Source organism: Streptomyces solicamelliae (assembly GCF_045348655.1).
GTDB lineage: Bacteria > Actinomycetota > Actinomycetes > Streptomycetales > Streptomycetaceae > Streptomyces > Streptomyces solicamelliae.
The window spans coordinates 1,430,001-1,485,230 of the sequence record NZ_CP160404.1 but is presented as its reverse complement, the minus strand read 5'-3'; the positions used below and the strand labels follow the sequence as shown (position 1 = coordinate 1,485,230).

At 72.2% G+C, this 55,230-nt stretch carries 59 protein-coding genes and 1 pseudogene (2 of these 60 running past the window's edge); 36 read left to right on the top strand and 24 right to left on the bottom strand.

The genetic code is table 11. The features are described 5' to 3' along the window. A protein-coding gene (locus ABZO31_RS06885) for a hypothetical protein (protein WP_406860161.1) crosses the window boundary here: on the top strand, positions 1-997 show its 3' portion. Its footprint begins 467 nt before the window's first position; only the last 997 of its 1,464 coding nucleotides appear in the window; its start codon lies off the left edge, out of view; it ends in the stop codon at positions 995-997. 12 nt (positions 998-1,009) lie between these two features. On the opposite strand, the gene ABZO31_RS06880 is transcribed toward ABZO31_RS06885, so the two are convergent. Beyond that, a complete protein-coding gene (locus ABZO31_RS06880) occupies positions 1,010-1,411 on the bottom strand; it encodes a VOC family protein (protein ID WP_406860159.1) in 402 nt (133 codons plus the stop codon). Between the two features lie 80 nt (positions 1,412-1,491). Further along, a complete protein-coding gene (locus ABZO31_RS06875) occupies positions 1,492-2,382 on the bottom strand; it encodes a neutral zinc metallopeptidase (protein ID WP_406860158.1) in 891 nt (296 codons plus the stop codon). Positions 2,383-2,607: 225 nt separating this feature from the next. On the opposite strand from ABZO31_RS06875, the gene abc-f reads away from it, so the two are divergent. The 8 genes from abc-f to amaP all read left to right on the top strand — a co-directional run bounded on the left by abc-f (position 2,608) and on the right by amaP (position 8,220). Beyond that, entirely contained in the window at positions 2,608-4,206 is a 1,599-nt protein-coding gene (abc-f, locus tag ABZO31_RS06870; protein WP_406860156.1) for a ribosomal protection-like ABC-F family protein, read from the top strand. Between the two features lie 322 nt (positions 4,207-4,528). Further along, positions 4,529-4,750 carry a helix-turn-helix domain-containing protein gene (locus tag ABZO31_RS06865; protein ID WP_006123601.1) on the top strand — a complete coding sequence of 74 codons (222 nt, stop codon included), beginning with the start codon at positions 4,529-4,531 and terminating at the stop codon, positions 4,748-4,750. A 152-nt stretch (positions 4,751-4,902) separates the two neighbouring features. Further along, positions 4,903-5,709: an enoyl-CoA hydratase/isomerase family protein gene (locus ABZO31_RS06860; RefSeq protein ID WP_406860154.1), complete on the top strand. Its 807-nt coding sequence runs from the start codon at positions 4,903-4,905 to the stop codon at positions 5,707-5,709. A 217-nt stretch (positions 5,710-5,926) separates the two neighbouring features. Next, on the top strand, positions 5,927-6,412 hold the full coding sequence (locus tag ABZO31_RS06855; protein WP_406860152.1) for an Asp23/Gls24 family envelope stress response protein: 486 nt from the start codon (positions 5,927-5,929) through the stop codon (positions 6,410-6,412). Positions 6,413-6,439: 27 nt separating this feature from the next. Then, positions 6,440-6,631 carry a hypothetical protein gene (locus ABZO31_RS06850; RefSeq protein WP_055602871.1) on the top strand — a complete coding sequence of 64 codons (192 nt, stop codon included), beginning with the start codon at positions 6,440-6,442 and terminating at the stop codon, positions 6,629-6,631. A gap of 6 nt (positions 6,632-6,637) precedes the next feature. Next, positions 6,638-6,985 (top strand): Asp23/Gls24 family envelope stress response protein, encoded by a 348-nt coding sequence (locus ABZO31_RS06845; protein ID WP_406860150.1) that lies wholly within the window; start codon positions 6,638-6,640, stop codon positions 6,983-6,985. Then, positions 6,982-7,632 carry a DUF6286 domain-containing protein gene (locus ABZO31_RS06840; protein ID WP_406860148.1) on the top strand — a complete coding sequence of 217 codons (651 nt, stop codon included), beginning with the start codon at positions 6,982-6,984 and terminating at the stop codon, positions 7,630-7,632. The genes ABZO31_RS06845 and ABZO31_RS06840 overlap by 4 nt, the downstream gene beginning before the upstream one ends. 6 nt (positions 7,633-7,638) lie before the next feature. Continuing rightward, on the top strand, positions 7,639-8,220 hold the full coding sequence (gene amaP, locus ABZO31_RS06835) for an alkaline shock response membrane anchor protein AmaP (RefSeq protein WP_406860146.1): 582 nt from the start codon (positions 7,639-7,641) through the stop codon (positions 8,218-8,220). A gap of 48 nt (positions 8,221-8,268) precedes the next feature. Here amaP and ABZO31_RS06830 read toward each other — a convergent pair whose 3' ends face one another. From ABZO31_RS06830 to ABZO31_RS06805, 6 genes are all read right to left on the bottom strand, one after another. Then, positions 8,269-9,024 carry an SDR family oxidoreductase gene (locus ABZO31_RS06830; RefSeq protein ID WP_406860144.1) on the bottom strand — a complete coding sequence of 252 codons (756 nt, stop codon included), beginning with the start codon at positions 9,022-9,024 and terminating at the stop codon, positions 8,269-8,271. A 4-nt stretch (positions 9,025-9,028) separates the two neighbouring features. Further along, on the bottom strand, positions 9,029-10,831 hold the full coding sequence (locus ABZO31_RS06825) for a glycoside hydrolase family 15 protein (RefSeq protein ID WP_406860142.1): 1,803 nt from the start codon (positions 10,829-10,831) through the stop codon (positions 9,029-9,031). A 69-nt stretch (positions 10,832-10,900) separates the two neighbouring features. Further along, a complete protein-coding gene (locus ABZO31_RS06820) occupies positions 10,901-11,698 on the bottom strand; it encodes an SURF1 family protein (protein ID WP_406860140.1) in 798 nt (265 codons plus the stop codon). A 71-nt stretch (positions 11,699-11,769) separates the two neighbouring features. Then, the gene (locus ABZO31_RS06815; protein WP_406860138.1) at positions 11,770-12,003 is read right to left on the bottom strand and encodes a hypothetical protein; all 234 of its coding nucleotides are present in this window, start codon (positions 12,001-12,003) and stop codon (positions 11,770-11,772) included. Positions 12,004-12,057: 54 nt separating this feature from the next. Then, entirely contained in the window at positions 12,058-13,041 is a 984-nt protein-coding gene (locus ABZO31_RS06810) for a DEDDh family exonuclease (protein ID WP_406860136.1), read from the bottom strand. Beyond that, complete coding sequence (locus ABZO31_RS06805; RefSeq protein WP_406860134.1) at positions 13,038-13,691, bottom strand: TetR/AcrR family transcriptional regulator; 654 nt, start codon at positions 13,689-13,691, stop codon at positions 13,038-13,040. Before ABZO31_RS06805 ends, ABZO31_RS06810 begins: the two co-directional genes overlap by 4 nt. Before the next feature lie 109 nt (positions 13,692-13,800). On the opposite strand from ABZO31_RS06805, the gene ABZO31_RS06800 reads away from it, so the two are divergent. The 8 genes from ABZO31_RS06800 to ABZO31_RS06765 all read left to right on the top strand — a co-directional run bounded on the left by ABZO31_RS06800 (position 13,801) and on the right by ABZO31_RS06765 (position 21,511). After that, positions 13,801-14,598 carry an acetoacetate decarboxylase family protein gene (locus ABZO31_RS06800; protein WP_406860132.1) on the top strand — a complete coding sequence of 266 codons (798 nt, stop codon included), beginning with the start codon at positions 13,801-13,803 and terminating at the stop codon, positions 14,596-14,598. After that, complete coding sequence (locus ABZO31_RS06795) at positions 14,598-15,482, top strand: SDR family NAD(P)-dependent oxidoreductase (protein WP_406860131.1); 885 nt, start codon at positions 14,598-14,600, stop codon at positions 15,480-15,482. Before ABZO31_RS06800 ends, ABZO31_RS06795 begins: the two co-directional genes overlap by 1 nt. Positions 15,483-15,581: 99 nt before the next feature. Then, positions 15,582-16,865: an amidohydrolase family protein gene (locus tag ABZO31_RS06790; RefSeq protein ID WP_406860129.1), complete on the top strand. Its 1,284-nt coding sequence runs from the start codon at positions 15,582-15,584 to the stop codon at positions 16,863-16,865. Further along, on the top strand, positions 16,862-18,088 hold the full coding sequence (locus tag ABZO31_RS06785) for an amidohydrolase family protein (RefSeq protein ID WP_406860127.1): 1,227 nt from the start codon (positions 16,862-16,864) through the stop codon (positions 18,086-18,088). The genes ABZO31_RS06790 and ABZO31_RS06785 overlap by 4 nt, the downstream gene beginning before the upstream one ends. Positions 18,089-18,112: 24 nt before the next feature. Next, positions 18,113-18,826 carry a VIT1/CCC1 transporter family protein gene (locus ABZO31_RS06780; RefSeq protein ID WP_406860125.1) on the top strand — a complete coding sequence of 238 codons (714 nt, stop codon included), beginning with the start codon at positions 18,113-18,115 and terminating at the stop codon, positions 18,824-18,826. Positions 18,827-18,947: 121 nt separating this feature from the next. After that, a complete protein-coding gene (locus ABZO31_RS06775) occupies positions 18,948-19,793 on the top strand; it encodes a sterol desaturase family protein (RefSeq protein WP_406860124.1) in 846 nt (281 codons plus the stop codon). An 8-nt stretch (positions 19,794-19,801) separates the two neighbouring features. Then, positions 19,802-20,440 carry a lysoplasmalogenase gene (locus ABZO31_RS06770; protein WP_406860122.1) on the top strand — a complete coding sequence of 213 codons (639 nt, stop codon included), beginning with the start codon at positions 19,802-19,804 and terminating at the stop codon, positions 20,438-20,440. 27 nt (positions 20,441-20,467) lie between these two features. Then, the gene (locus ABZO31_RS06765) at positions 20,468-21,511 is read left to right on the top strand and encodes a zinc-dependent alcohol dehydrogenase family protein (RefSeq protein ID WP_406860120.1); all 1,044 of its coding nucleotides are present in this window, start codon (positions 20,468-20,470) and stop codon (positions 21,509-21,511) included. On the opposite strand, the gene ABZO31_RS06760 is transcribed toward ABZO31_RS06765, so the two are convergent. Then, the gene (locus tag ABZO31_RS06760) at positions 21,501-22,808 is read right to left on the bottom strand and encodes a CoA transferase (protein WP_406860119.1); all 1,308 of its coding nucleotides are present in this window, start codon (positions 22,806-22,808) and stop codon (positions 21,501-21,503) included. The two genes, ABZO31_RS06765 and ABZO31_RS06760, sit on opposite strands and share 11 nt — an antisense overlap. 92 nt (positions 22,809-22,900) lie before the next feature. Next, on the bottom strand, positions 22,901-24,436 hold the full coding sequence (locus ABZO31_RS06755; protein ID WP_406860117.1) for a S8 family peptidase: 1,536 nt from the start codon (positions 24,434-24,436) through the stop codon (positions 22,901-22,903). Positions 24,437-24,695: 259 nt separating this feature from the next. On the opposite strand from ABZO31_RS06755, the gene ABZO31_RS06750 reads away from it, so the two are divergent. The 3 genes from ABZO31_RS06750 (at position 24,696) to moaA (ending at position 27,856) form a co-directional block, all read left to right on the top strand. Next, complete coding sequence (locus tag ABZO31_RS06750; RefSeq protein WP_406860115.1) at positions 24,696-25,064, top strand: DUF485 domain-containing protein; 369 nt, start codon at positions 24,696-24,698, stop codon at positions 25,062-25,064. Next, positions 25,061-26,704, top strand: a complete 1,644-nt coding sequence (locus ABZO31_RS06745) for a cation acetate symporter (RefSeq protein ID WP_406860113.1) — start codon at positions 25,061-25,063, stop codon at positions 26,702-26,704. Before ABZO31_RS06750 ends, ABZO31_RS06745 begins: the two co-directional genes overlap by 4 nt. Positions 26,705-26,866: 162 nt before the next feature. Then, a complete protein-coding gene (gene moaA / locus ABZO31_RS06740; RefSeq protein ID WP_406860111.1) occupies positions 26,867-27,856 on the top strand; it encodes a GTP 3',8-cyclase MoaA in 990 nt (329 codons plus the stop codon). Here moaA and ABZO31_RS06735 read toward each other — a convergent pair. Together ABZO31_RS06735 and ABZO31_RS06730 are read right to left on the bottom strand one after the other, a co-directional pair. Beyond that, positions 27,839-28,123, bottom strand: a complete 285-nt coding sequence (locus ABZO31_RS06735; RefSeq protein ID WP_406860109.1) for a hypothetical protein — start codon at positions 28,121-28,123, stop codon at positions 27,839-27,841. The two genes, moaA and ABZO31_RS06735, sit on opposite strands and share 18 nt — an antisense overlap. 135 nt (positions 28,124-28,258) lie before the next feature. Further along, on the bottom strand, positions 28,259-28,594 hold the full coding sequence (locus tag ABZO31_RS06730) for a DUF3099 domain-containing protein (RefSeq protein ID WP_406860107.1): 336 nt from the start codon (positions 28,592-28,594) through the stop codon (positions 28,259-28,261). A 185-nt stretch (positions 28,595-28,779) separates the two neighbouring features. Here ABZO31_RS06730 and ABZO31_RS06725 point away from each other — a divergent pair, with 185 nt between their 5' ends. Further along, positions 28,780-29,055: a GlsB/YeaQ/YmgE family stress response membrane protein gene (locus ABZO31_RS06725; RefSeq protein WP_406860106.1), complete on the top strand. Its 276-nt coding sequence runs from the start codon at positions 28,780-28,782 to the stop codon at positions 29,053-29,055. Between the two features lie 86 nt (positions 29,056-29,141). Here the strand turns inward: ABZO31_RS06725 and tyrS are convergent, their stop codons facing one another. From tyrS to ABZO31_RS06710, 3 genes are all read right to left on the bottom strand, one after another. Beyond that, positions 29,142-30,410 carry a tyrosine--tRNA ligase gene (gene tyrS, locus ABZO31_RS06720; RefSeq protein WP_406860104.1) on the bottom strand — a complete coding sequence of 423 codons (1,269 nt, stop codon included), beginning with the start codon at positions 30,408-30,410 and terminating at the stop codon, positions 29,142-29,144. Positions 30,411-30,472: 62 nt separating this feature from the next. Further along, entirely contained in the window at positions 30,473-31,867 is a 1,395-nt protein-coding gene (locus ABZO31_RS06715) for a metallopeptidase TldD-related protein (RefSeq protein ID WP_406860102.1), read from the bottom strand. A 91-nt stretch (positions 31,868-31,958) separates the two neighbouring features. After that, entirely contained in the window at positions 31,959-33,491 is a 1,533-nt protein-coding gene (locus ABZO31_RS06710) for a TldD/PmbA family protein (protein WP_406860099.1), read from the bottom strand. Positions 33,492-33,690: 199 nt separating this feature from the next. Between ABZO31_RS06710 and fabG the strand changes: the two genes are divergently transcribed. The 3 genes from fabG to ABZO31_RS06695 all read left to right on the top strand — a co-directional run bounded on the left by fabG (position 33,691) and on the right by ABZO31_RS06695 (position 35,723). Next, positions 33,691-34,410 carry a 3-oxoacyl-[acyl-carrier-protein] reductase gene (fabG, locus tag ABZO31_RS06705; RefSeq protein WP_406860097.1) on the top strand — a complete coding sequence of 240 codons (720 nt, stop codon included), beginning with the start codon at positions 33,691-33,693 and terminating at the stop codon, positions 34,408-34,410. Between the two features lie 5 nt (positions 34,411-34,415). Continuing rightward, positions 34,416-35,192: an enoyl-ACP reductase FabI gene (gene fabI, locus ABZO31_RS06700; RefSeq protein ID WP_406860096.1), complete on the top strand. Its 777-nt coding sequence runs from the start codon at positions 34,416-34,418 to the stop codon at positions 35,190-35,192. 162 nt (positions 35,193-35,354) lie between these two features. Beyond that, entirely contained in the window at positions 35,355-35,723 is a 369-nt protein-coding gene (locus ABZO31_RS06695; protein ID WP_406860095.1) for a hypothetical protein, read from the top strand. Here the strand turns inward: ABZO31_RS06695 and ABZO31_RS06690 are convergent. Further along, complete coding sequence (locus tag ABZO31_RS06690) at positions 35,686-36,372, bottom strand: FadR/GntR family transcriptional regulator (protein WP_406860093.1); 687 nt, start codon at positions 36,370-36,372, stop codon at positions 35,686-35,688. The genes ABZO31_RS06695 and ABZO31_RS06690 overlap by 38 nt on opposite strands. A 76-nt stretch (positions 36,373-36,448) precedes the next feature. Between ABZO31_RS06690 and ABZO31_RS06685 the strand changes: the two genes are divergently transcribed. The 4 genes from ABZO31_RS06685 (at position 36,449) to ABZO31_RS06670 (ending at position 38,879) form a co-directional block, all read left to right on the top strand. After that, positions 36,449-37,759 (top strand): CynX/NimT family MFS transporter, encoded by a 1,311-nt coding sequence (locus ABZO31_RS06685; RefSeq protein WP_406860092.1) that lies wholly within the window; start codon positions 36,449-36,451, stop codon positions 37,757-37,759. Between the two features lie 17 nt (positions 37,760-37,776). Then, entirely contained in the window at positions 37,777-37,896 is a 120-nt protein-coding gene (locus tag ABZO31_RS06680) for an SGM_5486 family transporter-associated protein (protein WP_406860091.1), read from the top strand. 188 nt (positions 37,897-38,084) lie between these two features. Beyond that, complete coding sequence (locus ABZO31_RS06675) at positions 38,085-38,294, top strand: hypothetical protein (protein ID WP_406860090.1); 210 nt, start codon at positions 38,085-38,087, stop codon at positions 38,292-38,294. Between the two features lie 66 nt (positions 38,295-38,360). Continuing rightward, positions 38,361-38,879 (top strand): SixA phosphatase family protein, encoded by a 519-nt coding sequence (locus ABZO31_RS06670; protein ID WP_406860088.1) that lies wholly within the window; start codon positions 38,361-38,363, stop codon positions 38,877-38,879. Positions 38,880-38,984: 105 nt separating this feature from the next. On the opposite strand, the gene serB is transcribed toward ABZO31_RS06670, so the two are convergent. Then, positions 38,985-40,202 (bottom strand): phosphoserine phosphatase SerB, encoded by a 1,218-nt coding sequence (gene serB / locus ABZO31_RS06665; protein WP_406860087.1) that lies wholly within the window; start codon positions 40,200-40,202, stop codon positions 38,985-38,987. A 337-nt stretch (positions 40,203-40,539) separates the two neighbouring features. Between serB and ABZO31_RS06660 the strand changes: the two genes are divergently transcribed. Next, the gene (locus tag ABZO31_RS06660) at positions 40,540-43,074 is read left to right on the top strand and encodes an FHA domain-containing protein (RefSeq protein WP_406860086.1); all 2,535 of its coding nucleotides are present in this window, start codon (positions 40,540-40,542) and stop codon (positions 43,072-43,074) included. 106 nt (positions 43,075-43,180) lie between these two features. Here ABZO31_RS06660 and ABZO31_RS06655 read toward each other — a convergent pair whose 3' ends face one another. The 3 genes from ABZO31_RS06655 to ABZO31_RS06645 form a co-directional block, all read right to left on the bottom strand. Further along, the gene (locus ABZO31_RS06655; RefSeq protein ID WP_406860085.1) at positions 43,181-43,939 is read right to left on the bottom strand and encodes a transglycosylase SLT domain-containing protein; all 759 of its coding nucleotides are present in this window, start codon (positions 43,937-43,939) and stop codon (positions 43,181-43,183) included. A gap of 275 nt (positions 43,940-44,214) precedes the next feature. Next, positions 44,215-45,354 carry an S-adenosylmethionine:tRNA ribosyltransferase-isomerase gene (locus tag ABZO31_RS06650; RefSeq protein ID WP_406865275.1) on the bottom strand — a complete coding sequence of 380 codons (1,140 nt, stop codon included), beginning with the start codon at positions 45,352-45,354 and terminating at the stop codon, positions 44,215-44,217. Between the two features lie 251 nt (positions 45,355-45,605). Further along, the gene (locus ABZO31_RS06645; protein WP_406860083.1) at positions 45,606-46,307 is read right to left on the bottom strand and encodes an SDR family NAD(P)-dependent oxidoreductase; all 702 of its coding nucleotides are present in this window, start codon (positions 46,305-46,307) and stop codon (positions 45,606-45,608) included. A gap of 181 nt (positions 46,308-46,488) precedes the next feature. Here ABZO31_RS06645 and ABZO31_RS06640 point away from each other — a divergent pair, with 181 nt between their 5' ends. Then, positions 46,489-47,634: a GAF domain-containing sensor histidine kinase gene (locus ABZO31_RS06640; protein ID WP_406860082.1), complete on the top strand. Its 1,146-nt coding sequence runs from the start codon at positions 46,489-46,491 to the stop codon at positions 47,632-47,634. Then, entirely contained in the window at positions 47,627-48,274 is a 648-nt protein-coding gene (locus tag ABZO31_RS06635; protein ID WP_406860081.1) for a response regulator, read from the top strand. The genes ABZO31_RS06640 and ABZO31_RS06635 overlap by 8 nt, the downstream gene beginning before the upstream one ends. Positions 48,275-48,415: 141 nt before the next feature. On the opposite strand, the gene ABZO31_RS06630 is transcribed toward ABZO31_RS06635, so the two are convergent. Beyond that, the gene (locus ABZO31_RS06630) at positions 48,416-49,207 is read right to left on the bottom strand and encodes a hypothetical protein (protein WP_406860080.1); all 792 of its coding nucleotides are present in this window, start codon (positions 49,205-49,207) and stop codon (positions 48,416-48,418) included. A 195-nt stretch (positions 49,208-49,402) separates the two neighbouring features. Here ABZO31_RS06630 and ABZO31_RS06625 point away from each other — a divergent pair. From ABZO31_RS06625 to ABZO31_RS06610, 4 genes and pseudogenes are all read left to right on the top strand, one after another. Next, positions 49,403-49,933 (top strand): annotated as a pseudogene (locus ABZO31_RS06625) (ABC transporter ATP-binding protein); the annotation flags it as partial. 444 nt (positions 49,934-50,377) lie between these two features. Further along, a complete protein-coding gene (locus tag ABZO31_RS06620; RefSeq protein ID WP_406860079.1) occupies positions 50,378-50,806 on the top strand; it encodes an NfeD family protein in 429 nt (142 codons plus the stop codon). Between the two features lie 125 nt (positions 50,807-50,931). Continuing rightward, on the top strand, positions 50,932-51,903 hold the full coding sequence (locus tag ABZO31_RS06615; protein ID WP_406860078.1) for an SPFH domain-containing protein: 972 nt from the start codon (positions 50,932-50,934) through the stop codon (positions 51,901-51,903). 132 nt (positions 51,904-52,035) lie between these two features. Then, positions 52,036-52,809, top strand: coding sequence for a sulfite exporter TauE/SafE family protein (locus tag ABZO31_RS06610; protein WP_406860077.1), 774 nt, complete (start codon positions 52,036-52,038; stop codon positions 52,807-52,809). Between the two features lie 74 nt (positions 52,810-52,883). Here ABZO31_RS06610 and ABZO31_RS06605 read toward each other — a convergent pair whose 3' ends face one another. From ABZO31_RS06605 to ABZO31_RS06595, 3 genes are all read right to left on the bottom strand, one after another. Beyond that, positions 52,884-53,390, bottom strand: coding sequence for an HNH endonuclease (locus ABZO31_RS06605; protein WP_406865274.1), 507 nt, complete (start codon positions 53,388-53,390; stop codon positions 52,884-52,886). Between the two features lie 197 nt (positions 53,391-53,587). Then, positions 53,588-54,121: a YbhB/YbcL family Raf kinase inhibitor-like protein gene (locus ABZO31_RS06600; protein WP_406860076.1), complete on the bottom strand. Its 534-nt coding sequence runs from the start codon at positions 54,119-54,121 to the stop codon at positions 53,588-53,590. A gap of 51 nt (positions 54,122-54,172) precedes the next feature. Beyond that, complete coding sequence (locus ABZO31_RS06595) at positions 54,173-54,955, bottom strand: sporulation protein (RefSeq protein ID WP_406860075.1); 783 nt, start codon at positions 54,953-54,955, stop codon at positions 54,173-54,175. A gap of 116 nt (positions 54,956-55,071) precedes the next feature. On the opposite strand from ABZO31_RS06595, the gene ABZO31_RS06590 reads away from it, so the two are divergent. Next, positions 55,072-55,230: the start of a DNA-3-methyladenine glycosylase gene (locus tag ABZO31_RS06590; protein WP_406860074.1), read on the top strand. It continues 483 nt past the right edge of the window; 159 of the gene's 642 nt are visible here — the first part of the coding sequence; the start codon lies at positions 55,072-55,074; the stop codon falls past the right edge of the window.

The following is a 55,230-nucleotide window of genomic DNA, read 5'->3' as shown; positions in this document are numbered from 1 at the left end:
CGATGTCGCCGAGGTCGTGGAGGCCGTACCGCAGCTGCTCTCGCTCCTGCAGCTGTCCGCCGGCCCGGTCCTCGTCCCGGCCCTCCTGGACCTCCTCCGCCAGCGCGTGGAGGAGCTCCGCGAGGAACGCTGCGAGGTCCCGGACCCGGACGCCCCGGACACCCCGCCCGCGGATTCCGGTTTCCCGCCCGCGGACGCCCCGGACGCCCCCGCCGCCATCCGCACCGACGCCTCGCCGGCTCCGCGCGTAGACGCCTCCGGGGCGCCCACCGCCGCGGCGCTCGCCCCGCTGCTGGGCTGGGCGCTCGAAGGGCTGGCCGCCGTCGGCGCGCTCACCCTCGGCCCCGGGCAGGCCACCCTGACGCCGCTCGGCAACTGGGCGGTCTGGGTCAAGCTGGAGCAGATCTGCGTCGCCGCGCAGAGCCCGGCCGGCAACATCGAGCAGTCCGCCGAGGACATGCTGCGCGGCTGCGCCCGGCTCACCCCCGGCCCGGCCCGCGCCGAGTACCGCGCCTGGCTCGCCGCCCGCACCCTCGGCAGCGCCGTCACCGAACTCCTCGCCGTCGCCCGTGGTGAGGACGCCCTGCTGCGCGGCCTCGCCTTCGAGGCGCTCCGCGTCGTCGGGGCGCCCGCCGAGACCGAGGTCCGCGCCGCCGTCGACGAGCCCTCGCTCCGTCCGTACGCGCTGCTCTGGCTCGCCGAGTACGACGGCAGCGACCCCGACGACGCCCCGGACGTGCTCACCCGCGAGGAGGCCACCTGGCTCTGGGTGGACACCGCCGCGGCCGTCGCCGACCACGGCGAGAGCGACCTCCTGGTCCGCCACCTGGACTCCGCGGTGCAGGGCACCGTCCCCGCCCTGCTCGACGAGGTCCGGGCCGTCGGCCACCCGCGCACCGTCCAGGTCCTCGTGGCCCTGGCCGCCGCGCACCCCGACCCGGCCCTGGCGAAGGCGGTCCGCCGCGCCGCCTTCCAGGTCCACACCGGCGGGGCCTGAGCCGGACGCCGCCTACGAGGCGCCGGGGGTGTACGTCCCGAAGCTCCAGACGTTGCCCTCGGCGTCCCGGGCCATGTAGTCCCGGGAGCCGTACTCCTGGTCGGTCGGCGGCATCACGATCTCCGCTCCGTGCTCCACCGCTCTGGCGTGGTGGTCGTCCACGTCGGTCACGTGGACGTACACCCCGGTCGGCCCGCCGGACGCCATCAGCTTGTCGAACTCGCTGCCGGTGCCCGAGCTGCCGAGCATCACCATGCCGTTCCCGTACGTGAGCTCGGCGTGCGCGACCCGCCCGTCCTCGCCCTCGTACACGGCGTGCGCGGTGAACCCGAACGCCTCCGTGAGCAGCTTGATCGCGGCCTTGGCGTCGTCGTAGCGCAGGGTCGGACAGATGTCGGGTGCCTGGTCGGCCATCCCGATCACTTCCTCTCGATGTGACCTGGATCTCAGTCTGGCAGCCGCCACCGACAACGAGCCCGATGACGGGGCCCCGCTCAGCGGAAGGTGTCGCAGCGCGCCATGTCGCCGGTCCGGTAGCCCGTGTAGAACCACCGCTGCCGCTGCGCCGCCGAGCCGTGCGTCCAGTTCTCCGGCGTCACCCGCCCCTGGAACCGCTCCTGGATCCGGTCGTCGCCCACCGCGGCCGCCGCGGACAGGCCGTCCTGGATGTCCGCGTCCGTCAGCCGGGTCAGCAGCGGCCGCCCGGTCCGCTCGTCCGGCGTCGCCGTCGCGTGCCGGGCCCACACGCCCGCGTAGCAGTCCGCCTGCAGCTCCACCCGGACCGCGTCGGAGCCCGCGCCGGTCCGTCCGTCCCGCGCCCGGCCCAGCGTCCCCATCAGGTTCTGCACGTGGTGCCCGTACTCGTGTGCCACCACGTACGCCTGCGCGAACGGCCCGCCGCTCGCGCCGAACTTCGTGCGCAGGTCGTCGAAGAAGCCCAGGTCCAGATAGACCTGCCGGTCCCCGGGGCAGTAGAAGGGGCCCACCGCCGAGCTCGCCGCCCCGCAGGCCGTGCCGACCCGCTCGGTGAACACGACCGTGCGCGCGTCCCCGTACCGGCCGCCGCGCCGCGCGTACTCGGCCCGCCAGTAGTCCTGCAGGCTGTTGACCACGGCGACGATCCGGCAGTCCTCCCGGGCGTTCGCGTCCGCGCCGGTCCGGCACTCCCGGTCCAGCTGCGCGGCCGACGACGAGGTCGCCACCGGGTCCTCGCCGCCCGAGGAGAGCCCCAGCTGCTCCGGGCCGACGCCGAGGAACAGTCCCAGGACCAGCGCGATCAGGCCGACGATGCCGCCGCCGACGGTGCGCCGCCCGCCGGGGATCCGGCTGCCCCGGACGTCCCGGACCTCCGAGGTGTCCAGCCTGCCGTCGTCGTCGAACTGCACGGGGCCACCGCCCTCCGCGTCACGCCGCGGCAGGGGGCCGCCGCCCTGCGCCGAGTATCGATCACCCCCTCCGCTCCCGCCCCTTTTGTCGATCACGGGACGGAAAACCAGTTGCATACGCCCGTTAGACTGGCCTGCATGGCCATTCTCCCCGCGCACGATTAGACGGCGTCGAAGCCCGAAGCGCCCGTCCTTCCGCCGTCCATCCCGCCCTGGAGTCTGTCCGTGATCACCGCCACCGGCATCGAGCTGCGCGCCGGCGCCCGCGTCCTCATCGAATCCGCGTCCTTCCGTATCGCCAAGGGCGACCGCATCGGCCTGGTCGGCCGCAACGGCGCCGGCAAGACCACCCTCACCAAGTGCCTGGCCGGCGAGGGCCAGCCCGCCGCGGGCACCATCGCCCGCTCCGGCGAGGTCGGTTATCTGCCGCAGGACCCGCGCACCGGCGACCTCGACGTCCTGGCCCGCGACCGGGTCCTGTCCGCCCGCGGCCTCGACGTCCTGATCCGCAAGATGCGGCAGAACGAGGAGCGCATCGCCACCGGCTCCGGCGCCACCCGCGACAAGGCGCTCAGGCAGTACGAGCGCCAGGAGACCGAGTTCCTCACCAAGGGCGGGTACGCCGCCGAGGCCGAGGCCGCCACCATCGCCGCCGCGCTCGGCCTGCCCGACCGGGTCCTCGGCCAGCCGCTGCACACCCTCTCCGGCGGTCAGCGCCGCCGGATCGAGCTGGCCCGGATCCTGTTCTCGGACGCCGACACCCTGCTCCTCGACGAGCCCACCAACCACCTCGACGCCGACTCGATCGTCTGGCTGCGGGACTACCTGAAGACCTACCGCGGCGGCTTCATCGTCATCTCCCACGACGTCGACCTGGTCGAGACGGTCGTCAACAAGGTCTTCTACCTGGACGCCAACCGCTCCGTCATCGACGTCTACAACATGGGCTGGAAGCTCTACCAGCAGCAGCGCGAGGCCGACGAGAAGCGCCGCAGGCGCGAGCGGCAGAACGCCGAGAAGAAGGCCGCCGCGCTCAACTCGCAGGCCGACAAGATGCGCGCCAAGGCCACCAAGACCGTCGCCGCGCAGAACATGGCCAAGCGCGCCGAGCGGCTGCTCTCCGGCCTGGAGGCGGTCCGGGTCAACGACAAGGTCGCCAAGCTGCGCTTCCCGGAGCCCGCGCCCTGCGGCAAGACCCCGCTCACCGCCGAGGGCCTGTCCAAGTCGTACGGCTCCCTCGAAATCTTCACCGATGTGAACCTCGCGATCGACAAGGGCTCCCGCGTGGTCATCCTCGGCCTCAACGGCGCCGGCAAGACCACGCTGCTCCGGCTGCTCGGCGGCGTCGAGCAGCCCGACACCGGCGAGGTCACCCCGGGCCACGGCCTCAAGCTCGGCTACTACGCGCAGGAGCACGAGACCCTCGACCCGGACCGGACCGTCCTGGAGAACATGCGCTCCGCCGCGCCCGACCTCGACCTCGTCGAGGTGCGCAAGGTGCTCGGCTCGTTCCTGTTCTCCGGCGACGACGTCGACAAGCCGGCCGGGGTGCTCTCCGGCGGCGAGAAGACCCGGCTCGCGCTCGCGACCCTGGTCGTGTCCTCGGCGAACGTGCTGCTCCTCGACGAGCCGACGAACAACCTCGATCCGGCCAGCCGCGAGGAGATCCTCGGCGCGCTGCGCACGTACAAGGGCGCGGTCGTGCTCGTCACCCACGACGAGGGCGCCGTCGAGGCGCTCGACCCGGAGCGGATCATCCTGCTCCCGGACGGTGTCGAGGACCTGTGGGGCGCCGACTACGCGGACCTCGTGGCTCTCGCCTGATCATCTCCGTAGGGATCATTCGGCTCATCGGTGATCCGTCATCTGAGTGAGACGCTCTGGTACCGGTGCGTGACGTGACGCGGAATCCCCGCTTCGCGTCGCGCGCCGGTCCTCTGTCGGTCGCACGTCCCTGACCTGGCTCTTCGCTCGCCGGCCGGGACGAAAGGGGGCGCGACCACCACCGGAATCAAAGATTCCGGTCGTGTCGACCCCTTCCCCGGGCGCGAAGCTCGTGCCACGGACCTTGTCGAATGGGTGGCCAGGACGTCCGGGAGGGGTGATCATGAGAAGTCCAGAGCGCACTTCCCATGAGGAGGCACGGGTGGCCGAGACTCTGAAGAAGGGCAGCCGGGTGACCGGCGCCGCGCGCGACAAGCTCGCGGCAGACCTGAAGAAGAAGTACGACTCCGGTGCGAGCATCCGGGCGCTGGCTGAAGAGACCGGCCGCTCCTACGGATTCGTCCATCGGATGCTCAGCGAGTCCGGAGTGACGCTGCGCGGACGTGGCGGAGCGACACGAGGCAAGAAGGCCGCCTCGGCCTGACATCGGGGCGCACGCTCGTCCGGTCCACCGGTTCCGACGGTGGCCGCCCGGTCGGCCGAGGGGTCGACCGGGTGGTTACTGTGCAGTAGCTTAGCTTGAGCTCGTAGTGTCGAGCCGTGCTGCACGTACTGCACCCGAACCGGAGGCGCCCCATGACTACGCCCGACTCCGTCGACCCCGTGGTCGTCATCGACAAGGACGGCGTACGACTCACCGTCGAGGATGCCGTCGCCACGGTGACCCTGACCAATCCCGCCAAGCGCAACGCCCAGTCCCCCGCTCTGTGGCGGGCGTTGACGGAGGCGGGCCGGTCGCTCCCGGGCACCGTGCGCGTCGTCGTGCTGCGCGGCGAGGGCAAGTCCTTCTCCGCCGGCCTCGACCGTCAGGCGTTCACGCCCGAGGGCTTCGACGGCGAGCCGTCGTTCCTCGACATGGCGCGCGGCCCCGAGGCGGAGCTGGACGCGATCATCGCCGAGTACCAGGACGCGTTCACCTGGTGGCGGCGGAGCGACATCGTGTCGATCGCGGCCGTCCAGGGCCACGCCATCGGTGCGGGCTTCCAGCTCGCGCTCGCCTGTGACCTGCGCGTCGTCGCCGACGACGTGCAGTTCGCCATGCGCGAGACCAGCCTGGGGCTGGTGCCGGACCTCACCGGCACGCACCCCCTCGTCTCGCTGGTCGGCTACGCCCGCGCGCTCGAGATCTGCGCGACCGGCCGCTTCGTCCACGCCGAGGAGGCCGAGCGCACCGGCCTCGCCAACCTCGCCGTGCCCGCCGGTGAACTCGACGCCGCGGTACGGGACTTGAGCGCCGCGCTGCTCACCGCGCCGCGTGACGCGGTCATCGAGACCAAGGCCCTGCTCCAGGGCGTCTCCGGCCGGACGTACGAGGAGCAGCGCGTCGCCGAGCGCGCCGCCCAGGGCCGCCGGCTGCGCGACCTCGCCGGCCTCGGCGACTGACCGGGCCGGTACGACGCTCCGGAAGGGCGACCCGCACCCGCGGGTCGCCCTTCCGGCGTATACGGCGGTGCGGAATCCCCGACCCGCGCCCGAGGCCGCCGCGCACGGGTCCACCGGCCACCGGCCGCCCACGGCACCGGCTCCCCGGCGCGCGAGCCGGCGAGCGCGCTTACTGTGGGCAGCGGGGGACGATACCGCCCGGAAGGGACGAACGGTGATGACCGAATCCGCGAAGACCGACCAGCCGACCGTCGAAGAGCCGAGGGGCGCGATACGTCGTCCGTCCGTGACCAAGCGAGGCGGCGGCGAGCCCGGGGCCCGCGGCCGGACCACCATCGCCGACGGCGTTGTCGAGAAGATCGCCGGACTGGCCGCCCGGGACGTCGACGGCGTCCACGCCATGGGCAGCGGCCTCTCCCGCACCTTCGGCGCCATGCGCGAACGCGTCCCCGGAGGCGGCAAGTCGTCCAGCGTGACGCGCGGCGTGAAGGCCGAGGTCGGCGAGGTGCAGACCGCCCTCGACCTCGAGATCGTCGTCGACTACGGCGTCTCCATCGCCGATGTCGCCCGCGACGTCCGGGAGAACGTGATCGCCGCCGTCGAGCGGATGACCGGCCTGGAGGTCGTCGAGGTCAACATCGCGGTGAGCGACGTGAAGCTGCCGGAGGAAGAGGAAGAAGAGCCGGAGACGCGGCTGCAGTAGCCGTGTGCCCGGCGGAAGGAGCTCAGCATGAGCATGGCGGTGGTCGGCCTGGTGGCCGGCATGGCCCTCGGCTTCGCCGGGTACTTCGGCGGCTTCGGTGCCTTCGTACTGGTCGCGGCGCTGGGGGCGATCGGCTTCGTGGCCGGTCGCTTCCTCGACGGCGACCTCGAACCCGGCGACCTCTTCCGGGGCCGCGACCGCGGCGACCGGCGGAGGTGACCGCCGGTGGCCAGAGACCCGGTCACCGCCGCCGAACGAGGGGAGACCACCGTCGCCGACCGCGTCGTCGCGAAGATCGCCGCGCAGGCCGCGCGCGAGGCGCTCGAACGGCTGCCGAAAGAGGGTCACAAGCCGCACGCCACGGTCGTCGTGCACCGTGAGGCCGCACACGTCTCCGTGACCGTCGAACTCGACTACCCCTCCGACATCGGCGGCCAGTGCGGCGCCGTCCGCCGCCGGGTCACCGAGCGCGTGACCACCCTGGCCGGCATGGACGTCCCCGAGGTCACCGTCCACGTCGAGCGGCTGCACTCGCCGCACGCCGGACACGAGGCCCGCGGGAGGCTGCGATGAGCACCGGAACCGAGGCCGCGCCCCCGCCGGAACCGGCGCCCGGACCCGAGCCCGGCACCACCGACACCGACTCCGTCCCCGTACTCGCGGACGAGGCGGGGAAGCCCGCCGGCCGCTTCTGGTCCGTGCGGCGGATCCCGTCCGCGGTCCTCGCGGCCGTCGTCGTCGCGGGCGCGGGACTGCTGCTCTACGACGTTGCCGCGGTCCGCGCCGACCGCTCCGCCATGGAGTGGCGGCGCAGCCTCGCCGACGACCTCGCCACCCGGCCCCTGGACGACACCTGGGTGCTCGTCGGCGCGTCCGTCGCCGTCGTCCTCGGCCTGTGGCTGCTGATCCTGGCGGCCACGCCCGGTCTGCGCGCCGTGCTGCCGATGCGCCGCGAGCACCCCGACGTACGCGCCGGGCTCGACCGCGACGCCGCGGCCTTCGCGCTGCGCGACCGGGCCATGGAGGTCTCCGGGGTGCAGTCCGTGAAGGTGCGGATGGGCCGGAGGAAGGTACGGGTGCGGGCCCTGTCGCACTTCCGGGAACTCGACGAGGTGCACACCGACCTGACCGCCGTGCTCGCCACCGGGATCGACGAGCTCGGGCTCGCCGCTCCGCCCGCGGTCGTGCTGTGGGTCGGCCGGCCACCGAAGAGGAGGTGAACCGACGTGAAGCTGCGCCGCTTCAACCGCGGGCTGCTCGGGCTCGCCGGACTGGTCCTGCTGCTGGGCGGCGGGGCCGTGCTCGCCGCCGGGCTCGACCTCGCCGTCCCGTCCTGGTGGCCCTGGTCCGGCCCCGACGACGTGCTGCTGACCAGGGCCCAGCGGCAGCGGTGGCGCGACGAGGGCTGGTGGTGGCCCACGGTCATCGCCGTCCTCGGCATCGTGGTGCTGCTCGCCCTGGCCTGGCTGGTCGCCCAGTTCCGGCGCGGCCGGCTCGCCGAGGTGCTGGTCGACACCGGCGACGGTGAGGATGCGGTGGTCCGCGGTTCCGCCCTGGAGCACGTCGTGGCGGCCGACGTGGCCACGCTGGAGGGCGTCGCCAAGCCCCGCGTCTCGCTGCGCGGCAAGCGCACCGCGCCGACCGCGCGCGTGCTGCTGCTCCTGGAGCCGTACGCCGCACCCCGCGACGCCCTGACGGCCCTCACCGACGAGGCGCTGCGTCACGCCCGCACCTCGACGGGCCTGCCCTCCATCCCCACCGAGGCCCGCCTCCGCGCCGTGAAGCACCACGCCCGCCGCGTCACCTGACACGACGGGCGAGAGCGCGCCCGAGGCGGCCGGAAGCGTTCGAGGCGGTCAGAAGCCGTGCCGGAGGCCGCCGTCCACCGGGACCATCACGCCCGTCAGGAACGAGGCCGCCGGGGAGAGGAAGAAGGCCGCGGTGCGGCCGAACTCCTCCGGGCGGCCGTAGCGCCGCAGCGGGATCTGGGCCTCGTGCGAGGCCCGGGTCGCGTCGGCGTCGCCGGACAGCGCGTCCAGCTCACGGACGCGGTCGGTGTCGACGCGGCCCGGCAGCAGGCCGAAGACGCGGATGCCGCTCGGGCCCAGGTCGCGGGCGAGCGAGTTGGCGAAGCCCGCCAGGCCCGGGCGGAGGCCGTTGGAGATCGTCAGGCCGGCGATCGGCTCGTACACCGAACCGGACAGCACGAAGCCGATCACGCCGCCCTCCTCCAGCGCCCCGGCCGCCGTCCGCGCCATCCGCACCGCGCCCAGGTACACCGTCTCGAACGCGGCCTGCCACTGCTCGTCGGTGTTGTCGACGCCGAAGCCCGGAGCCGGGCCGCCGACGCTGACCAGAATGCCGTCGAAGCGCCCGAACCGGGCTTTCGCCTCGGCGATCACCCGCTCCGCCGCGCCCGGGTCGGCGTTGTCCGCGGCGACGCCCAGCGCGTCCGGCCCCAGCTCCTCCGCCGCCTTCGCGACCGTCACCTCGTCCCGCCCGGTCACCACGACCTTCGCGCCGTCCGCGAGCAGCGCCTCCGCGGAGGCGCGGCCGAGCCCCTTGGTCGCGCCGGTCACCACGTACACACGGTCCTTCAGTCCAAGATCCATGGGCCTATCCTGCCGCCTCGGTGTCCACCCCGACCACCTCTCCGTCGTCCAGGGCCAGCGCCGTGCCCACCAGCCCGATGTGGCTGAACGCCTGCGGGAAGTTGCCCAGCTGGCGGCCGGCGATCGGCTCGTACTCCTCCGCGAGCAGCCCCACGTCGTTGCGGAGCGCCAGCAGCCGCTCGAACACCTCCCGCGCCTCGTCCTTCCGGCCCATCAGCAGCAGCGCGTCCGCCAGCCAGAACGTGCAGGCGAGGAACGCCCCCTCCCGCCCCGGCAGCCCGTCGATCTCCTGCGCCGGGGTGTAGCGGCGGACGAAGCCGCCGTGCCCGAGCTCCCGGCGCACGGCCTCCACCGTGCCGACCACCCGCGGGTCGTCCGGCGGCAGGAAGCCGACCCGGGGGATCAGCAGCGTCGCGGCGTCCAGCTCCGCCGAGCCGTAGGACTGGGTGAACGTGTTCCGTTCCGGGTCGTACGCCCGGGCGCACACCTCCGCGTGCACCTCGTCCCGCATCGCCCGCCAGCGCGCCGGGTCCCCGTCCAGCGAGGGATCGGCCTCCAGGGTGCGCACCGCGCGGTCGGCGGCGACCCAGGCCATCACCTTCGAGTGGGTGAAGTGCCGGCGCGGCCCGCGCACCTCCCACAGCCCCTCGTCCGGCTCCCGCCACGTCGACTCCAGGAAGCCCAGCAGGCTCTTCTGCAGGTTCCAGGCGTGCGGCTCCGCCGGGATGCCCGCCTCCCGCGCCCGGAACAGCGAGTCGATCACCTCGCCGTACACGTCCAACTGCGTCTGCTCCACCGCCGCGTTGCCGATCCGGACCGGGACGGACTGCCCGTGGCCGCGCAGCCAGGGCAGGGTGGACTCGGGCAGCCGCCGCTCGCCGGCCGGGCCGTACATGATCTGCAGATCGGCCGGGTCGCCGGCGACCGCCCGCAGCAGCCAGTCCCGCCAGGCCGCGGCCTCGTCGACGTACCCCGCCGACAGCAGCGCGCCGAGCGTGAGCGTGGAGTCGCGCAGCCAGCAGTAGCGGTAGTCCCAGTTCCGTACGCCGCCGAGTTCCTCCGGCAGGGACGTCGTCGGCGCGGCGACGATGCCGCCGGTCGGCGCGTACGTGAGGGCCTTCAGCGTGATCAGGGAGCGCAGCACGGCCTCGCGGTACGGCCCTCGGTACGTGCACCGGGCCGACCAGTCCCGCCAGTCCCGCAGCGACTGTTCCAGGGCCATGAACGGGTCGACCAGCGTCGGGCGCGGGTGGTGCGAGGGGTGCCAGGTCAGGACGAACGCCACCCGGTCGCCCTCGCCGACGTCGAACGAGCAGCGGGTGCTGTACTCCTGGCCCCAGGTCTTCACCTGCGGCTCGCTGCGCAGCCAGACCGAGTCCGGGCCGGCGATCGCCACCCGGTGGCCGTCCGCCCGGCGCACCCACGGCACGATCGACCCGTAGTCGAAGCGCAGCCGGAGCACGGCGCTCATCTCGACGGTGCCGCTCACGCCCTCGATGATCCGCACGACGTCCGGGGCCCTGTCGCGCTGCGGCATGAAGTCGACGACCTTGACCGTGCCGGTGCGGGTCTCCCAGTACGTCTCCAGGACCAGCGACTCGCCCGCGTAGCCGCGCCGCGTGCACACCGTGGCGCCGGCGGGGGCGATGCGCCAGTGGCCGTTGTTCTCGTCGCCGAGCAGCGCAGCGAAACACGCCCCGGAGTCGAACCGCGGCAGGCAGAGCCAGTCGATCGACCCGTCGCGGCCGACCAGGGCCGCGGTCTGCAGGTCCCCGATGAGGGCGTAGTCCTCGATGCGTTGCGTCACGCCAAGGCGTGTTCCCGATCGGGCCGACGGCCAATCAGGCCGCGACGAGGCTCACACGCCGGCCGCGGCTCAGACGGCCGCGGCGGCCGGCTCCGGGGCCTCCGGACCCTCGGCGGCCTTGCGCCGGGCCTCTTCCTGGTCGCGTCGCTCGCGGCGGACCAGGATCACCCAGCCGACCGGCACGCCGGCCGCGAAGAGCCACCACTGGACGGCGTACGCCATGTGCGCGCCGATGGAGTCGTGGTCGGGCTCCGGGATCTGCTCGGGGGACTCGGTGACCGGGTCGGTCTGCTCGATGTAGCCGCCGAGCACCTTCGCGCCGGTCAGTTCGGCCTGCTGGGCGCTGTTGATCAGCATGACCTGACGGTCCGGCAGTCCGCGCAGGTCCTTGATGCCGCTGGCGCCGGTGGTCTCGTCGGCCTTCAGCCGGCCGGCGATCGTCACCTCGCCCTTCGGGGCGGGCGGCACCTCGGGGTACGCCTTCTGGTCCGGGGCGGCGGGCACCCAGCCGCGGTTGACCAGTACGGTCCGGCCGTCCTGGAGGACCAGAGGGGTCAGCACGAGCATGCCGACCTTGTCGTCGGCGTTGGTGCGGCGGCGCACCACGACCTCGTGGGCGGTGTCGAAGGTGCCGGTGGCGGTGACCTTCTGCCAGTAGTCGGCGCGCGGGACGGTGTGACCGGGCGAGGTCAGCGTCTCGACGGGGACGGCCTTCGCCTTCAGGTTGTCCGCGATCAGGGCGTTCTGGGCGACCCGGCGCTCGTGCCGGTGGAACTGCCAGAAGCCCAGCTTGATCATCACCGGGATGAGCACGAGAGCGACGAGGGTGAGGATCACCCACTGCCGGGACAACAGGAAGCGGTACACCCCATGACCGTACAACTTGGGCCATGGGGTGCTCGCAGGGGGGTTCCGCCCCGGTGCGGGGCGGAACGGGCTCAGACCTTGTCGACGATGCCCACCTTTCCTTCCGCGCGGGCGCAGTGGCCGCCGCAGTACCAGTTGCCCTCGAACTCGACGCCCTGGCCGATGATCTGGACCCGGCAGTGCTCGCAGATGGGCGCCATGCGGTGGATGGCGCAGGCGAAGCAGTCGAAGACGTGCACCGCGCCCTGCGCGTGCACCTCGAAGGACATGCCGTAATCGTTTCCGCAGACCTCACAACGTGCCATGCGCCACAGGGTGGGCCGCCGCGCGGCCGAACGGGCGGCGGCACGCCCGGCGCGTCACCCGTCTGCCGGGGCCACGTCCCTCAGCAGGTGTGTGTACGCGGCCTCGTCGACGATCGGCGTGCCGTACGACTTGGCCTTGACGGTCTTCGAGGTGGCCGAGTCCGGGTCGTTGGTGACCAGCAGGCTGGTGAGCCGGGACACACTGCTCGCGACGTGCAGTCCCGCCTCGACCGTGCGGTCCTCCAGCAGCTCGCGGTCGATGGAGGTGTCGCCCGAGAACGCCACCCGCATGCCCTGCTTGAGTGGTTTGTCTGCTTCGTAACGCCCGGGGTTGGGATGCGGGCACGGCGGCCGCTTCTTCGTCGGGCGCCAGCTGTTCCCGTACGAGGACTGCCGGCCGATCCGCGCCGTCCCGGCCCCGGTCGCGGGCGAGGACACCCACTCCGTCAGCGGCCGGCACTCGAGCAGCGGCAGCCGTACGCCCCGCTCCGCCGCCGCGTGCAGGCTCGGCCGGAACGCCTCGGCGAGCACCCGCGCGTCGTCCAGCGCGTTGTGCGCGCGCTGCTGCACGACGCCGAAGTGGGCCGCCAGGGACTCCAGCTTGAGGTTGGGCAGCGGCAGCGCCAGCTCCTTGGCGAGCGCGATGGTGCACAACCGCTGCCGCACCGGCGCCGTCCGCTCGGCGCGCGCGTACTCGCGGGCGATCATGCCCCAGTCGAAGATCGCGTTGTGCGCCACCAGCACCCGGCCGTCCAGCCGCTCGGAGAACTCCGCCGCCACGTCCGGGAAGAGCGGCGCGTCCGCCAGCATGTCGGTGGTCAGCCCGTGGATCCAGACCGGGCCGGGATCCCGCTCCGGGTTGACGAGGGTGTACCAGTGGTCCTCGACGTTGCCGTGGGCGTCCAGCCGGTAGACGGCAGCCGACACTATCCGGTCGTCGCGGGCGAGTCCGGTGGTCTCCACGTCGACGACCGCGTACCCCTGCGGGTATGCGGCCGGCCACGCTGCTGCGGTCGTACGGTCGTCGAGCATGGTCATTGAGAATACGGCCCCGCGCGGACACCCCGGTCCCCGGCGTCCAGCAAACCGGACACCAGGGCGCGAACCGAGCGGGTGAACAGGCGGTCGGTGTCGACCGGGCGGGCCAGCGCGCGGGCCAGCGCCGGGTCCTCCCCGGCGGCCTCGCCCGCCCACAGGTCCTGTTCGGCGGGGGACTGGGCGGGCGCCCGCTCGCGGTTGCGCTCCACCAGGACCTGGCCGACGACGTGGAACTGCACCGCCCGCACCACCTCGGCCGCCCGCGCCCCGCGCAGCCCCGCCGCGTGCACCTCGCGGACCAGTACCCGCTGCGCGGGCAGGAACATCCGTTCCGTCAGGCCCCGTTCGTGAACCATCGCCACCAGGTGCGGACGCGCCCGCAGTTCGCGGCGGAGCGCCCGGGCGACCGACGCGATCCGGTCGGCCGGGGTCGCGCCCCGCGGGCGGATCGCGCCGAGGTCGGCGACCGTGCGCTCGACGAGCGCGTCGAGCAGCGACTCCCGGTTGCCGACGTGCCAGTAGATCGAGGTCACCGCCGTGCCGAGCTCGGCGGCGAGCTTGCGCATCGTCAGGGCGCCCGGGCCGTGCTGCCGCACCAGCACCGCCGCCGCGTCGAGGACCTGCTCCCGGGTCAGTGCGCTGCGTGCCATCCGGCCACCCCCCACTCCGTTCCGCGCACGGGTCTTTACCCTTCATCCGCGCCGGTGTAACTGTGTTACAGAAACGAACCCCCGCCGCAGCACCGAAGGGTGGTACGTCATGACCCGAGTACGGTACGGCGCGCGCACCGAGCGGGAACTCGCCGCCGCGCGCGAAGCGAACGCCAAGCTCCCCGACATCTGGTCCACCGGCGTCGTCGCCGTCTGGGAGACCGACCCGGACGTCGTCGCGGCCGTGCTGCCGCCGCCGCTGAAACCCACCGAACGCCCCCTGGTCCGGGTGAACATCAGCAAGGTCGACCTGCCCGGCTACCCGCTCGGCGCCGGCTCGGTCGCCGTCGCCGCCGCCCACGGCGACGAGAACGGCTGGTACCCGCTGGTCATGCCGATGACCCATGAGCGGGCCCTGACCGGCGGCCGCGAGGTCTTCGGGGAGCCGAAGAAGCTCGGCGAGGTCACCGTCGAACGCGACGGGCTCGTGGTCCGCGCCGCGCTCGCCCGGCACGGCATCGCCTTCGTCGAGGTGCGCGGCGCGGTCTCCGGCGCGCTGCCGCTGCCCGAGCCCGCCGACAAGACCGACTTCTACTTCAAGTTCCTTCCCGCGGTGGACGGTTCGGGTCTCGACGGGGACCCCGTCCTGGTCCACTGCGTCCGCCACGAACGGGTGCGCCGGCTGGAGGCGGTCACCGGCGACGTGGTGCTGCGCGAGTCGATGTACGACCCGGTCGCCGACCTGCCGGTCCGCCGGCTCGTCGAGATCACCGTCGGCGAGAAGACCACCGACCAGAAGGGCAGGGTCGTCGAACGGGTCCCCGCGGAGACCCTGCTGCCGTACGTCCACCAGCGCTACGACGACCCCCGGCAGGTCCTCGACGGGCCGCCCGAGGGGAGCGTCTGATGCGGCTCGAACCCGGCCAGGTCGCCGTCGTCACCGGCGCGGCGAGCGGCATCGGCCTCGCCATGGCCCGCCGGTTCGCCGCGGAAGGGCTCGCGGTCGTGCTCGCCGACGTCGAGGAGGCGGCGCTCGCCGAGGCGGCGGACGAGCTGATGGAGGGCGGCGCACACGTCCTCGCCCGGACGGTCGACGTGAGCGACGCCGATTCCGTACGGTCCCTCGCGGACGCCGCGTACGACGCCTTCGGCGCGGTGCACGTGCTCTGCAACAACGCGGGCGTCGGCTCCGGGGCCGAGGGCCGAATGTGGGAGCACGAGCCCAACGACTGGAAATGGGCCTTCTCCGTCAACGTCTGGGGCGTCTTCCACGGCGTCCAGGCGTTCGTGCCGCGGATGATCGAGGGCGGCGGCCCCGGCCACGTCGTCAACACCTCCTCCGGCGACGGCGGCATCGCGCCGCTGCCCACCGCCTCCGTCTACGCCGTCACCAAGGCGGCGGTGGTCACCATGACCGAGTCCCTGTACGCCCATCTGAAGGCCGAGGGCGCGGCGGTCGGCGCGTCCGTGCTGTTCCCCGGCCCGCACATGCTGCGCACCGGCCTGTGGGAGTCGCACCGCAACCGGCCCGAGCGGTACGCCAAGCAGCGCCCGCGCCGCACCCCGTACCGCACCCTCGACCAGTACGAGGCCGCGATGAAGGAGGCCGGTCACGAGGTGCGGTTCACCCCGGTCGAGGAGGTCGCCGGCCATGTCGTCGACGGCATCCGCGCCGACCGGTTCTGGATCCTGCCGGAGAGCGAGCACAGCGACCGGCAGATCCGCGCCCGCGCGCAGTCGATGCTCGACCGCGCGAACCCGTCGTACCTGGAGAACTTCATCCTCGACTGACCGTGCCGGCTCGTACCGCCCTCGGACGGACGACATCTGCCGGGGGTCCGGGGGTTGTCCCCCGGGAAAACACAGAATTCCGGACTGAGGGGGACCGTCATGGCCCACGACGACCCGTACCTGATCATCTCCTCCGACTGCCACGCCGGACTGCCCACCGAGCGGTACCGGCCCTATCTGGACCGCCGCTTCCACCGTGCCTTCGACGAGTTCCTCGCCGGCCGGGACGCCCGCCGCGAGGCGATGACCCGGCTCGGGGTGCGCAACGAGGCGTTCGCCGAGAAGTGGTTCAGCGACAACGAGGAAGGGCTGCGCGGTGGTTGGGACGCCGCGCAGCGGCTCAAGGAGCTCGACGGCGACGGTGTCGCGGCCGAAGTCGCCTTCCCCGACGCGGACGCCGTCGACAGCCAGACCGCCGCGCCCTTCGGCGTCGGCCTCGGGCTCTCCGGCGACCAGGACCCGGAGCTGGGCATGGCGGGCGCGCAGGCGCACAACCGCTGGCTCGCCGAGTTCGTCGGCCAGAACCCCGAACGGCACTGCGGGGTCGCCCTGCTACCCGTCACCGCGGACACCGACAAGGTCGTCGCCGAGATCCACCGGGCCAAGGAGTCCGGGCTCGGCGCGCTGATGATCCCGTCCATGTGGGTGGACAAGGAGCCGTACCACGACCGCCGTTACGACCCGGTGTGGGCGGCCGCCGCCGAGACCGGCATGCCGCTGGTCACCCACTCCGGCGCGGCGCCGCGCGAGGAGTACGGCGACCACCTCGGCATCTACGTCTCCGAGGTGACCTGGTGGCCGGCCCGGCCGCTGTGGTTCCTGCTCTGGTCCGGGGTCTTCGAACGGCACCCGGGGCTGCGGTTCGGCGTCGCCGAGTCGGGCTGCTGGTGGCTGCCGAACCTGCTGTGGTTCATGGACCGGCTGTACCTCGGCGCGCACGGCGGCAAGAAGCTGTCCCCGTTCAGTGCGCTGAAGCGGCCGCCGAGCGAGTACCTCGACCGGCAGGTGTTCGTCTGCGCCACCAACACCAAGCGGCGCGAGCTGGCGCAGCGGTACGAGATCGGCGTGGACAACATCCTGTGGGGCAGCGACTTCCCGCACCCCGAGGGCACCTGGCCGCGCACCCGCGGCTGGCTGCGCGACACCTTCCACGACATCCCGGTGGCGGAGACCCGGCGGATGCTGGGCCTGGCCGCGGCGGAGGTCTTCGGCTTCGACGTCGAGAAGCTGGCCCCGATCGCCCGCCGTATCGGCCCCACCCCGGCCGAGCTGGGCCAGCCGGAGGACCAGGCGGCGGTGGAGGCGTCCTGGGCGCGCTCGCGCGAGACGGGCCGGCACTGGCTGACGGGCGGCGACTTCCCGGTCCTGGGGACGGTGTCATGACCGACCGCTACACGGTGATCTCGGCGGACTGCCACGCGGGCGCCGACCTGCTCGACTACAAGCCGTACCTGGAGAAGCGGTTCCACGACGACTTCGACGCCTGGGCGGCCACGTACGTCAACCCGTACGAGGACCTGCTCGCCGACACCGCGGACCGCAACTGGAACTCGGGGCGCAGGCTGCGGGAGCTGGAGGCGGACGGCATCGTCGCCGAGGTCGTCTTCCCCAACACCATCCCGCCGTTCTTCCCCTCGGCCTCGCTGATGGCGCCCGCGCCGAGCCGCGCGGAGTACGAGCAGCGCTGGGCCGGACTGCGGGCGCACAACCGCTGGCTGGCCGACTTCTGCGCGGACGCGCCGGGGCGGCGGGCGGGCGTCGCGCAGATCCTGCTGAACGACGTGGACGAGGCGGTACGGGAGATCCGCCGCACCAAGGAGGCGGGCCTGACCGGCGGTGTCCTGCTGCCGGGCGCGCCGCCCGGCAGCGGGATCCCGGAGCTGTACGCGGCCGTGTACGACCCGATCTGGGCCGTCTGCGCGGAGCTGGACGTGCCGGTCAACCACCACGGCGGCTCGGCGTCGCCGCCGCTCGGCGACGAGCCGGCGGCGCGCGCGGTGTTCATGGTGGAGACGACGTGGTTCTCGCACCGGGCGCTGTGGCACCTGATCTTCGGCGGCGCGTTCCGCCGCCACCCGACCCTGAAGCTCGTGCTGACGGAGCAGGGTTCGGGCTGGATCCCGGGCGTCCTGGAGATGCTGGACTACTACCACGGCCGGCTGGTGGCGGCCTCGGCGAAGGCGGCGACGGCGGAGTCGAAGTTCGGCGCGGGTCTCGCGGCGCACATGGGCCGCGGGCCGAGCGAGGTGTGGCGGGACAACTGCTACGTGGGCGCGAGCTTCATGCGCCCGCACGAGGTGCCGTTGCGCGGGCGGATCGGCCTGGACAAGATCATGTGGGGTGCCGACTACCCGCACGACGAGGGCACCACGCCGTACTCACGGGAGGGCCTGCGGATCGCCTACGCGGGCCTGCCGCGGGAGGAGGTCGCGGCGATGGCGGGCGGCAACGCGGCCCGCGTGTACGGCTTCGACCTCGCGTACCTGGACACCCTGGCCGCGGTGCACGGCCCGACGGTCGCGGAGATCGCCGAACCGCTCGAGGAGGTCCCGGACGGGGCGACCAGCCCGGCGTTCGCCCCGGGCGGGTCGGTCCGCGTGTGGTGACGCGCCGGGTGAGACCCTCCCGGGGTGACTGAAGCGCCAGCGCACGACGAGGACCACGGCGGCGGGCTCGGCACCCGGCTGAACTGGCTCCGGGCCGCCGTCCTCGGCGCGAACGACGGAGTCGTCTCCACCGCGGGCCTCGTCGTGGGCGTCGCCGGCGCGACCGAGTCCCAGTCGGCGCTGCTCACGGCAGGCCTGGCCGGACTGCTCGCCGGCTCGATGTCGATGGCGGCGGGGGAGTACGTCTCCGTCTCCACCCAGCGCGACTCCGAACTGGCCGCGCTCGCCCAGGAACGCCGCGAACTGCGCGAACGTCCGGAGGCCGAACTCGACGAACTCACCGAGCTCCTCGCCCGCCGCGGCCTCAGCCAGGCCATCGCCCGCGAGGCCGCCGTCCAGCTCACCGAACGCGACGCCCTGCGCGCCCATGCCCGCGTGGAGCTCGGCATCAACCCGGACGAACTCACCAACCCCTGGCACGCCGCGGCCGCGAGCTTCCTGGCGTTCACGGTGGGCGCGCTGCTTCCGTTGCTGGCGATCGTCCTCCCACCCGCGGACGAACGCCTCTGGATCACCGTCCTGTCGGTCCTGGCCGCGCTCGCCCTCACCGGCTGGTGGAGCGCCCGCCTCGGCGCCGCCCCACCGGCCCGAGCCGTCCTCCGCAACACCGCCGGCGGCGCCCTGGCGATGGGCGTGACGTACGCGGCGGGGTCGTTGCTGGGGGCGGCGGGGGTCTAGCGGCGGGGGTCTGGAGGTCACGGCGTTGTCGGAAGCCGCCAAAAGTTGCTGACATCGAGTCTTACTTACTTGTGCGTAACGACGTCTAGCCGTGCCGCGGTGGCGCCTCTACCGTCGGCGCATGCCGAACCTGCCCGATGTCGTCCTGTGGTCGATACCCGCCTTCGTCCTGCTCACCGTCGTCGAGATGGTCGGCTACCGGCTCCATCCCGACGAGGACAAGGCCGGCTACGAGGCCAAGGACGCCACCACCAGCATCGGCATGGGGCTCGGGAGTCTGTTCTTCGACGCGCTGTGGAAGATCCCCGTCGTCGCGATCTACAGCGCCGTCCACGCGCTCACCCCGCTGCGGGTCCCGGTGCTCTGGTGGACGCTCCCGCTGATGCTGCTCGCGCAGGACTTCTGCTACTACTGGCAGCACCGGGGGCACCACGTGGTGCGGATCCTGTGGGCCAGTCACGTCGTGCATCACAGCAGCCGGAAGTTCAACCTCAGCACCGCCCTCCGGCAGCCCTGGACCGGGTTCACCTCCTGGCCGTTCTATCTGCCGATGATCGCGCTCGGCGTGCACCCGGCGGCCGTCGCCTTCTGCTCCTCGGTGAACCTCGTGTACCAGTTCTGGATCCACACCGAGCGGATCGACCGGCTGCCGCGGCCGGTCGAGTACCTGTTCAACACGCCCTCGCATCACCGTGTGCATCACGCCTCGCAGGGCGGCTATCTCGACCGGAACTTCGGCGGGGTGCTCATCGTCTGGGACCGGGTCTTCGGGACCTGGACGGGGGAGACGGCCAAGCCCGTCTTCGGCCTCACGAAGAACATCTCCACGTACAACCCGCTGCGCGTCGCCACCCACGAGTACGCCTCCATCGCCCGCGACCTGCGGGCGGCGAGCAGTTGGCGCGAGCGGGGCGGGCGCGTGTTCCGGGGGCCCGGGTGGCAGCCGGGGACGGAGGCGGGCTCGTGAGGAGGGCCGTGGCCTCCCGGGTCCTGCTCGGCGCGTTCCTGAGCGCCGCCGCCGTCGACCTCGGCTCGCTGCTCGTCGGGGCCGAGGCCGGCCACCTCGTCGCCAAGCCCCTCCTGATGCCCCTGCTCGCCGCCTACGCCCTGGCCCGCGGTGGGCCCGCGACGCTCGTCGCCGCCTTGCTGTTCGGGTGGGGCGGGGACGTCCTGCTGCTCGGTGACGCCGACTGGGCGTTCCTCGTCGGGATGGGCTGTTTCGCCGCCGGACATGCCTGCTATCTGCTGCTGTTCGGGCGGCGCCGTACGTCCCTGCCGCTCGGCGTCGTGTACGCCGCCGTGCTCGCCGTCACCGTCGTCGCCCTGTGGCCTGGTCTCCCCGCCGACCTGCGCGTACCCGTCGCCGCCTACTCCCTGCTGCTGACCGCCATGGCCTACCGGTCGAGCTCCATGGGTGTCCTCGCCGGGGCCGGCGGCGCGCTCTTCCTGCTGTCCGACACCCTCATCGCCACCGGCATCGCCGACTGGCCGCAGCCGCCCGTCCCGGACTTCTGGGTCATGGCGACCTACCTCGCGGCCCAGTTCCTGCTGACCGAGGGAATCCTGAGGGCGGGGTACGGTGATGGTCGTACGGATTCACGTACGACCATCTGAGTGCCCGTACAGCAAGGAACGTCCGTCATGCGCGCCACGACCATCCACGCCCCGTTCGACATGCGCGTAGAGGACGTGCCCGACCCGGTGATCAAGGAGTCCACGGACGTCGTCCTGCGGGTGCTGCGGGCCTGCATCTGCGGCAGTGACCTGTGGGCGTACCGCGGCGAGTCCGCGCGGCAGCCGGGGCAGCGCATCGGCCACGAGTTCCTCGGGATCGTCGAGGCGGCCGGGGCGGACGTGACCGGCTTCGCGGCCGGTGACCTCGTGGTCGCGCCCTTCGTCTGGTCGGACGGGACGTGCGACTACTGCTCCGAAGGGCTGCAGACCTCCTGCCCCCGCGGCGGCTTCTGGGGCTCGGTCGGCTCCGACGGCGGCCAGGGCGAGGCCGTACGGGTTCCCCACGCCGACGGCACCCTCGTGAAGCTGCCCGCCGACGCCGCCTCCGACGACCGGCTGCTCACCGCGCTGCTCGCGCTCTCCGACGTCCTCGGCACCGGCCACCACGCCGCCCTCGGGGCCGGTGTCCGCAAGGGGTCCACCGTCGCCGTGGTCGGGGACGGCGCCGTCGGCCTGTGCGGTGTGCTGGCGGCCAGGCGGCTCGGTGCCGAGCGGATCATCGCGCTCGGCCGGCACACCGCCCGTACCGACATCGCCCGCGTCTTCGGCGCCACCGACGTGGTCGCCGAGCGCGGCGAGGCGGCCGAGGCGGCCGTCCGCGAGCTCACCGGCGGCCAGGGCGCGCACGCCGTCATCGAGGCCGTCGGCACCGAGCAGTCCATGCGCACCGCCGTGAACATCACCCGCGACGGCGGCGCGATCGGCTACGTCGGCGTTCCGCACGGCAGCGGCACGGGCCTGGACCTGTCGGTCATGTTCGACCGCAACATCGCCCTGCGCGGCGGCGTCGCGCCCGTCCGCGCGTACATCCCCGAGCTGCTGCCCGACGTCCTCAGCGGCGCGGTCGACCCGTCGCCGGTCTTCGACCTGACCGTCGGCCTCGAAGGAGTCCCGGACGGCTACCGGGCCATGGACGAGCGCACCGCCCTGAAGGTCCTCGTCAAGCCGTGAGCCACGCGGGGGCGTCCTGCCCCTGCAGGCCCGGCGGGCGCGACCAGCCCGTAGGGCCGCCCTCGTACGACACCGGCGACCGCGCGTGGCGCAGCCGTCCCAGCGGGCCCTCCGTCTCCGTGACGTACCGCTCCGGGTCGTACCGGGGGAGCGCGTGCGTCAGCCAGTGGCCCGTCTGCGCGAGCGCCAGGCGGACCAGCCGGGTGCCGCCGTCGCGGTCCTGCTCGGTCAGCGAGCGCAGGACGGCCGCGGCCAGGAGGTAGCCGCTGCCGTGGTCCAGAGCCTGCGCCGGAAGGACCCCCGGCTCCGCCGCCGAGCCCTCGGTCACCGCGATCCCCGTCGCCGCCTGGACGAGGCTGTCGAAGCCGCGCCGCGCGCGCCACGGCCCGTAGTCGCCCCAGGCGGACAGCCGGGCGACGACCTGGCCGGGGCGGTGCGGGCCGAAGCGGTCCAGGGCGCCCGGACGATATCCGGTGACCAACACGTCCGCCGCGTCCAGGAGTTCGTCGAAGGTCCGGCGGTCCGACGGGCGGTCCAGATCGAGGGCGGCGGTGCGCTTGCCCACGTCCGTCTCGGCGTGCTGGTCGGGCAGCTCGGGGTTCCCCGGCGGGTCGATCCGCAGCACGTCCGCGCCGAGGAGCGCCAGCGTCCGGGTGGCGACCGGGCCCGCGATCACCCGCGTCAGGTCCAGCACGCGCAGCGGCCCGCCCGACCGCCGGCGCGGCGGCGTGTCGTCCAGCCGCTCCCGGGTCAGCAGCGGGCGGGCCGCCACCTCCCGGCCCTGCTCGTGCGCCGCCCACTCCGACGGGGTGCGCAGCGCGACGGCGAGGCCCCCGGCCGCGTACACCGCCGACTCGACGTCGACGGCCTTCCGTTCCGCGATCGCCGCGGCCACCCCGTCGGCGTCCACACCGAGCGCGTCGAGCAACGCCCTCCGGTGGTGCGGGTAGTTGGCGTGCGTACGGACCCAGCCGTCCGCCGCCCGCCAGAACCGGGACAGCGGCGCGAAGGTCACCGGCGCCCGCCCGTCGATGCGCAGATGACGCTCGCTCACGAAGGCCGTGGCCACCGCCCCGTCGTCCACCCGCACCGGCCCCGGCAGCCCCTGCCGCTCCACCGCCGCCAGCCCGGCGACGGCCACCGTGGCCCGCGCCAGGTCCATCACCGGCAGCCGGGCGGCCAGCAGCCCGGACGGGCCGGTGTACGTCACGCGGTCGGGCAGGGCGGGATCACCGCCGAGCTCCGCCCACAACAACTCCGTACCCCTGCGCACCGCGTCGCCCGAGACCTCGTCCATGACCGCATCATGGCACCCGGTGCCAGTCGGGACACGCGCAAGGGCCCCGGCGCGGCACACCGCACCAGGGCCCTCGCAGCGATCGTCAGGTGCTACTTGCGCACGGCGTCCAGCGCGTCGACGACGCCCTCGCCGTAGAAGCCGTTGCGGCCGCTGCCGCCCTCGCAGACCGCGTCCACGGTGCCGTCGCCGTTGATGTCGTACGGGTTCGTGCAGGCGTGGTTGTCGGCCTGGCCGTACAGCAGGTCCTTGAGCTCCGCAGGCGACGCGTCCAGGTGCCGCGACTTGATCAGCGCGAGCACACCGGCGGCGTGCGGGGCGGCCATGGACGTGCCGGCCTTGTAGTTGTAGCCGCCGTTGACCGTGGTCGACAGGATGCGGCCGTTGACCGCCGGGGCGTCCGGGGTCTGGTACTCGGTGCGGTCGCCGCCCGGCGCCGCGATGTCGACGACACCCTTGCCGTAGTTCGAGTACGAGGCCTTCAGGCCCTTCGCACCGGTCGCGGAGACCGTGACGACGCCCGGCAGCATGGCCGGGTAGTCGAGGCACTCGCGCGGGTCGACCACGCGGGTGACCGGCGTGGTGTCGTTCGGGCTGCTGTCGTCGGTGAGCTCGTCCGCCGCCAGGTCCATCGCCGAGTTGCCGGCCGCGGCCACGTTGACCGTGCCCTTGCGCTCCGCGTAGCGGGTCGCGCGGGTGACCGCCTCGAGGAGGGCCTTCTGGTCCTCGTCGTTCTTGCAGGCGAACAGCCACGGGTCGGTGTAGTAGCTGTTGTTGGTGATGTCCACGCCGTTCTCGGCCGCCCACATGAAGCCGCAGACCACGGCCTCGGTGTAGAAGTAGCCCTCCGAGGTGGACACCTTGATGCCGGAGACCTTCACGCCCGGCGCGACGCCGGTGACGCCGACGCCGTTCTTGGCCGCGGCGATGGTGCCGGCCACGTGCGTGCCGTGGTCGCTCTCGCCCGGCTGCGGACGCCAGGAGCCCGGCGTGGTGTCCGGCTTGCCGGTCACGCAGTTGACCGAGGCGGCGGAGTCGAAGTTCGGCGCGAGGTCCGGGTGCGTGTCGTCGACACCGGTGTCGATGACGCCGACGGTGACCTTGCTGCTGCCGAGGGTCCGCTCGTGGGCCTTGTCCGCCTTGATGGCCGGCAGGTCCCACTGCAGCGGCTGGAGCGGGTCCTGGCCGTCGGTGGCCTGCGCGGCCGAGGCCAGCGCCTCCGACGCGGACAGGGCCTGACCGCTGTCGCCGACCGACGTGTCGCGCTGCACGGAGAGCGGCGCGTGGCGCGTCGCACCGGCGGAGACCACTCCGCGGACCGTGCGGATCGTCTTCGCGAACTCGGGGTTCTGCGAGTGGACGACGATGACGCCGATCCGGTCGTACGACGTGACGATCGTGCCGCCGGCCGCGGATATCGCGCGCTTGACCGCGGCGGGGGTGTGGCGACCGCCGTCGATGTTCACCACGTACGACAGCTTCGGGCCGTCGTACGTGGCGGCGGCCGCCGGGGCCTCGTTCAGCGGCGCGGCGTTCGCGCCGGTGGGCAGGAAGCCCAGCGAGGCCGTGAGCGCCAGACCGGCGGGCAGGGCGAGTATGCGCCCGCGTCTGGTTCCCAGATGAGCCATGGGTTCTCCACATCATCCGTATGTACTGTCCGCACACCCGTTGTGCATGGACAGGTGCATGACGAGTGAAGCTATCGCTGATCTTCCCGGTGCATCAATGCGTCGGGTCGCCGGATGACGAAAAAAGATCCGCGTGAACCGCTTCGCCGCCCGCTCCGTGCCGTTGTGCAGGGGAGGAGCTCTGCGAGGACTCCGTTCCCCCCCACCCCCCAGTGAGGTCCCTTTGTCCATGCCCACCGCAGCGTCGCGAGGAGAATCCGTGGCTACCGAGGCAACACCGCCGCCCCCCGGCGGTACGGCCACCACCACCGTCCCGCCCACGACGGAGCGCTTCGTCGAGGTGCAGCAGAGCGCGGAGTTCGGCGAGCTGCGCCGTGCGCACCGCTCGTTCGCCTTCCCCCTGACGATCGGCTTCATCGCCTGGTACCTGCTCTACGTGCTGCTCTCCAACTACGCGGGCGGCTTCATGGGCACCAAGGTCGTCGGCAACATCAACGTCGCCCTCGTCCTCGGCCTCGGCCAGTTCCTGACCACCTTCCTCATCGCCTGGTTCTACTCGCGGCACGCGGCCGAGAAGCTCGACCCCAAGGCGGAGGCCATCAAGTCCCGTATGGAGGGCGACGCATGAGCAGCACCATCGAGGCCGGCACGGCCGTCGCCGTCCTGGCCGCCGGCGGCGCCTCCGAGCACCGGCCGCTGATCATCACCCTCTTCGGGGCGTTCGTCGTCGCCACCCTGTTCATCACCGTCTGGGCCGGCCGGCAGACCCGCAGCGCCGCCGACTTCTACGCCGGCGGCCGCCAGTTCACCGGCTTCCAGAACGGCCTGGCCATCTCCGGCGACTACATGTCCGCCGCCTCGTTCCTCGGCATCGCCGGCGCCATCGCCCTCTTCGGCTACGACGGCTTCCTGTACTCCATCGGCTTCCTGGTCGCCTGGCTGGTCGCCCTGCTCCTGGTCGCCGAACCGCTGCGCAACTCCGGCCGGTTCACCATGGGCGACGTGCTCGCCTACCGGATGCGCCAGCGTCCGGTCCGCACCGCCGCAGGCACCTCCACCATCGTCGTCTCGATCTTCTACCTGCTCGCCCAGATGGCCGGCGCCGGCGTCCTCGTCTCGCTGCTGCTCGGCATCACCAGCGACGGCGGCAAGATCGCCATCGTCGCCCTGGTCGGCGTGCTGATGATCGTGTACGTCACCATCGGCGGCATGAAGGGCACCACCTGGGTGCAGATGGTCAAGGCCGTGCTGCTCATCGCCGGCACGCTCCTGATCACCTTCCTCATCCTGCTGAAGTTCGACTTCAACCTCTCCCAGCTGCTCGGCGCCGCCGCCGAGAACAGCGGCCAGGGCGCCGCCTTCCTGGAGCCCGGACTGAAGTACGGCGCCACCGGCACCTCGAAGCTGGACTTCATCTCGCTCGGCATCGCCCTCGTCCTGGGCACCGCCGGCCTGCCGCACATCCTGATCCGCTTCTACACGGTGCCCACCGCCAAGGCCGCCCGGAAGTCCGTCAACTGGGCCATCGGCATCATCGGCGCCTTCTACCTGATGACGATCGTCCTCGGTTTCGGCGCGGCGGCGCTGCTGAAGAACAGCGACATCATCGCCTCCAACAAGGCCGGCAACACCGCCGCCCCGCTCGCCGCCCTCGAGGTCGGCGGCGGCGCGGGCTCCACCGGCGGCGCGATCCTGCTCGCCGTCATCTCGGCCGTCGCCTTTGCGACCATCCTCGCCGTGGTCGCCGGACTCACGCTGGCCTCGTCGTCGTCCTTCGCGCACGACATCTACGCGAACGTGATCAGGCGCGGCAAGGCCACCGAGCAGGAGGAGGTCCGGGCCGCCCGCTGGGCGACCGTCCTCATCGGAGTCGTCTCCATCGCGCTCGGCGCCCTCGCCCGCGACCTCAACGTCGCCGGCCTGGTCGCCCTCGCCTTCGCCGTCGCCGCCTCCGCGAACCTGCCGACGATCCTGTACAGCCTGTTCTGGAAGCGGTTCACCACCACCGGCGCCCTGTGGTCGATCTACGGCGGTCTGATCTCCGCGGTCGTCCTGGTGCTGTTCTCTCCGGTGGTCTCCGGCAAGCCGACCTCGATGTTCAAGGGCGTCGACTTCTACTGGTTCCCGCTGGAGAACCCCGGCATCGTCTCCATCCCGCTGGGCTTCCTGCTCGGCTGGCTCGGCTCGGTCCTCTCGAAGGAGAAGCCGGACGCCGGCAAGTACGCGGAGCTGGAGGTCAAGTCCCTGACCGGCGTCGGAGCGCACTGACCGCACCCGGACGGACACCCTCCGGAGCCGTTCGCGCGGCCGCGTCGTAGAGTCCTACGACGCGGCCGCGCCGCTTCTCATGTGAGACGCCCCTGCTCAGTGTCGGCGCCCTCGCGTAGGCTCGGCGGGAGCAGGCATCTGACGACAGGCAGGGAGCGCGCAGTGCTCATCGACACCTACGGCCGTGTGGCCACCGACCTGCGTGTCTCGCTCACCGACCGGTGCAATCTGCGCTGCACGTACTGCATGCCCGAGGAGGGCCTGCAGTGGCTGGCCAAGCCGGATCTGCTCACCGACGACGAGATCGTCCGGCTGATCCGCATCGCGGTCACCGACCTGGGCGTCACCGAGGTCCGCTTCACCGGCGGCGAGCCGCTGCTCCGTCCCGGCCTCGTCGGCATCGTCGAGCGCGTGGCCGCCCTGGAGCCGCGCCCCCGGATGTCGCTGACCACCAACGGCATCGGCCTCAAGCGCACCGCCGCCGCCCTGAAGGCCGCGGGCCTGGACCGGGTCAACGTCTCCCTCGACACCCTGCGCCCCGACGTCTTCAAGACCCTCACCCGCCGCGACCGCCACCAGGACGTGCTCGACGGCATGGCCGCCGCCCGCGAGGCCGGGCTGACCCCGGTCAAGGTCAACGCCGTCCTGATGCCCGGGCTCAACGACGACGAGGCCCCCGACCTGCTGGCCTGGGCCGTCGAGCACGACTACGAGCTCCGCTTCATCGAGCAGATGCCGCTCGACGCCCAGCACGGCTGGAAGCGCGACGGCATGATCACCGCCGGGGACATCCTGGAGTCGCTGCGCACCCGCTTCACCCTCACCGCCGAGGGCGACGAGGAGCGCGGCTCCGCGCCCGCCGAGCGCTGGATCGTGGACGGCGGACCGCACACCGTCGGCGTGATCGCCTCGGTCACCCGCCCGTTCTGCCGGGCCTGCGACCGCACCCGGCTCACCGCCGACGGTCAGGTGCGCACCTGCCTGTTCGCCACCGAGGAGACGGACCTGCGCGCGACGCTGCGCTCGGACGCCCCGGACGCGGTGGTCGCCGAGATCTGGCGGAAGGCGATGTGGGGCAAGAAGGCCGGTTCCGGCCTGGACGACCCGAGCTTCCTGCAGCCCGCGCGCCCGATGTCAGCGATCGGCGGCTGAGGACTCCCCGGAGCCACCGGACTCCCCGGAAGCCTCCGGCCGGGCCTCCCACTCGGCCAGCGTCACCACGTCCTTGAGGAAACCGCGCACCCCCAGGAACTGCGACAGGTGCTCGCGGTGCTCCTCGCAGGCGAGCCACGTCTTGCGCCGATCCGGCGTGTGCAGCTTCGGGTTGTTCCAGGCCAGCACCCAGACGGCCGCGGCACGGCAGCCCTTGGCGGAACAGATGGGGGACGTGGGCGACGGGGAGCTCTCCGGAGTGATCACCGGGACATTCTCCCTGCACAAACGACGCCGAGCAGCCACGGGGGGAGCTGCCCGGCGTCGGTCCGTCGCTCCGACGGGGGATGCGGAGCGCAAAGGCAGTATGTCACGCGGACCCCATCGCGGTGCACCGGAACGTCATGATTGATCTGAGGTTTTCTTGAGCTTCTCGTCGGGCGCCGGCTCGATCATCGGCCGGCTCGGCGGCATCGTGAACGTCGACGGCAGGGACGGCGGACGCTCGCGGCCCGCGTTGGCGATCACGACCGCCACGTACGGCAGCAGCGCGCCCAACACCAGGGCCACGACGGCCACATGGCGCTCCACGTTCCACAGCACGGCGGCCGCGATGACGGCCAGGGTGCGCACGGTCATCGAGATCACGTAGCGGCGCTGCCGGCCCCGCACGTCGTCGGCCAGACCCTGGCGTGCCCCGGTGATCCGGAAGACCTCGTTGCTGCCATGCCTGCGCATCGCGTTCCACCACCGGATTCCGTGCCGGACTCTCCCCGGTCCGGGTCTCACTCCACGGTACGCCCGCCGGCCGGCGGCGGGGCGACGGGGTCACGTACGGCGCAGTCCGACATGCGCCGTACGCCCGACCGGCCGACACTTGCCGCACATGCGCAGAGCGCGCCGCCGCACGAGGAGGCGACCGAATGGGCTGGCTGTGGGCAATCATCGTGGGCTTCGTCCTCGGTCTGATCGCGAAGGCGATCCTGCCGGGGAAGCAGCAGATCCCGCTGTGGCTGACGACGATCTTCGGCATTCTCGGCAGCCTCCTCGGCAACGCCGTCGCCGGATGGATCGGCGTCGAGGAGACCCGGGGCATCGACTGGACGCGCCACCTGCTCCAGCTGCTCGGCGCGATCGCGATCGTCGGGGTGGGCGACATGCTGTGGGTGCGGATCAAGCGCGACAGACGGACCGTGTGACCCCAGGACGTACGGGCAGGACGGACGACGGAGGCCCGGGTACGCGCGCGGTGCGCATACCCGGGCCTCCGGCATGCCCGTACGGCTCAGGCGCCGGCGTACTCGATCGCCGCCAGGTTCTTCTTGCCGCGCCGCAGCACCAGCCAGCGCCCGTGCAGCAGCTCGTCCGCCGCGACCTCGGCGTCCTCGGCCGTGACCTTCACGTTGTTCACGTAGGCCCCGCCCTCCTTCACCGTGCGCCGCGCCGCCGACCTGCTCGGCGCCAGACCGACCTCGGTGAACAGGTCCACGACCTGGCCCAGCTCGGTGACCTTCGCGTGCGGCAGCTCGGAGAGAGCGGCCGCCAGCGTGGCCTCGTCGAGTTCCGCCAGCTCGCCCTGTCCGAACAGCGCCTTCGACGCCCCGATCACGGCCGCGCACTGGTCGGCGCCGTGCACCAGCGTGGTCAGCTCCTCGGCCAGCGCCCGCTGCGCGGTGCGCGCCTGCGGCCGCTCCTCGGTGAGCTTCTCCAGCTCCTCCAGCTCCTCGCGAGACTTGAAGGAGAGGATTCGCATGTACCGGGTGATGTCACGGTCGTCGACGTTCAGCCAGAACTGGTAGAACGCGTACGGCGTGGTCATCTCCGGGTCCAGCCAGACGGCGCCGCCCTCGGTCTTGCCGAACTTGGTGCCGTCCGCCTTCGTCATCAGCGGCGTGGCCAGCGCGTGCGCGACCGCGTCCGGCTCCAGACGGTGGATCAGGTCGAGGCCGGCCACCAGGTTGCCCCACTGGTCCGAGCCGCCCTGCTGCAGGGTGCAGCCGTAGCGCCGGTACAGCTCCAGGAAGTCCATGCCCTGCAGGAGCTGGTAGCTGAACTCGGTGTAGCTGATGCCCTGCTCGGACTCGAGGCGGCGGGCCACCGAGTCCTTGGTGAGCATCTTGTTGACCCGGAAGTGCTTGCCGATGTCCCGCAGGAACTCGATCGCCGACATCCCGGCGGTCCAGTCCAGGTTGTTCACCATGACCGCCGCGTTCTCGCCCTCGAAGGACAGGAACGGCTCGATCTGCGTCCGCAGCCGGTTCACCCAGTTCGCGACCGTCTCCGGGTCGTTCAGGGTGCGCTCGGCGGTGGGACGCGGGTCGCCGATCTGGCCGGTGGCCCCGCCGACCAGCGCCAGCGGCCGGTGCCCGGCCTGCTGGAGCCGCCGGACGGTGAGCACCTGGACCAGGTGGCCGACGTGGAGACTGGCCGCGGTCGGGTCGAAGCCGCAATAGAACGTGACGGGACCGTCCGCGAGAGCCTTGCGCAAAGCGTCCTCGTCGGTGGACTGGGCGAACAGCCCGCGCCACTTCAGCTCGTCGACGATGTCCGTCACGTCGTCCGTCTCCTCGTGTTCGGTGGGGGAGATTGGTTGTTGTCCCGGTCAGTCTAGGCGGGTCAGACCCCCTTGCTGACCGAGCTCATGTTGAAGTCGGGCACCCGCAGCGCCGGCATCGCGGCCCGGGTGAACCAGTCGCTCCACTCGCGCGGCAGCGTCTTCTCGGTCCGGCCGGCCTCGGAGGCCCGGGACAGCAGGTCCACCGGCGACTCGTTGAACCGGAAGTTGTTCACCTCGCCGACGACCTCGCCGTTCTCGACGAGATAGACGCCGTCCCGGGTCAGGCCGGTGAGCAGCAGCGTCGCCGGGTCGACCTCGCGGATGTACCAGAGGCAGGTCAGCAGCAGACCGCGCTCGGTGGCGGCGACCATCTCGTCCAGGGACTTTTCGCCGCCGCCGTCCAGGACCAGGTTGCCGATCGCCGGGGTCACCGGCAGGTCGGTGAGGCCCGCGCTGTGCCGGGTGGTGGTCAGGTGCTCCAGCTTCCCGCCGCGCACCCAGTCGGTCGGGGTGAGCGGCAGGCCGTTGTCGAAGACCGAGGAGTCGTCGCCGGAGGAGTGGGCGATCACGAACGGGGCGCACTCCAGGCCCGGCTCGTTCGGGTCCGAGCGCAGGGCGAGCGGGAGCGGCGAGAGCGTCTCGCCGAGCCGGGTGCCGCCGCCGGGCTTGGAGAAGACCGTACGGCCCTCCACCGCGTCCCGGGCGGTCGACGACCACAGCTGGTAGATCAGCAGGTCCGCGACGGCGGTCGGCGGCAGCAGCGTCTCGTAGCGCCCGGCCGGCAGCTCGATCCGCCGCTCCGCCCAGCCGAGCCGGGTCGCCAGCTCGGTGTCCAGGGACGCCGGGTCGACGTCCTTGAAGTCCCGGGTGGAGCGCCCGGCCCAGGCCGAGCGGGACCGGTCGGGCGACTTGGCGTTGAGCTCCAGGGTGCCGTTCGGCTGGTCGTGCCGGAGCCGCAGACCCGTCGAGGTGCCGACGTACGTGGAGGTCAGCTCGTGGTTCGCGAAGCCGTACAGCTCGCGGCCGCCGGCCCGGGCACGGGCGAACGCCTCGCCGAGCGCGGGCGCGAAGTCGGCGAACACGGCCGAGGAGGTCTCGGCCGGCGCGTCGGTGAAGTCGGGGGAGGCGGGCACGCCCGCGACCAGCGGCTGGGCGTCCTCCGCAGGACCTGCCGCCCGCGCGGCCTGCTCGGCGGCCCGCACCAGCGGCTCCAGGTCGTCCACGGTGACTGCGGACCGGGACACCACGCCGGAGGCGGCGCCCTGCGCGCCGTCGACGGTGGCGATCACGGTGAGCGTGCGGCCGCGGGTGACCCCGTTGGTGGTCAGCGCGTTGCCGGCCCAGCGCAGATTGGCGCTCGACTCCTCGTCGGCGATGACGACGCACCCGTCGGCCCGGGACAGCTCCAGGGCCCGCTCGACGAGCTCGTACGGCTTGCTGATCCGAGAGCTCATCGCCCGGCCTCCTGCGTGGTGTTCAAACTGTGCTTTCCCGGGGGACGACCCCCGGACCCCCAGCAGGGGGTCCCGTGCGCGAGGGTCATGCTCATCGACCGGCCTCCTGCGTGGTGTTCAAGATGTTGACGCCCCGGAAGAGGGCGGAGGGGCAGCCGTGGGAGACCGCGGCGACCTGGCCCGGCTGGGCCTTGCCGCAGTTGAAGGCGCCGCCGAGGACGTACGTCTGCGGGCCGCCGACCTTCTCCATCGAGCCCCAGAAGTCCGTGGTCGTCGCCTGGTACGCGACGTCCCGCAGCTGGCCGGCGAGCCGGCCGTTCTCGATGCGGAAGAACCGCTGGCCGGTGAACTGGAAGTTGTACCGCTGCATGTCGATCGACCACGACCGGTCGCCGACCACGTAGATGCCCCGCTCGACCCCGCCGATCAGGTCCTCCGTGGACAGTCCGCCCGGGTCCGGCTGCAGCGACACGTTCGCCATCCGCTGCACCGGCACGTGCGCGGGGGAGTCGGCGAAGGCGCAGCCGTTCGAGCGGCCGAGGCCGGTGAGCCCCGCGATCCGCCGGTCCAGCTGGTAGCCGACCAGGGTGCCGTCCTTCACCAGGTCCCAGCTCTGCGCCTCGACGCCCTCGTCGTCGTAGCCGATCGTGGCCAGACCGTGCTCGGCGGTCCGGTCGCCGGTGACGTTCATGATCGGGGAGCCGTAGGTGAGCTTGCCCAGCTGGTCGAAGGTGGCGAACGAGGTGCCCGCGTACGCCGCCTCGTAGCCGAGCGCCCGGTCGAGCTCGGTGGCGTGGCCGATGGACTCGTGGATCGTCAGCCACAGGTTCGACGGGTCGACGACCAGGTCGTACCGGCCCGCCTCGACGCTCGGCGCGCGCATCTTCTCCGCGAGCAGCTCCGGGATCCGCTCCAGCTCCGCGTCCCAGTCCCAGCCGGTGCCCGTCAGGTACTCCCAGCCGCGGCCCACCGGCGGCGCGATCGTCCGCATCGAGTCGAACTCGCCGGTCGTCTCGTCGACGGCGACCGCGGTGAGCTGGGGGTGCAGCCGGACCCGCTGCTGGGTGGTGACCGTCCCCGCCGTGTCCGCGTAGAACTTGTTCTCCTGGACCGTCATCAGCGAGGCGTCCACATGCGCCACGCCCTCGGCCCGCAGCAGCCGCGCGCTCCAGTCGGCGAGCAGCGCGGACTTCTCCTCGCCCGGGATGTCGAACGGGTTGATCTCGTACGAGGAGATCCACGTCCGGTCCGCGTGCACCGGCTCGTCCGCCAGCTCGACCCGCTCCTGCGAGCCCGCAGCCGCGATGACCTGCGCCGACAGCTGCGCCATCGCCACCGCCTGCGAGGCGACCCGCGCCGCCGCGTCCATCGTCAGATCGACGCCCGAGGCGAACCCCCAGGCGCCCCCGTGCACCACCCGCACCGCGAACCCGAGGTCCGTGGTGTCCGAGGAACCCGCGGGCTTGGCGTCCCGCAGCCGCCAGGAGGCGCTGCGCACCCGCTCCAGGCGGAAGTCGGCATGCGTCGCGCCGAGCGCGCGCGCCCGCGCGAGCGCCGCATCGGCGAGCGCCCGCAGGGGCAGCGCCGTGAAGGCTTCGTCGAGGGAATGGGTCCCAGTTGGCACAGCTGTCTCCTGTCGTGTGAGACCGGTCGTCCCCGATCATGTCGCGCTTCGGGGCGCGATGCCACGAGCTTTCGGCGGGGCTTTCTGTAGAGACCCGACAGTGGCATGCGTACGCCACTGTCAGGGGTCGATTCCCGGGAAGAGGGACGGGACCGATAGGTTTTCGATGTACCAGACCGCTGATCGAAAGGGTGATCCGTTGAGCCGCTCGGTTCTCGTCACCGGAGGAAACCGGGGCATCGGCCTCGCCATCGCCCGCGCTTTCGCCGAGGCCGGAGACAAGGTCGCCATCACGTACCGGTCCGGGGAACCGCCGGCCGCCCTGACGGAGCTGGGCGTCCTCCCCGTGAAGTGCGACATCACCGACGCCGAACAGGTGGAGCAGGCCTACAAGGAGATCGAGGAGAAGCACGGTCCCGTGGAGGTGCTGGTGGCCAACGCCGGCGTCACCAAGGACCAGTTGCTCATGCGGATGTCCGAGGAGGACTTCACCTCCGTCCTGGACACCAACCTCACCGGCACCTTCCGGGTCGTGAAGCGCGCCAACCGCGGAATGCTGCGCGCCAAGAAGGGCCGCGTCGTCCTGATCTCCTCGGTCGTCGGCCTGCTCGGCTCCGCCGGGCAGGCGAACTACGCCGCCTCGAAGGCCGGTCTGGTCGGCTTCGCCCGCTCCCTCGCCCGTGAGCTCGGATCGCGCAACCTCACGTTCAACGTGGTCGCGCCCGGTTTCGTCGACACCGACATGACCAAGGTCCTCACCGACGAGCAGCGCGCGGGCATCGTGTCCCAGGTCCCGCTGGGCCGCTACGCGCAGCCGGAGGAGATCGCCGCCGCGGTGAAGTTCCTCGCCTCCGACGACGCCTCGTACATCACTGGAGCCGTCATCCCGGTTGACGGCGGATTGGGCATGGGTCACTGATCACCATGAGCGGAATTCTCGAAGGCAAGCGCATCCTGATCACCGGCGTGCTGATGGAGTCCTCCATCGCGTTCCACGCCGCGAAGCTGGCCCAGGAGCAGGGCGCGGAGATCATCCTCACCGCCTGGCCCCGGCCGACGCTGACCGAGCGCATCGCCAAGAAGCTCCCCAAGCCCGAGAACGTGAAGGTCCTGGAGCTCGACGTCTCCAACGACGAGCACCTCGCGCGCCTGGAGGAGCAGGTCCGCGAGCACCTGGGCGACCGCATCGACGGCATCGTCCACTCCATCGGCTTCGCCCCGCAGGACGCGCTCGGCGGCAACTTCCTCAACACGCCGTTCGAGTCGGTCGCCACGGCCATGCACGTCTCGGCCTTCTCGCTGAAGTCCCTGACCATGGCGCTGCTGCCGCTGATGAGCGAGGGCGGCTCCGTCGTCGGCCTCACCTTCGACGCCAAGTTCGCCTGGCCGCAGTACGACTGGATGGGCCCGGCCAAGGCCGCGCTCGAGGCCACCAACCGGTACATGGCCCGGGACCTCGGCAAGCAGGACATCCGCTGCAACCTGGTCTCCGCCGGCCCCCTCGGCTCCATGGCCGCCAAGTCGATCCCCGGCTTCGGCGAGCTGGCGAGCGTCTGGGACTCCCGCTCCCCGCTGGAGTGGGACCTCTCCGACCCGGAGCCGGCCGGCAAGGCCATCGTCGCCCTGCTGAGCGACTGGTTCCCGAAGACGACCGGAGAGATCATCCACGTCGACGGCGGCCTGCACGCCATCGGCGCGTAAGCACGCCGCGGACGTCATCAGGGCCGGTGGGCCGCCCCCGACGGGGTGGCCCACCGGCCCTCGCGCATGGGCCGAACGGGCTCGAGTCGAAAAGTCCGGCGGTGCACCTCAGACTGGTCGGAGCGTGACGTTTCTGTCTGCCGACGGGGAGGAGGTACGGCCGTGCGTGCCAGGCACCGCAGAGTCGCCGGGGTCGCCTCGGCCGCCGTACTCCTCGCCGGGACCGCCGCCGTCCTCGCCGAGGTACGCGCCGCGCCCGCGGTCCGGGACGAGCAGCCGCCCGCGTACGAGGCGTCCTGCCGGACCGCCGTCGAGGGCTCGCGGGTGACCGCGTACTGCCACAACCCCTACCCGGGCACCGACCGGGTCCGGCTGCACGTCGAGTGCGAGGCGTGGTGGGACATCGACAGCGACAGCGCGCCCGTCGACGTCGGCCCGACCGAGTACGCCGAGTTGAGCGGCCGCTGCTGGAAGGACGTACGGGCGGTCTGGCTCACCCATCAGCCGGCGACGGACTCCGCCGGCACATGAACGGATAGCTCGCCGCCTCCGCCGCCGCGGCGTCCCCGTCGCCGGCCCGGATCGCGGCCACGAGCCGCCCGTGGTCCATGTGGTTCTCCGGCCGCAGGTCCCCGCCCACGTCCCCGCGCAGCCAGTCCCGCAGCACGTCCCCGAGGTCCGCGTACAGCGCGGTCAGCACGTCGTTGTGGGAGGCCGCCACCACCGCCTGGTGGAAGGCCACGTCCAGCGTCACGAAGCGCTCCGCGTCCCCCGCCGTCCAGGCCTCCTCCCGCCGGGCGAGGAGCGCCTCCAGCTGCCGTACGTCCCGCTCGGTGCGCCGCTCCGCGGCCAGCCGGGCCGCCGAGGACTCCAGCGTCGCGCGCACCTCGGCCACGTGCCCCGGGTCGGAGCCGGCGAATCGGCGGTGCATCACGCCCGCCAGCTCGCTGGTGGCGATCACGTACGTGCCCGAGCCCTGGCGGATGTCGAGCAGCCCGTTGTGCGCGAGCGCGCGGACCGCCTCCCGCACCGTGTTCCGGGCCACGCCCAGCTGCTCGACCAGCTCCGGCTCGGTCGGGATGCGCGAGCCCACCGGCCACTCGCCGGAGGTGATCTGGGTGCGCAGCTGCGCGATCACCTGGTCCGAGAGCGCGGAACGCCGGGGGGAGCTGAGCGCCATCACAGGCCCCTTGCAGATCGGTCAGATTGGTTCGGGATTGGACAATCAATCATCCCATGATTCTATGATGAGCCCCATGCCCGACGAGCCGCAGACCCTCGACCCCGTGCCCACCCGCAGGTCCGCCCCCGAGACCACGGGCGGCAGAGGCACCGTCGCCGTCGCCGGCAGCGGCGCCGGTACCGGTACCGGTCCGGGCCCCTGGGCCGCCCGTCTCGTCGTCGTCGGACTCGCGCTCGCCGCGCTCAACCTGCGCCCCGCCATCACCAGCCTCGGCGCCCTCCTCGAAGAGGTCCGCGCCGACCTCCACATGACCGGCAGCGTCGCCGGCGTCCTCACCTCCGTACCGCCGCTCTGCTTCGCCGTCTTCGGCATCACCGCGCCCCGCCTCGCCCGCCGCTTCGGCCCCGCCGCCGTCGTCGGCGCGGGCATGGCCGCGATCCTCGCCGGACTCGCCGTACGCCCCTTCGCCTCCGGCACCGTCGGCTTCCTCGCCGCCAGCGCCCTCGCCCTCATGGGCATCGCGGTCAGCAACGTCCTCATGCCGGTCATCGTCAAGCGGTACTTCCCCGACCGCATCGGCACCATGACCGGCCTGTACTCCATGACCCTCGCGCTCGGCACCTCGCTCGCCGCCGCCGCGACCGTCCCCATGACCGAGGCCCTGGGCGGCAGTTGGCGCCTGGGCCTCGGCGTCTGGGCCTTGCTCGCCGTCCTCGCCGTGGTCCCCTGGATCCCGCTGTTCCGCGACCGCGACGGCACGCAGACGGCCGGTACGGCACGGTCCGCCGCTCCCGCCGAAGCACCCGGCCGCATCGTCCGCAGCCGTACCGCCTGGGCCCTCGCCTGCTTCTTCGGCCTCCAGGCCACCGGCGCGTACATCACCATGGGCTGGATGCCGCAGATCTTCCGCGACGCGGGCGTCCCCGCCGCCACCGCCGGTCTGCTGCTCGCCGTCACCATGGTCATGGGCGTCCCGCTCGCCTTCGTCATCCCGCGCCTCGCCACCCGGCTGCGCACCCAGGGCCCGATCGTCGTCGCCCTGGGCCTGTGCGGTGTCACCGGCTACCTCGGGCTCTTCCTCGCCCCCACCGCGGGCGCCTGGGTCTGGGCCGTGCTGCTCGGCATCTCCAACTGTTCCTTCCCGCTCGCCCTCACCATGATCGGCATGCGCTCGCGCACCGGCACCGGCGTCGTCCGGCTCTCCGCCTTCGCGCAGAGCGCCGGCTATCTGATCTCCATCCCCGGACCCCTGCTCGTCGGCGTCCTGTACCAGCACAGCGGCGGCTGGGACCTGCCGCTGGCGCTCATGGCCGGCCTGCTGATCCCGCAGATGGTCGTGGGTGTCCTCGCCGGACGGGACCGGACCGTCGAGGACGAGATCTGAGATGCGAGACTGAGCCCATGCCCTACCTCGAACCGAACCCCCCGAACGGCCAGAAGAAGCTGCTGCTCGTGTTCTGCACGATGCTCGGCATCGGTGCCGTGATCGCCGTGATCGCCACCATCGCCTCGCCCTCCTGAGCCGCCGCTGAGCCCCTCCGGGGGCCGCCCACCGGCCGCGGGTCCGCCCGCCGGGGGGTTTCCCCCGGTCCCCTAGGGGGCGCGCCTCAGGGTGAAGTGGGTGGATCACCGGATGGGCGGCGCCCCGCCCGCTCCGTACGTTGGAACCGTCGCAGCAGCGCGCAGGTCCCGACCCCACGGAGGCGGCCATGACGGCCCGTACCCCCGCCCGTACCCGGACCCCGGCCACCGGGGTCGACACCCGGCTGCCGTGGTGGGCGCTCGCACTCCCCGTGGCCGCCTTCGTCGCCCTGTTCCTGCTGATCGTGGACCCTGGTCAGGCCCATGCCGCGGCCGGTGCCGGGGACCCCGCGGTGGGCCGTTTCCTGGAGACCCTGCACCGCACGCTGAGCCGCTGACCCCGTGCGGGTGGACTGCCCCAACCCCCTGCGCCCGAAGGCCCGTTTCGTGCGAAGCTGGGAAGCATGAGCGTCGAGACACCCCGCAAGATCGTGCTGCTCCGCCATGCCAAGGCCGACTGGGGCCAGGAGGCCGACCACGAGCGGCCGCTCGCCGACCGTGGCCGCCAGGACGCCCCGATCGCCGGCCGCCGGCTCGCCGACCACGGCATCACTTTTGACCTGGCCCTCTGCTCGACCGCCCTGCGTACCCGCGAGACCTGGAAGCTGGCCGTCGCCGAGCTGCCCCACCGGCCCAAGACCGTCTACGAGGAGCGGCTGTACGAGGCCTCCCTCGGCGAGCTCATCGCGCTGCTCAACGAGACCTCCGACGAGGTCCGCACCCTGGTCCTCATCGGCCACAACCCCGGCATGCACGCGCTCGCCGACGCGCTCTCCGGCGAGGCCGAGGGCGACCTGCTGCCCCGGATGAACCGCAGCGGCTTCCCGACCGCCGCCTTCGCGACCGTGGAGTTCACCGGCTCCTGGAAGTCCGTGGAGCACGGGGTCGGCCGCCTGGTCGACTACTGGACCCCGCACTCCTGACCCGACCGGTACCCCCGGCCCGTACGCACGTGGGCCCGGCCGCCCCTCGGGACGGCCGGGCCCACGCGTGTGTCACGGGAGCGCCCCGGCTCAGTGCGGCGGGGCTCAGTGCGGCAGCTCGTCCTCGCCGACGTCCGCCGCCTCGACCTCCTCGCGGGTCACCCCGAGCAGGTACAGCACGGTGTCCAGGAACGGCACGTTCACCGCCGTGTCGGCCGCCTTGCGCACCACCGGCTTGGCGTTGAACGCCACGCCGAGCCCGGCCGCGTTCAGCATGTCCAGGTCGTTCGCGCCGTCGCCGATCGCCACCGTCTGCGCCAGCGGCACGCCCGCCTCCTGGGCGAACCGGCGCAGCAGCCGGGCCTTGCCCGCCCGGTCCACGATCTCCCCGGTGACCCGGCCGGTCAGCCGGCCGTCCACGATCTCCAGCGTGTTCGCCTGGGCGAAGTCGAGGCCGAGCCGCTCCTTCAGATCGTCCGTGACCTGCGTGAACCCGCCGGAGACCACGCCCACCTGGTAGCCGAGCCGCTTGAGCGTGCGGATCAGGGTGCGGGCGCCCGGGGTCAGCCGCACCTCGGCGCGGACCTTGTCCACCACCGAGGCGTCCAGACCCTCCAGGAGCGCCACCCGGGCGTGCAGCGACTGCTCGAAGTCCAGCTCGCCGCGCATCGCGGCCGCGGTGACCTCGGCGACCTTGTCCTCGCAGCCGGCGTGGGCCGCGAACAGCTCGATGACCTCGTCCTGGATCAGCGTCGAGTCGACGTCCATGACGATCAGCCGCTGCGCGCGGCGGTGCAGACCCGCGGAGACGACGGCGACGTCCACGCCGATCTCGTGCGCCTCGGTGGCCAGCGCCGTCCGCAGCGGCTCCGTCTCGCAGCCGGAGACCGCGAACTCGACCGCCGTCACCGGGTACTTCGCCAGCCGGAACACACGGTCGATGTTGCCGCCGGTGCCGGTGATCCTCGCCGCTATGGCGGCGGTCTGCTCCGCGGTGAGCGGGTGGCCGAGCACGGTCACATGGGAGCGGCCGACGCCCCGCGGCCGGTTGTCGCCGGTGCCCGAGATGATCTCGGCCTGCAGCTTGTGCGACTCCGCCCAGCTGTGCACCGTCGCCCGCAGCTCGCCCTCGGAGCTCACGGTCGGCTCCGTGACGAGCGCGCACAGGACGATACGGCCCCGAGTGACGACCTGCTCGATGTCGACCACGTCGACGGAGAAGGCGGCCAGGGTGTCGAAGAGCCCGGCGGTGATCCCGGGACGGTCCTTCCCGAAGATCTTGACGAGAAGGGTGGGAACGTCTGAGGTCTGCGTTGCGCTCATGGTGCTACCACCGTATCGGGCACCCGGTGCCACCGGACGCCCCGTCCCGACTGCCGGACAGACCTGTGACGGCCCGGTCGCCGGCGGTTCGCCCCCGTGACGCCCGTCCGCCATCCGGGTGAGGCGAGGGGAGGGGGCGGGCCCGTACCGGCTTGCCCCCGGTCGTCCGTACTTTCATGATCCGTACGGACTCGCGGGGTTTCGCGTCGCCGACGGCAGCCTCTGCGGGAACTTCACACGGCCCGACTTTCGGTTCGAGGGCCGGGCCTGAAATAGTTCCCCACGTTGAATCGCCATCCCTAGGCTCCCGCGACGGGGGTACATCGGGGGACAAGTAGTGGGGCATGGAGTGCCAGAACTCGTACTGGAATTGAACGGAAGGACCTGGACGCTCGATCCGTCCAGGTCATACACCCTGGGACGCGATCCGCAGGGCGACCTGGTGATCGACGACGCCAGGGTCTCGTGGCGACACGCCACCATCAGCTGGGGCGGCCGGAGTTGGGTCATCGAGGACCACGGCTCGACCAACGGCACGTTCGTACAGGGCCAGCGGATCCACCAGATGGAGATCGGCCCGGGTTCCGCGGTCAACCTCGGCAACGCGACCGACGGCCCGCGGCTGAACCTCGCCGGCGCCGCCCAGGCCCCGGCGCAGCAGCCGGCCCAGCACCAGGCGCCGGCCCATCAGGCCGCCGTCGGCGGCTGGTCCGGCCAGCAGGCCGCGCCGCAGGCCCAGCCCCAGCAGGGCTGGCAGCAGCCGCCGGCCCAGCAGCCGGTGCAGCCCCAGGTGCCGCACCAGGCGCAGGGTCCCGCAGCCGGCGGAGTCGCGGGGGCCTCGCCGGCGCTCGGCGACCGCAGCCCGACCATGTTCCACCAGCTGTCGCTCGGTCATGTCATGCGCATCGGCCGTGCGCTGGAGAACGAGCTGGTCGTCTCCGACCTCCAGGTCTCGCGCCACCACGCCGAGTTCCACGCGATGCCCGACGGCCGCATGGAGATCCGCGACCTCGGCTCGCACAACGGCACGTACGTCAACGGTCAGCCGATCCCCAAGGGCGGCACCGCCCTGCTCGGCCCCAACGACACCGTCGGCGTCGGCCACTCGACGTTCCGGATCGTCGGCGGCCGGCTCGAGGAGTTCGTCGACACCGGCGAGGTCTCCTTCTCCGCCCGCCACCTCACGGTGACGGTCGACGGCGGCAAGCAGATCCTCAAGGACGTCAGCTTCGGCGTCCCCGAGAAGTCGCTCATCGGCGTCATCGGCCCCTCCGGCTCCGGCAAGTCGACCCTGCTCAAGGCGCTGACCGGCTACCGCCCGGCCAACGAGGGCGACGTCCTGTACGACAACCGCAGCCTCTACAAGCAGTTCGCCGAGCTGCGCCAGCGCATCGGTCTGGTCCCGCAGGACGACATCCTGCACAAGGAGCTGACCGTCCAGAAGGCGCTCAAGTACGCGGCCAAGCTGCGCTTCCCTGCGGACACCAGCGACCAGGAGCGCGCCCAGCGCATCGACGAGGTGCTGCGCGAGCTCAAGCTGGACATCCACAAGGAGAAGAAGGTCACCTCCCTCTCCGGTGGCCAGCGCAAGCGCGTCTCCGTCGCCCTGGAGCTCCTCACCAAGCCGTCGCTGATCTTCCTGGACGAGCCGACCTCCGGCCTCGACCCGGGCATGGACCGCGACGTCATGCAGCTGCTGCGCGGCCTCGCCGACGACGGGCGCACCGTCCTCGTCGTCACCCACTCCGTGGCCGAGCTGGCGCTGTGCGACAAGCTCCTGGTGATGGCCCCCGGCGGCTCCGTGGCCTACTTCGGCCCGCCGGACGAGGCGCTGAACTTCTTCGGCTACAGCACCTGGGCCGACGTCTTCTCCGCCTTCGAGAACTACCGCGACTACGACTGGGCGGGCCGCTGGAAGGGCTCGCAGCACTACCAGATGTACGCCGCGGACCTCGACGCCGTCGCCGCGCAGCCGGTCCAGATGCCCGGCCCGGCCCAGCAGGCGCTGGCCCGGCCGCCCAAGCCGCAGGGCTGGGGCTCGCAGCTGTGGACCCTGATCCGCCGCTACGTCTCGGTGATCGCCTCCGACAAGGGCTTCCTGGCCCTGATGGTGATCCTGCCCGCCGTCCTCGGCGCGGTCTCGGTGGTCATCCCCGCCGACTTCGGCCTGGCCCCGCCCAAGCCGCCGTCCCGCTTCAACGGCGACGCCGGCACGATCATGCTGATCCTCGCGGTCGGCATGTGCTTCTCGGGTGCGGCCAACTCGGTACGTGAGCTGATCAAGGAACGGGTCATCTACGAGCGGGAACGCGCCACCGGCCTGTCCCGCTCCGCGTACCTGATGTCCAAGGTCATCGTGCTCGGGGTGATCACCGCCTTCCAGGGCGTGATCATCTGCGGTATCGGCTTCTCCACCCGCGACCTGCCGACCGAGGGCCTGCTCATGCCGCCGGCGGTCGAGCTGTGCATCCAGGTCATCGCGCTCGGCCTGACCTCGATGATGGTCGGCCTGGTCATCTCCTCGCTGGTGAAGACCGCCGAGAAGACCATGCCGCTGCTCGTCATGTTCGCGATCATCCAGGTTGTGTTCACCGGCATCCTGTTCCAGGTGTACGGCTCGCCCGGCCTGGAGCAGTTCGCCTGGCTGATGCCGTCGCGCTGGGGCATCGCCGGCGCCGGCACCACGCTCGACCTGGCGCACCTGATGCCGCCGTGGGACCACAAGGACCCCACGAACACCGACCCGCTGTGGGAGCACACGGTCGGCCAGTGGAGCCTCGACCTCGGCATCCAGCTGCTCATGGCCGCGATCTGCTGCGTCGTGGTGGCGCGGCTGCTGCGCCGCCACGAGCCGGAGGTCATGCGCAAGTAGTCACCGACGCGCACGCCCGAAGGGCGGCACCCCTGCACGGGGTGCCGCCCTTCGGCATGTCTGAAGCGACTCGATGCGAGCCGGTGACTCCGTACGAGCCGGTGACTCAGTACGCGCTGTTGACGTTGTCGATCGTGCCGTACCGGTCGGCCGCGTAGTTGCAGGCGGCGACGATGTTGGCGACCGGGTCGTACTGGTCGAACTTGGTGCCCGCGACGTGGTAGGCCTTGAAGGTCGGGTAGATGACCTGCAGCAGACCCTTGGACGGGACGCCGTTGATGGCGTTGATGTCCCAGTTGTTGATCGCGCGCGGGTTACCGCTGGACTCGCGCATGATGTTCTTGTGGATCCCGTTGTAGGTGCCCGGGATGTCGTGCTTGTCCATGATGAACAGCGCCTCGCGGATCCAGCCGTCGAGGTTGTTCGCGAACACGGGGGTGCGGGCGGCGGCGCGGCTGGCGGCGGCCTTCGCGGCGGCACGCTTCTTCGCGGCGGCCTTCGCGGCAGCCTTCGCCTCGGCCTTCGCCTCGGCCTTGGCCTTCGCCTTCGCGGCGGCGACGCGCTTGGCCTTCGCCTTGGCCGAGGCCTGCGCCTTGGCGGCGGCGTCCTTCTTGGCCTGCAGGCTCAGGGCGCTCTGCTGCTCGGTCAGGCTCTTCTGCAGGGCCTTGGCCTGCGCGCTCTCGGCGTTGTACGCCCAGGCGACCGGCTTGCCGTTGGCCAGGGCCTGCGGCTCGGTCTCGGCGGAGGCGTTGCCACCGGAGACCAGGGAGAACGAGAGGGCGGCGACGCTCAGGGCGGCCACACCGGCGATGGAGACCTTGTGCTTCTTGTTAAGTCGATAGTTGCCAGGCTTCTTCGCGGACATGCAGGAGTACCTCTTCGAAATAGCGCGGGGGTCGCTCAGGCCGGGGCGGCTGCGCCTCATCGGCGGCGACGGACGCAATTCTTAGCGGCCGCAAAATCCTGTGGCAAAGGTGTGACGTACGATCCCGGGTAGTGGATCAGGGGGCCTGCCCCAACCCCCCGACGCCACCCCGGAACCGGACCTATCAGGATTGATCCGGTCCTTATGCGTCCACTAACGCGCTTCGTAAGTGACCTGCGTCCTATGCCCGGCCTCACATCGGCCGGGCTGCACTCTCACCAAGAGTTGCTCACGCAATGCGCACAGTGAGGTGCCTCCTCCGGCAGGAGGAGATGCACATCGCCGAACTCGTGCCAGAGGTACCGGCCGTTCACCGCCGCGGCGTACGCGGCCTCCAGCGCGGGCCGCCCGGCGACCGCCTCCAGCATCAGCAGATGCGAGGCCTCGGGCTCGTGGAGCCCGGTCAGCAGCCCGTCCACCACCCGCACCCCCCGCTCCGGCGTCACCACCAGGTCCGTCCACCCGGAGGCCGCCCGCACCACCCCGTCCGGCCCGGCGGCCGACTCCAGCGCCCGTACCGCGGTGGTGCCCACCGCCACCACGCGCCCGCCCGTCGCCCGCCACCGCCCTTCCGAGGAATCGCTTCGCGAGCCCCCTCCTCTGCCCGCCCGGGCCGCGTTCACCAGCCGGGCCGTCGCCGCCGGCACCTCGTACGGCTCCGGGTACGGCGGCTCGTGCACCTCCGCCGATGCCACCCCCGTATGAAGGGTCAGCGGAGCGAACTGCACCCCCCGGCGCACCAGCTCCGCCACCAGCGCCGCCGTGAACGGCCGGCCCGCGCTCGGCATCTCCGCCGAGCCCGCGCCGTCCGCCGACGGCAGCGCGAACACCGTCTGGTACGCCTCCAACGGCTGGTCCCGCTCCGTGTACCCGTACCGGATCGGCCGCCCGTACCGCGCGAGGAGACCCGGCACCCCCGTGTCCGCCCTCGCCCACCACAGCCGCGAGCCTCCCGGCGCCAGCGGGCCGTCCAGCACCAGCCGTGCCCCGCCCGGCAGCCGCACCGCGGCCCCCGCCGGACCGCCCGCCCGCGGCCGCGTCGTCCCCCGCCCGTCCGGCGCCCGCAGCTCCACCGCCCACCGGCCGTCCGCGCCGCGCGTCGAGAAGTGCACCACCACGGCGTCCCCGCCGAGCCGCCCGTTCACCGCCGCCGGCAACGTCGCCGAGGTGTTCACCACCAGCACGTCCCCGGCCCGCAACAACCCCGGCAGCTCCCGGAACCGGTGATGCGCCACGGCCGCCCCCCGAGACACCAGCAACCGCACCTCGTCCCGCTCCCGCGCGGGCACCCGCGCCGAAAGCTCCTCGGGCACCCGCGGCCAGGCGGGCGCATGGTGCGGCGGTCGGCGGAGCACCTGGCCCTCGGCCGGGGGAGTCGCCGCTGCCGCGTGCCGGTGGTCGTCGGCCGGGGGAGTTCCCGCTGCCGTGCTCCGGTGGTCCTCGGCCGGGGGACCCCCTGCTGCCGTGTGCCGGTCCTCCGTGACGCGCGTGCGCGCCTGCGCGCTCACCAGGCAGTCATCGGCGCTCTCCGGTACCGGCGGCCTCCCGGGCCTCCCGCAGCCGCCCGCCACGGGCCCGTCCGTCCCGCAGGTCCACGCCGGCGTGCTCACCCGCTCACCCCCAGCAGCCCCGCCGCCGTGTGGCGGCCGCTGGCCGGGCGGGTGTCCAGGAGGCGCAGGAACGCCGGGGCGACGTCCTCGGGGCGGGGCGCGCCCGCTGCCTCCTCCGGGTCGGCCGCCGCCAGCATGTCCGTCCGCATGCTGCCCGGGTCCACCCACCAGACCCGCAGCCCCGGCTCCTCCACGGCCAGCACCGCCGACAGCCGGTCCAGGGCCGCCTTCGTCGCCCCGTACGCGCCCCAGGTGCGGTACGCCTCCACCGCCGCGTCCGAACTGATGTCCACCACCGCGCCCTCCGGCGCCCCGCGCAACAGCGGCAGCGCCTCCTGGACCAGCCCGAGCGGGGCCACCACGTTGGCCTCCAGGGCCGCCCGGAACCCGTCGAGCGGGTGCGCCTCCAGGGGGACGAGCGGCTCGGCGCCGAGGATCCCCGCGTTGTTCACCAGCAGGTCCAGACCGCCCAGCTCCCGGGCCGCCGCCACCAGCGCCCGCCGGTGCGCCGCGTCCGTCACGTCCCCCGGCACCGCCACGACCCGCGTGCCGTGCGCCGAGCGGACCGCCTCCGCGGTCTCCTCCAGTGCCTTCGCCGTCCGCGCGCCCAGGACGAGGTCCCAGCCCCGGCCCGCCAGCGCCTGCGCGAGGGCCCGCCCGAGCCCCCGGGACGCCCCCGTGACGATCGCAACAGACATGTGCCCCAGTCCCTTCGAACGCGATGGTCGTCGACGAGATCCAGCCTCCGACCGCGCCGTTCCGGCCGCCTCGTCCCCGGGCCCCGACCCGGGAAGGCACTTCGACCTAGTCCTCCGGTCCCGGACCGTCGCGGTCTCCGGTCGGATACGGACCGTCACACCCCGCCGGTACGGTGAACACATGAGCCATCGACCGAGCTCCGGCCTCGCCGCCGTGAGCACCGCGCTCCTGGCGATGAGCCGCCAGATGGAGGTCCGCGACGTCCTCAAGACGATCGTGGTCTCCGCGCGCGAACTGCTCGACGCCGAGTACGCCGCCCTCGGCGTGCCGGACGACCACGGCGGCTTCGCCCAGTTCGTCGTCGACGGCGTGACCGACGAGCAGTGGAAGGCCATCGGCCCGCTGCCCCGCCAGCACGGCATCCTCGCCGCGATGCTCCACAAGGCCGAGCCCGAGCGGCTCGCCGACGTCCGCAAGGACCCCCGCTTCGAGGGCTGGCCCGCCGCCCACCCCGAGATGTCCGACTTCCTGGGCCTGCCGATCCGGGACGGCGACGAGATCCTCGGCGCCCTGTTCCTGGCCAACAAGCGCTGCCCGAGGCCGGCCAGCGGCTGCGCCTTCACCGAGGACGACGAGGAACTCCTGTCGATCCTCGCCCAGCACGCCGCCATCGCCCTGACCAACGCCCGGCTGTACGAGCGCAGCCGCGAGCTCACCATCGCGGAGGAACGCTCCCGGCTCGCGCACGAGCTGCATGACGCGGTCAGCCAGAAGCTGTTCTCGCTCCGGCTCACCGCCCAGGCCGCCGCCGCGCTCGTCGACCGCGACCCGGCCCGCGCGAAGGGCGAGCTGCAGCAGGTGGCCGCGCTGGCGGCCGAGGCCGCGGACGAACTGCGCGCCGCCGTGGTCGAGCTGCGGCCCGCCGCGCTGGACGAGGACGGCCTCGTACACACCCTGCGTACCCAGATCCAGGTCCTGGACCGTGCCCACGCGGCGCGGGTCACCTTCGACGGCACGGGCGTCCGCGCCCTGCCGGCCGCGCAGGAGGAGGCGGTGCTCCGCGTCGCGCAGGAGGCCCTGCACAACGCGCTGCGGCACTCCGGCGCGGAGCGCGTCGAGGTCACCCTCGTACGGCACGGCCAGGGCGCGCTGCTCACCGTCACCGACGACGGCGGCGGCTTCGAGCCGGGCGCCGTCCGCAAGGCGGGCCGGCACCTCGGCCTGGTCTCCATGCGGGACCGGGCCGGCGGGGTCGGAGGCAGGCTCACCGTGACGTCGGCGCCGGGCCACGGCACCACGATCGAGATGGAGGTCCCCGGTGGCTGACAGAACAATCCGGGTGCTGCTCGTGGACGATCACCAGGTCGTCCGGCGGGGCCTGCGCACCTTCCTGGAGGTGCAGGACGACATAGAGGTGGTGGGCGAGGCCGCCGACGGCGCCGAGGGCGTCGCCCGCGCGGAGGAACTGAAGCCGGACGTCGTCCTGATGGACGTGAAGATGCCGGGCATGGACGGCATCGAGGCCCTCCGCAGACTGCGGGATCTGGCGAACCCGGCGAAGGTCCTGATCGTCACCAGCTTCACCGAACAGCGCACGGTCGTCCCGGCGCTGCGCGCGGGCGCGTCGGGGTACGTGTACAAGGACATCGACCCGGACGCCCTGGCCGGCGCGATCCGCTCGGTCCACGCGGGCCACGTCCTGCTCCAGCCGGAGGTGGCCGGCGCGCTGCTCTCCCAGGAGGAGAGCGCCCACGGCGGCACGGGACGAGGCTCGACCCTGACGGAACGCGAACGCGAGGTCCTGGGCCTGATCGCCGACGGCCGCTCGAACAGAGAGATCGCAAGAGCGTTGGTCCTCTCCGAGAAGACGGTGAAGACCCACGTCTCGAACATCCTGATGAAACTCGACCTGGCAGACCGCACCCAAGCAGCCCTCTGGGCGGTAAGGCACGGCCTGACGACCTGACGAGCCCGGGGTCCGGGGCGGAGCCCCGGACTCAGGAAGGGGCGGGGTGGGGGAGAAGCCCGCCGCAGGCAGTCGCCCACCACCCGCACCGGCGCACCGCCCCGCACCGGCGCACCGCCCCGGCCCCCGCAAAGCGCAGCGCTACCGTTCCCTCTCCCGCTCCTCCACGTACGCGTTGTACGCAGCCACCTGCGCCCGCCGAGCCACCCGTTCCACCGGCCGCAACGCGGCCCCCCGCGCCGCCATCTCCCCGGCGCTCACCGCACCGCCGTGCCCGTTGTCGTACGCGAGGGACACCAGCAGCGACACCCGCTGCGCCAGCTCCAGCACCCGCACCGCCCGCGGCGGATACCCCGGCGCCAGTACGTCGCGCGCGGCGGACGCCTCCGCCCGCGCCCGGTACGCGTCCCGCGCCGCGTCCGCCACCGGACCCGACCCGGCCACGTCGAGCCGCGTCAGTACAGCCGTGGCCTCACGCAGCGCCTCCGCGAGCTCCCGCTCCGCCTCGCCGAGCGACGGCACGTCCGCCGGCGGCGCCTCCCGCACCGCCAGGCACCGCCAGACGACCTCCACATGGACGTCCCCGGCCGGCCCCGCCTCCGTCACCTCCGGCACCAGCCCGTAGGGCGCGCCGAAACCGACCACCGCCTCCTCCGCCTCCAGCGCCCGCGCGTTGAAGTCCGGCGGCCCGCTGAGCCCCAGCGGATGCCCCGGCGCGGGCAGCGCCACCCGCCACCCGGTCACCCCGAGCCGCCGCAGCCGCCCCAGCGCCAGCGTCAGCCCGACCGGCCCCGCCTCACCCGGCAGCCCCTCGACGCGATGCACCGCGTCCTCCCCGACGATCGCCTCGACCGCGTCGTCCGGCGACACCGCTCCGGCCAGGAGGGCGTTGCCCCAAGCGGCCAGGCGTCCTGAGCGTGGTTCCCAAAGCATGGGCCACAGCCTAGGCACTCCCCCACCCCGCACCCCACACCCCGGAACTCCGGGCCTTACCGGACGTACCAGGGACCTAAGAGCCGCGCCGCCGCGCCGGTGGCGTAGGTTTTCCCCTGGACGCCCGCCCACCGACGCCGGCGCCGGAACGAACACGACACGACTCGACCGACCGCAAGGGGAGACGACACGACCATGAGCGATGTACTGGAGCTGGTGGACGTATCCGTGGTCCGCGACGGACGCGCTCTGGTGGACGAGGTCTCATGGTCGGTCAAGGAGGGCGAGCGCTGGGTCATCCTCGGCCCCAACGGCGCGGGCAAGACCACGCTCCTCAACATCGCCTCCAGCTACCTCTTCCCCACCAAGGGCACCGCCCGGATCCTGGGCGAGCAGCTGGGCGGCGTCGGCACCGACGTGTTCGAGCTCCGCCCCCGCATCGGCGTCGCCGGCATTGCCATGGCCGAGAAGCTCCCCAAGCGCCAGACCGTCCTCGAGACCGTCCTCACCGCCGCGTACGGCATGACCGCCACCTGGCACGAGGACTACGACCCGGTCGACGAGCAGCGCGCCCGCGCCTTCCTCGACCGCCTCGGCATGTCCGACTACCTGGACCGCAAGTTCGGCACCCTCTCCGAGGGCGAGCGCAAGCGCACCCTGATCGCCCGCGCCATGATGACCGACCCCGAGCTGCTGCTCCTGGACGAGCCCGCCGCCGGCCTCGACCTCGGCGGCCGCGAGGACCTGGTCCGCCGCCTCGGGCGCCTCGCCCGCGACCCGATCGCCCCCTCGATGCTCATGGTCACCCACCACGTCGAGGAGATCGCCCCGGGCTTCACCCACGTGCTGATGATCCGTCAGGGCAAGGTGCTCGCGGCCGGCCCGATGGAGACCGAGCTGACCTCCCGCAACCTCTCGCTCTGCTTCGGCCTCCCGCTCGTCGTCGAGCGCCACGGCGACCGCTACACCGCCCAGGGCCTCCCACTCAAGTAGGAACCCTCACGTAGCACCCCCATCAAGCAGCACCCCATCACGTAGCGCCTCGCTCAACTCGCCGCCCCCGCACGGGAGGAGACGAGCACCACGTCGCACCGGGCACACAGGGCGTCGCGCACTCCGCACAGAGCCGCGCCCTGTCCCCGGCGACCCTCACCGCCCTACCATGACCACGTGGACATCGACGCGTGGGTCTGGTGGCTGATCGGAGCGGTGGGACTGGGCATCCCGCTCGTGCTGACGACGATGCCCGAGTTCGGCATGTTCGCGGTCGGCGCGGTCGCCGGCGCGATCACCGCCGCACTCGGCTTCGGCGTGGTCGCTCAAGTGCTCGTCTTCGTCGTGGTGTCGGTCGCGCTGATCGCGGTGGTCCGCCCGATCGCGGCCCGGCACCGCGACGCCCGACCACAACTCGCCACCGGGATCGACGCCCTGAAGGGCCGTCAGGCCGTGGTCCTGGAACGGGTGGACGGCAGCGGCGGCCGCATCAAACTCGCCGGCGAGGTGTGGTCCGCCCGCGCGCTCGACGACGGACAGACCTTCGAACCGGGCCGCCAGGTCGACGTCGTGGAGATCGACGGCGCGACTGCCGTGGTCATGTGAAGCATCATCGTGAGCGTGATGTGACCGTGTGACAGAACCCGTCACACGACGACCCGCCGTCTGGGAAACTGGATCATCGAAACCAACCCGGCAGTCAACCGGCAGCGAAGGGCACGGGGAGCACGATGCCATCCGTCATCATCGTCCTGATCATCCTGGTGATCCTCGTCTTCATCGCACTGATCAAGACGATCCAGGTCATCCCGCAGGCCAGCGCCGCGATCGTGGAGCGCTTCGGACGCTACACCCGCACGCTCAACGCGGGCCTGAACATCGTCGTCCCGTTCATCGACTCGATCCGCAACCGGATCGACCTCCGTGAACAGGTCGTCCCGTTCCCGCCCCAGCCGGTGATCACCCAGGACAACCTGGTCGTCAACATCGACACCGTCATCTACTACCAGGTGACCGACGCCCGGGCCGCGACCTACGAGGTCGCCAGCTACATCCAGGCCATCGAGCAGCTCACCGTCACCACGCTGCGGAACATCATCGGCGGCATGGACCTCGAGCGCACCCTCACCTCCCGCGAGGAGATCAACGCCGCCCTGCGCGGCGTCCTCGACGAGGCCACCGGCAAGTGGGGCATCCGCGTCAACCGCGTGGAGCTGAAGGCCATCGAGCCGCCGACCTCCATCCAGGACTCGATGGAGAAGCAGATGCGCGCCGACCGCGACAAGCGCGCCGCGATCCTCACCGCGGAGGGCACGCGCCAGGCCGCCATCCTCACCGCCGAGGGTGAGAAGCAGTCCCAGATCCTGCGCGCCGAGGGTGAGGCCAAGGCCGCCGCCCTGCGCGCCGAGGGCGAGGCCCAGGCCGTCCGCACGGTCTTCGAGGCGATCCACGCCGGCGACCCCGACCAGAAGCTGCTCTCGTACCAGTACCTCCAGATGCTCCCGAAGATCGCCGAGGGCGACGCCAACAAGCTCTGGATCGTGCCCAGCGAGATCGGCGACGCCCTCAAGGGCCTTTCCGGCGCCTTCGGCAACATCGGCGGGGGAGTCCCCGGCTTCAACACCTCGGGCGGATCCAACAGCGGTACGGGCGCGGGCGCGAGCGTCGTCGAGCAGCGCCGCGAGGAACCCCCGGTTGACTGACACGTACACGTAATCGTGCATGATCGGTGAGAGCCCCTCGACCCCGAGACCCGTCGGCTGGACAGACCTGTCAGACCTGACAGACCGACGGACCGTCAGGGCGGGGAGGCGACTCACTGACCATGTAAGGAGATGGCGTTGTCCATCTGGGAAGTACTGGCAGTCTTCGCCGCCGGCATCGGAGCCGGCACCATCAACACCATCGTCGGGTCCGGAACGCTGATCACGTTCCCGGTCCTCCTCCTCACCGGCCTCCCACCGGTCACCGCCACCGTCTCCAACGCCCTCGGCCTCATCCCCGGCTCCATCAGCGGCGCCATCGGCTACCGCGAGGAACTCAAGGGCCAGCGCCGCCGCGTCCTGCGCCTCGGCGCACTCGCCGCCGCCGGCGGCCTGTGCGGCGCGATACTCCTGCTGATGCTCCCGCCCAGGGCGTTCGAGACCATCGTCCCCGTCCTCGTCGCCCTGGCGCTGGTACTCGTCGTCCTGCAGCCCCGGATCTCCAAGGCCGTCCAGGCCCGGCGCGCCCGCAACGGCACCCACGGCGACCCCGACGGCGGCCCGCTCCTGCTCACCGGACTCTTCCTCGCGAGCATCTACGGCGGCTACTTCACCGCCGCCCAGGGGATCATCTACCTCTCCCTCATGGGCATGCTCCTCAACGACACCCTCCAGCGCCTCAACGCCGTCAAGAACGTCCTCGCCGCGATCGTGAACAGCATCGCCGCGCTCTTCTTCCTCTTCGTCGCCGACTTCGACTGGACCGCCGTCCTGCTCATCGCCGTCGGCTCCGCCATCGGCGGCCAGATCGGCGCCAAGGTCGGCCGCCGCCTCCCGCCCACCGTCCTGCGCGGCGTCATCGTCGCCGTCGGCCTCACCGCCATCGCCCAGCTCCTGCTCCGCTGACGACGGCCGCGGGCCCGCCCCCTCAGGAAGGGGACGGGCCCGCGGTACGCACACGGAAGCCCGGATCGGCCCGCTCAGGCCGCCGAATCGGCCAGCCAGTCCGGCAGCTCGGACCGCTCACCCGCCCGCATCGCGAGCAGCATCGCGTCCGCCGGAGTCGGCACGAACGGCTGGCGCAGCAGCGGCATCCCCGCCTGCTCCGGAGTCCGGTCGGCCTTGCGGTGGTTGTCCTCGGCACACGAGGCGACCGTGTTCAGCCACTCGTCCCCACCGCCCTGCGCCCGAGGCACCACGTGGTCCACGGTCGTCGCACGCCGCCCGCAGTACGCGCACCGGTGCTGGTCCCGCACCAGCACACCCCGCCTCGACCACGGAGCCTGTCTTCGGAACGGCACCCGTACGTACCGGCAGAGCCTGATCACCCGCGGCACCGGAAGCTCGACGGCGGCGGCACGCATGCGCAGCTCGGGATGAGCCTGCTCCACGACGGCCTTGTCCTGCAGGACAAGCACCACCGCACGGTTGAGTGTGACCGTCGAAAGCGGCTCGAAGCTCGCGTTCAGTACCAGCGTGTCCCGCATCATGCCCACCTCCCGTGTGCCGGCCCAGCCCTGTTGGCGGGGCTTCCGGGCTTGGATCAACTCTGGCCGGGCGCGCCGGGTAGGACAACGCAATATCTGCGCAACGAAAGATGCCCGCTTCTGATCTCTCCAAGACCAGAAGCGGGCAAACAACAGACGAACACCCAGTCGCCCGGGCGGGGTTCCGCCGGCGCGGGCTACGCGGGGTTCTCGTACTCGCCGACCAACTGCGCACGTCCCAGCGTGTGGAACCGCAGGTTGAAGCCGACCGCGGCCGGAGACGTGTCGGCGTCCGGACCGAGCCGCTCCTGATCGACCGCGTACACCGTGAACACATAACGGTGCGGGCCGTCCCCCTTCGGCGGGGCGGCCCCGCCGAAGTCCTTCGACCCGTAGTCGTTGCGCGCGTGCACGGCGCCCGCCGGCAACCCCTCGAACGAGCCCGAGCCCGCACCCACGGGCAGCTCCGTCACCGACGCCGGGATGTCGAACAGCACCCAGTGCCAGAACCCGCTGCCGGTCGGCGCGTCCGGGTCGAAGCAGGTGACGGCGAAGCTCTTGGTCTCCGCCGGGAAACCCTCCCAGCGCAGCTGCGGCGAGGTGTTCCCCGCCGCGTACACCTGCGCCTCCTTCAGCACCCCGCCCGGCGCCACGTCGTCGCTCACCACGGTGAACGCCGGCACCGGCGGATGGAAGTCGTGAGGGAGCGGAGCCCTCTTGCCCTCGGCCACGAATGAACCTCCGTATCGTCCTGATCCGACTGACGGCTGTCGGGGCCGAGCCTAGAACCAGTTCCGCTTCCCACCGACCTCGGCGAGCCACTGGTTCAGGTACGCCGCCCAGTCGGTGGTGTGGAAGTCGTGCAGACCGACCGCGAACGAACGGAACGAGTCGCTGCCCTCGCTGAACAGACCCGGCTTCTTGTCCATCTCGAGCACGACGTCCATCTCGCGCTCGTCCGCCACGAAGCTCACCTCGACCTGGTTCAGCCCGCGGTACTGCTGCGGCGGGAGGAACTCGATCTCCTGGTAGAACGGCAGCTTCTGCCGGGTGCCCCGGATCATGCCGCGCTCCATGTCCGCGTTCTTGAAGCGGAAGCCGAGCTGGATGAAGGCGTCCAGGATCGCCTGCTGCGCCGGCAGCGGGTGCACGTTGATCGGGTCCAGGTCACCGGAGTCCACCGCACGCGCGATCTCCAGCTCGGTGGTCACACCGATGTTCATGCCCCGCAGCTGCTGCCCGGCGATCGTGGTGACCGGCGTCTCCCACGGGATCTCCAGACCGAACGGCACAACGTGCACCGCCCCGGCCTTCACCTCGAACGCGCCACCGAGCCGCACCTTCACGAACTCGATGTCCTGCTTGTACTCCTGGTCGCCGCCCTCGACCTCGACGCGCGCCTGCAGCCCCACCGACAGACCCTCGATCTGCTGGTCGACCGAACCGCCCTGGATCCGCACCTCACCCTGGACGACCCCGCCCGGAACCACGTTCTCCTCGGTGAGCACCGTCTCCACGGTCGCCCCGCCGGCTCCCAGGCTCGCGAGCAGCTTCTTGAAGCCCATGTCTGTCCACTCCTTCTAGGGTCCTGGCCTTTACCTACGTACGAGCGACGACCGTAACGGGTTCCCACCGCCGCCCCCGGTACACCCCCGCCCCGCCCCCGTTACGCTCGGACGCCATGAGCGAGAGCCCCGACCGCGCGCCGCTGCCGCGGGCCTTCTTCGACCGTCCGGTACTGGAGGTCGCGCCCGATCTCCTCGGCCGCACCCTCGTCCGCAGAACGGAGGACGGCCCGATCGAGCTACGGCTCACGGAGGTGGAGGCGTACGCGGGCGAG

Bases quoted from the DNA above. Each gene is read 5' to 3' on its own strand.
- ABZO31_RS06880 (WP_406860159.1), bottom strand. From the start codon at position 1,411: ATGGCCGACCAGGCACCCGACATCTGTCCGACCCTGCGCTACGACGAC.
- ABZO31_RS06860 (WP_406860154.1), top strand. From the start codon at position 4,903: ATGACTACGCCCGACTCCGTCGACCCCGTGGTCGTCATCGACAAGGAC.
- ABZO31_RS06855 (WP_406860152.1), top strand. From the start codon at position 5,927: ATGACCGAATCCGCGAAGACCGACCAGCCGACCGTCGAAGAGCCGAGG.
- ABZO31_RS06850 (WP_055602871.1), top strand. From the start codon at position 6,440: ATGAGCATGGCGGTGGTCGGCCTGGTGGCCGGCATGGCCCTCGGCTTC.
- ABZO31_RS06840 (WP_406860148.1), top strand. From the start codon at position 6,982: ATGAGCACCGGAACCGAGGCCGCGCCCCCGCCGGAACCGGCGCCCGGA.
- ABZO31_RS06830 (WP_406860144.1), bottom strand. From the start codon at position 9,024: ATGGATCTTGGACTGAAGGACCGTGTGTACGTGGTGACCGGCGCGACC.
- ABZO31_RS06815 (WP_406860138.1), bottom strand. From the start codon at position 12,003: ATGGCACGTTGTGAGGTCTGCGGAAACGATTACGGCATGTCCTTCGAG.
- ABZO31_RS06810 (WP_406860136.1), bottom strand. From the start codon at position 13,041: ATGACCATGCTCGACGACCGTACGACCGCAGCAGCGTGGCCGGCCGCA.
- ABZO31_RS06805 (WP_406860134.1), bottom strand. From the start codon at position 13,691: ATGGCACGCAGCGCACTGACCCGGGAGCAGGTCCTCGACGCGGCGGCG.
- ABZO31_RS06800 (WP_406860132.1), top strand. From the start codon at position 13,801: ATGACCCGAGTACGGTACGGCGCGCGCACCGAGCGGGAACTCGCCGCC.
- ABZO31_RS06795 (WP_406860131.1), top strand. From the start codon at position 14,598: ATGCGGCTCGAACCCGGCCAGGTCGCCGTCGTCACCGGCGCGGCGAGC.
- ABZO31_RS06790 (WP_406860129.1), top strand. From the start codon at position 15,582: ATGGCCCACGACGACCCGTACCTGATCATCTCCTCCGACTGCCACGCC.
- ABZO31_RS06785 (WP_406860127.1), top strand. From the start codon at position 16,862: ATGACCGACCGCTACACGGTGATCTCGGCGGACTGCCACGCGGGCGCC.
- ABZO31_RS06775 (WP_406860124.1), top strand. From the start codon at position 18,948: ATGCCGAACCTGCCCGATGTCGTCCTGTGGTCGATACCCGCCTTCGTC.
- ABZO31_RS06765 (WP_406860120.1), top strand. From the start codon at position 20,468: ATGCGCGCCACGACCATCCACGCCCCGTTCGACATGCGCGTAGAGGAC.
- ABZO31_RS06760 (WP_406860119.1), bottom strand. From the start codon at position 22,808: ATGGACGAGGTCTCGGGCGACGCGGTGCGCAGGGGTACGGAGTTGTTG.
- ABZO31_RS06755 (WP_406860117.1), bottom strand. From the start codon at position 24,436: ATGGCTCATCTGGGAACCAGACGCGGGCGCATACTCGCCCTGCCCGCC.
- ABZO31_RS06745 (WP_406860113.1), top strand. From the start codon at position 25,061: ATGAGCAGCACCATCGAGGCCGGCACGGCCGTCGCCGTCCTGGCCGCC.
- ABZO31_RS06730 (WP_406860107.1), bottom strand. From the start codon at position 28,594: ATGCGCAGGCATGGCAGCAACGAGGTCTTCCGGATCACCGGGGCACGC.
- ABZO31_RS06725 (WP_406860106.1), top strand. From the start codon at position 28,780: ATGGGCTGGCTGTGGGCAATCATCGTGGGCTTCGTCCTCGGTCTGATC.
- ABZO31_RS06715 (WP_406860102.1), bottom strand. From the start codon at position 31,867: ATGAGCTCTCGGATCAGCAAGCCGTACGAGCTCGTCGAGCGGGCCCTG.
- fabI (WP_406860096.1), top strand. From the start codon at position 34,416: ATGAGCGGAATTCTCGAAGGCAAGCGCATCCTGATCACCGGCGTGCTG.
- ABZO31_RS06690 (WP_406860093.1), bottom strand. From the start codon at position 36,372: ATGGCGCTCAGCTCCCCCCGGCGTTCCGCGCTCTCGGACCAGGTGATC.
- ABZO31_RS06685 (WP_406860092.1), top strand. From the start codon at position 36,449: ATGCCCGACGAGCCGCAGACCCTCGACCCCGTGCCCACCCGCAGGTCC.
- ABZO31_RS06680 (WP_406860091.1), top strand. From the start codon at position 37,777: ATGCCCTACCTCGAACCGAACCCCCCGAACGGCCAGAAGAAGCTGCTG.
- ABZO31_RS06675 (WP_406860090.1), top strand. From the start codon at position 38,085: ATGACGGCCCGTACCCCCGCCCGTACCCGGACCCCGGCCACCGGGGTC.
- ABZO31_RS06670 (WP_406860088.1), top strand. From the start codon at position 38,361: ATGAGCGTCGAGACACCCCGCAAGATCGTGCTGCTCCGCCATGCCAAG.
- serB (WP_406860087.1), bottom strand. From the start codon at position 40,202: ATGAGCGCAACGCAGACCTCAGACGTTCCCACCCTTCTCGTCAAGATC.
- ABZO31_RS06655 (WP_406860085.1), bottom strand. From the start codon at position 43,939: ATGTCCGCGAAGAAGCCTGGCAACTATCGACTTAACAAGAAGCACAAG.
- ABZO31_RS06645 (WP_406860083.1), bottom strand. From the start codon at position 46,307: ATGTCTGTTGCGATCGTCACGGGGGCGTCCCGGGGGCTCGGGCGGGCC.
- ABZO31_RS06640 (WP_406860082.1), top strand. From the start codon at position 46,489: ATGAGCCATCGACCGAGCTCCGGCCTCGCCGCCGTGAGCACCGCGCTC.
- ABZO31_RS06630 (WP_406860080.1), bottom strand. From the start codon at position 49,207: ATGCTTTGGGAACCACGCTCAGGACGCCTGGCCGCTTGGGGCAACGCC.
- ABZO31_RS06615 (WP_406860078.1), top strand. From the start codon at position 50,932: ATGCCATCCGTCATCATCGTCCTGATCATCCTGGTGATCCTCGTCTTC.
- ABZO31_RS06610 (WP_406860077.1), top strand. From the start codon at position 52,036: ATGGCGTTGTCCATCTGGGAAGTACTGGCAGTCTTCGCCGCCGGCATC.
- ABZO31_RS06605 (WP_406865274.1), bottom strand. From the start codon at position 53,390: ATGCGGGACACGCTGGTACTGAACGCGAGCTTCGAGCCGCTTTCGACG.
- ABZO31_RS06595 (WP_406860075.1), bottom strand. From the start codon at position 54,955: ATGGGCTTCAAGAAGCTGCTCGCGAGCCTGGGAGCCGGCGGGGCGACC.